We start from the raw sequence: 53,653 nt of genomic DNA, 5'->3' as shown, positions 1-53,653 counted from the left end.
CCAAAGTCGTCACCACCCGCTGGCCCCAACCCACACAACAAGTCAACGCCGGCTTCAACTTCCCCACCTCCAGCTGAGGTTGCCCTCGTCCCCCCACACACACATCAACCGGTAGGAGGTGGCCATGGACGTCAGGGACGACGCCACCCAGGCCCCCACACCAAGCAGCATCGCCACGGACAAGGCCTCTGCGAAGGTCTACCGACGGCTGCGGACCATCACCGTCATCGCCACGTTCGGCGGACTCCTCTTCGGCTACGACACCGGTGTCATCTCCGGTGCGCTGCCTTTCATGGCTCTGTCGCCCGAGGAGGGCGGGCTGGGGCTCACCCCGCTCACCGAGGGGATCGTCGCGTCGTCCCTCGTGCTCGGCGCGGCGTTCGGGGCCCTGTTCGGCGGCCGTCTCTGCGACCGCTATGGACGCAAGCGGACGATCCTCGGGCTCGCCGTGCTGTTCTTCGTCGGCGCGCTGGGCACCGCGCTCGCACCCGAACTCGTGGTGATGGTGCTGTTCCGCGTGCTGCTCGGTCTCGCCGTGGGCGGTGCGTCCGCGACGGTGCCGGTGTTCATCGCCGAGCTGGCGCCCGCCGACCGCCGCGGCCGTCTCGTGACCCAGAACGAGCTGATGATCGTGACCGGCCAGCTGCTGGCCTACACCTCGAACGCGGTGATCGCAGAGACCGTGGGCGAGGGTGGCGTGTGGCGCTGGATGCTCGCGATCGCCACGGTCCCGGCCGTGCTGCTGTGGTTCGGGATGCTGTTCGTGCCCGAGTCGCCCCGGTGGCTGGCCTCCCGCGGCCGGTTCGAGGACGCCGAACGCACCCTGGGCCGGATCCGCGACGCGCAGGTCGTGGACGAGGAGTTCGCCGAGATCAAGCGCCGTGTCACCGCCGACGCCGGCGAGCGGAAGGCGGGCTGGCGGGACCTGGGCACGCCGTGGGTGCGGCGCCTCGTGATCTTCGGGTTCGGGCTGGCCTCCCTGACCCAGCTCACCGGCGTCAACTCGATCATGTACTTCGCGCCGACGATCCTGCTGGACACCGGACTGGGCACGCAGGCCGCCCTCACCGCCACCATCGCCAACGGCGTCGTCGCCGTGCTCGCGGTCGCGACCGGCATGTGGCTGCTCGGCCGGTTCGGCCGGCGCCCGATGCTGCTGACCGGACAGGTCGGCGTCACCGTCTCGCTGGTACTGATCGCCTTCTGCTTCCTGGTCCTGCCCGAGTCGACCGCACGCAGTTACCTCGTGCTCGCGTCCATGCTGACGTTCCTGCTGTTCATGCAGGGCTGCATCGCGACCGTGTTCTGGCTGATGCTCTCGGAGATCTTCCCGCTCCGCCTGCGCGGATTCGCCATGGGCACGGCCGTCTTCGGCACCTGGATGGCCAACTTCCTGGTCACGCTGGTGTTCCCGCCCCTGATCGACGCGATCGGCGGAGCCACGTTCCTGATCTTCGCCGCGATCAACGCCGCCACGTTCGTCTTCTACGTCCGCACCGTTCCCGAGACCCGGGGCCGCTCGATGGAGGCCATCGAGTCCCACTTCCGCCGGCAGTACGCCGACTGATCACGTCCTCCTTCTCTTCGAAGGCTCCTCGAAAGGCACCCGCATGACCACGTCCGCCAAACCCATCTCCGTCGCGGTGATCGGAGCCGGCATGGCCGGCCGCAGCCACGCCGCCGGTTACCGCAACGTCAACACGGTCTTCGGCGCCGGCCTGCCGCCGGTCCGCCTGGCCGCGATAGCCGACGCCAACGTCGAACTCGGTGAGGACGCAGCGCGCCGCTACGGGTACGAGAAGGCGCTCCCGAGCTGGGAGGCCGTCGTCGAGGACCCGACGATCGACGCCGTCAGCATCGTCGTGGGCAACGCGCTGCACCGGCCGATCGCGGAGGCGCTGGTGGCCGCCGGCAAGCACGTGCTGTGCGAGAAGCCGCTGGCCGGCTCGCTCGAAGACGCCCGCGCGATGGCCGAGTTGGAGCGCACCGCCGACGTGGTGACCGCCGTCGGGTACACCTTCCGGCGTTCCCCCGGCATCGCCGCGATCCGGGATCACGTGCAGCGCGGCGAGCTGGGCGACCTCTCGCTGTTCAGCGGCCGGTACTGGTGCGACTACGCGACCGACCCGAACGGGCCGCTGAGCTGGCGGTTCAAGGGCGGCCCCGGTTCCGGTGCGCTCGGGGACGTCGGCTCGCACATCATCGACGCCGCCGAGTACGTCGCCGGGCCCATCGCCTCGGTCTCCGGCGCCTCGCTGTCGACGCAGATCCCCAAGCGGCCGCTGCCGCTGGGCGCGGTCGTCGGGCACAACGCGGCCCCCGTGTCCGACGAGGTGGGCGAGGTCGAGAACGAGGACACCGCGTCCTTCACCGCTCGCTTCGAGTCCGGCCTGGTCGGCACCTTCTCGGTGTCGCGCACCGCCTTCGGCCTGCCCAACGGTCTCGCCTTCGATGTCCTGGGGCTCGGCGGCCGGGCCGCGTTCGACCAGCACCGGCCGGCCGAGTACCTCTTCGACGACGCCCAGCCCGAGGCCCGCACGCGAGGCGCACGCACGATCATCGCCGGCCCGAATCTGCCGTACTTCGCGGGCGGGGTCCCGATGGAGGCGCCGGGTGTGGGCGCGAGCAACGCCGACAACTTCACCTACCAGGCCCGTGCCTTCCTCGACCAGGTCGCGGGCGTCGCCGACCCGCGGCCGGCCTGCGCCACGTTCGCCGACGCGCTGCGGACCATGGAGATCATCAAGGCCGTCGTCGATTCCTCCCTGGGCGGCGGCGCCGCCGTCACGGTTCCGCCCGCCGCCTGACCCCCCGTATCGAAGGAGATTGCGATGGCCCTCAAGCTCGGCGCCTACACCGCCTGCCTGCACGACCGAACCCTCCCCGAAGCCCTCGACATCCTGAAGGGGAACGGGCTGACCTCCGTGGAGGTCAACACCGGCGGCTTCATCCCCTCCCCGCACTGCCCGGTCGACCTTCTGCTGTCCTCGGCCACCGCGCGCGAGGAGTACTTGGCGACCTTCGCCGACCGCGGGATGGAACTGACCGGCCTCAACTGCAACGGCAACCCGCTCAACCCGCTCCCCGGAGTCGGGCCGAAGCACGCCGACGACCTGCGCCGCACCATCCGGCTCGCGGGCCTGCTCGGTGTGAAGCACGTCGTCACCATGTCCGGCACCCCGGGCTCCGACCCCGACGCCAAGTACCCCTCATGGGTCGTGAACCCGTGGGACGGCGTCTACATGGACGTCCTGGACTACCAGTGGGGCGTGGCCGTCGAGTTCTGGAAGGAGATCGACGCGCTGGCCCGGGAGAATGACGTCCGGGTCGCCATCGAGATGCACCCGCACAACGTCGTGTTCTCCCCCGTCACGCTCAAGCGTCTGGTCGACGAGACGGGCGCGACGAACGTAGGCGCGGAGATGGACCCCTCCCATCTGATGTGGCAGGGCATGGACGTCGTCGCCTCGATCAAGTGGCTGGGCCCGCTGGTGTTCCACGCCGCCGCGAAGGACGCGACGCTCTGCCCGGGCGCCGACATCCGTGGCGTACTGGACACCTCGTTCACCCGCGTTCCCGCCGACGCGCCCGGCAAGGTGCCCACCGGCTACGGGTTCTGGTGCAACGCCTGGCCGGAGAACCCGGCGTGGAAATTCGTCGCCGTCGGCCTCGGGAACGACGTCCCCTACTGGACCGAGTTCCTGCGCGCCCTCGCCGAGATCAACCCGGACATGGCCGTGAACATCGAACACGAGGACGCCGCCTACTCCCAGACCGAAGGACTGGCCCTGGCCGCGAAGAACCTGCACAGCGCCGCGTCCGCTCTGTGACCCACCCGCGCCACATGGCCCCGCGCCCGCCGTATCCGGGCGCGGGGCCATGGCTGTGCCGTGGGACTCACAAGCGTGCCTCAGCGCGCGGCGCCGTGGAACGCTTCAGCATTCGGCCCAAGGTCAAGCTCATGAGCTGGGTGGGGGAACTCCGGGCGTGGAAGCCGGTCGGGAGCCGTTACCGACTGCGTACTGACGGTGGCCGATTGCGTCGCGGGGCTGAAGGGCGGAGGCAGGTGAATGGTCGGATCCCGCCGGGGTGTGGCCGTTGTCGTCGTGCTGGCTGCCGCGGCGACGGGGTGCGGCACGGTTTCGGAACGGCGTGACGAGGTCCGCGGTGCCGCAACCGCCTTCGAAAGAGCCCTGGCCGAAGGGGAGTTCGGGCGCGCGTGCGCTGAACTCGCGCCCGGAACCGCGGAAGAGCTGGAACATTCGGTCCGTCGGCCGTGCGGGAAGGCGCTGCGCGAGGAGTCGTTGACCCCAGGTGGTGCGGTGCGACTGGTGGACGTCTACAGCAACCAGGCGCGGGCGGTGCTGACGAAGGACACGCTGTTCCTCTCCCGCTTCAGCGAGGGCTGGAAGGTGGTGGCGGCAGGGTGCCGACCGCGGTCTGAAATGCCGTACCAGTGCCAGATCAAGGGCGGATGAGCCGTGAAAGTCATGTTCACCGTGACGCTGATGCTGGTCGCCGTCGGTCTCGCGTACTGGCGGCATTGGGACTGATGCGGCGATGACCCACCGATCGTCCCGGACAGCGGCAGGCGACGGTGGGCTGCGGAGCTTCGTGCGGGACAACGGGCTCGGGCTGTTCTTCCTCACCGGGTTCCTGCTGGCGTTGGCCGGGCAGGCGATCGCTGGACAGGCCGACTTCAACAACCAACTGCTCGCGGAGCAGCTACAGCCGGTCAGCTTCGGCGAGTACGTGACGTCCTCCGACTTCGCGGTCGATACGGCGGAGAACTGGCAGTCGGAGTACCTGCAGTTCTTCCTCTACGTCTCGGTGACCGTCTGGCTGGTGCAGCGCGGATCTCCGGAGTCCAAACCGGTCGGAGCGGCCCATGACGCCACCGGCGTCGAAGGCTGATGCTCCGGCTCACCACCGACGAGCAGCCGAACACCACCCACGGCTCCGGGTGGGCTGCCCCCGGTTCGGGAGCAGCGCCCCGACGCAGGGTGTCAGGCGTCGGCTATGAGGGAGTCGTCTTTGGGGCGGGAGCCAGGGAGTCGGTGGTGGGCGGCTATCAGCGCGGCGTCGATGTCGCGGGTGCCGGTGGCGATGCACAGGGTGTATGCGATGTCGTCCAGGCGCTGGCGCGCCCGGGCGCTGCCTTCCTCGGCGTGGAGAGCGTGCAGGGTTTTGTACTGCTCGAGCAGGTCGACGAGGACGACCGGGTGGGCCATGAGCATGGGAGTTTCTCCCTTCACACAAGCTGGGGGTAAGGCCGGTCAAGCGGGGGCCTGTACCTGGTGGGCGTGCGAGTCACTGTCGAGGGCGCGAGGCGTGCATGCTCATCGAGTCTGTTCTCCTCCCGTCGCACTGTGGTCGGGCAGTCGCGGGAGGCCCAGGACGACGGCGCACACCGGAGGGCAGCCGATTCGCGGCTCCTCCCGCGGTGGGCCTGTGGTCCCAAGCACCTGCCGGGCCGGTTGCCCGCGCCGCGAGGGCTCAAACCGTTCCCCGCGAAACCGAGTGCCGTCACCAGGCAGCCGGTCTTTCCGGCGGGAAGTGCCCCTCATCCAGCATGTCGTCGTACGTGCGCTCGTCCCCCTGGGGAGTACCGAGTACCCGGCGCGTGATGCCTGGCGCGGCTCCCGGCGTGGCCATCCGTCCACGACCGCGTTGCCTCGCCAAGATCACCACCGGCGGTGCGGTTCGGTCGTAGAGGGCGGGGTACTCGCGGCGCGCGTGAGAGAGGAGTTCCGCCATGCCCGCAGGATCGAGCCGAAAGCGCGAGCGGCAGTACGAGCACATCAAGGAGAGCGCCGAGCAGCGAGGCGAGTCCTCCGGCCGGGCGAAGGAGATCGCCGCGCGCACGGTGAACAAGGAGCGGGCCCGCTCCGGCGAATCCCGCACGTCGAGCAGGACTTCGACGCGCGATCCCAAGTCCGCGTCCCAGCGCGGCGGCGAGCGCTCCCACCGGGGTGCCGCGGGCCCCACCAAGGACCAGCTGTACGAGGAGGCGAAGAAGCGCAACATCGAGGGCCGCTCCTCCATGAACAAGCAACAACTGCAAAAGGCGCTCGGCCGCTGACCCCGGAGCCGACAGCGAGCCGCCCGGGCGACTGCCACCCGCCTCGGCGGCGCGAGGGCACGGCGCGGCGCGCATGGATGGCTCGCAGCCGACGACACCGACGACACCGGCGGTGATTCGGGCGTCGGACCGTACGCCCTCTGCGCGGGCTGGTCAGTGACCGGCACCTGATGGCGACGCGGCTCTCGGCGACATCAGCGCTGCGAGGCCCGACAAGTAACCGGTATCGACTGTTTTGTCGCGGAGGGGCGGGAAACCCGTGCCTGGACAACACGACGAACTGCCGATCGCTGACTACGATCACTTGCCGCTCGGGGAGCCCGAGCCCGGCTCGAGCGACTCCTCTCCGGCACCACCACGCCGTCGGGCGGCGGGCGCGGCGGACCCATGACACCGGAGCCCCCTCAAGGCGGGTCGAAGGTCACCCCCGACACCGCCGCTCCGCCCCTGCACCCACCGCCTCACGGCACGCCTGAACAGCCCGGCAAACCCAAGGCCAACCGGCCGTAGCCGGCCGAAAGCCGAGAGGAGCGTGCACCATGACGACTCCTGACCCCGAACCAAGACGAACCCCGGGACTCGAACCGGGCGGCGGGGTGTCGCCCGGTGAGACTCCACCCGCCGAGGCGAGTACCTTCGGCATCTCCCACCCGGAGCCGCCCGAGCTGCGCAAGGGATGGGGCCCGATGCCGCTCGTCCTGATCATGGTGGTGGTGGCGCTGATAGCGACCGGGCTGATCGCCATGGCGGTCATCCTGATCGCGTAGCGTCAGCCACGTCACCCCAGCCCCACGACGCCTGGCACGCCACCCTGGGTGATCATGTGGTGGGCGGCGCGCTGGGCCCACAAGAGGTCATGGTGCCGGTCCCGGCACCATGACCAGCACGTCGATCCTGCCCAGCTGCTCGGCGAGCAGGTCGATGATCCCGGCGGCCTCAGGGAGCCGGGTGAGGTCCAGCTGCTCGACCGCGGCGCGACGCCCCGCCGCGCGTACCTCGTCCGCTGTCCGCTGCGCCCCCGCATGATCTCGGTGCCAGGTGATGCCGATGTCCATGCCGGTTTCGGTCGGCCGGACAGCGGTGGCACGGCCCATCCCTGAGTCGGATCCGGTGATCAGGGCCACGACGAATTGCCGGCACGGCCAGGACGACGGGCACACGGATCTGGGGAGCCGGATCGCAGGAAACCGGGAAAAGCTTCGGCAATGTCCATACCCCTGTGCTCACGCCCGCCATGGGTCATAGTTCTTCCATGGAGGCGGGATGGGCAGAACAGACCCCCTCTCGCACCGCTGAGATGTGCTGTCCGAGTTGATGGGTCGTCACATGCCGGAGATCGCCGAAGACGGATCCGACGATGAGTCGCAGTCCGTCCAGAACGTCTGGTCGTCCGGGAACTCCTACGGTGCTGTGCGAGACATCAACATCTACCAGGGCGTCGATACCGCGGGTCCCTCCCGCGGATCGGGCCCAGGGCTGTTTTCGGTGCGACCGCCTTACGGGCGGCTGACGACGGAGGTACGCGGCCGGGAGGAACTGATCGATCTGCTGTTGGAGGAAGTGTCCACAGCAGAGCCCCGGCTGTCGGTCGTGCACGGTCTGGGCGGCTCCGGGAAATCCACCGTGGCTCTGAGCGTCGCGAGCCGCGCACGGGAACAGGGACGCCAGGTGTGGTGGGTATCGGCAGCCGATCCAGCCACGCTCCACAGTGGGTTACGCCAGCTGGCAGTCGAACTCGGCGTCGACCCCAAGCTGGTCCGGGCGGCATGGGAGGGTGAACTGAGTGCGCCGGATCTGCTGTGGCGGAGTCTGGACGCACAGGACCGTCGGTGGTTATTGGTGATCGACGAGGCCGACGACCCCACTCCGATGTCCGCGCGGGGCGGGCTCCCCGCGGATGGCAACGGCTGGCTCAGGCGAAGTCGCAGCGGTGCTGTGCTGATCACGACACGGGACGGTAACCCGGACCTCTGGCGGCACGCCGTGATCCATTCGCTGCGGGAACTGCGTCCCTGGGAGGCCGCGTCCGTCCTCCTCGACCAACTGAGCGCCGTCGGCCTGGAGACCGCGGACGACGCGCATGACCTGAGGGGTGCGGCACTGTGCCTCGCCGACACCCTGGGCGGCCTGCCTTTGGCGCTCCAGATGGCCGGCTCGTACCTCGGCGTCCAGTGCCGCCGCCAACTCCGGCGGGTCGGCAGCGCATCCGACGCGGTCGCCTACGCGGCTTCGACCCTCCGCGCATACGACGCACAGGTCCGGTCGAACGTCGCCTTGCTGGATAGCGCGGACAGCCGTGCGGGCAGCAGTCGCAGGCACTTCGAGAACTCGGGAAGGGTCCGCGTGACGGCCACTTGGGAGCGCTCGCTGCGGCTGCTGGAAGACCGCGGCATGCCGGAAGCCAGGATCCTGCTGCAGGTCTTTGCCTGCTACGAATCGACGCCGATCCCGCTGCGCGCTCTGGACCCAGAGGTCCTGTCGCAATCGCCGCTGTTCCCGCAGGGCATGGACGCCCTGCGCCGGGATGACGCGCTGGAGGCGCTGTGCGACTTCGCCATCGTGGAGGAAGCCCTGCTGCATTCCGACCAGGGCAGCGTCACGTGCCTGAAGGTGCACCGGCTCGTCGGCGAGACCGTGGCAGCCCAGACGGCGGAAGAGGGCACTCACGCGGACATCTGGTCACTCGCGGTACACCTGTTGGCAGAAGCGGCATCGAGCGCGCCGACGCATGAGGGCGAGGCCCTGTGGTGGACCATGGCCGCCCCGCACTGCTTACGCCTGATGCAAAGATGCCCGACGCCGACGGCAGCCGTTCCAACCCTGATCCATCTTGCCCGGTCCGCGGTCGCCACCCTCAAAGATCTGGGTTCCCTCAGCAGTTCCGTGGCCCTTGCAACCGCCTGCTATGAGCTGGCCGTCCGGACCTTGGGAGCGGACGACAGGGAAACCCTCCTGTGCCGTTTCACTTACGCGCGCGCGTTGGGAATCGACAGCCGCGGCCCGGAGGCCACAGCTGAGATCCGCGCCACTTGGCAAGCGCAGGAAAGACTTCTCGGTGGCGAGCATCCCGAGACGCTTGCGAGCCGTTCCTACTACGCGGACCGCATCTGCGTCGAGGGCCACTACTCGGAGGCGGAGCGCCATCTGGCGGAAACCGCTGCCATCTGTGTGCGCGTCCTCGGTCCCGATGACGCAGAGACGCTCATGGCGGAAAACCGGTACGCGATCGCGCTACGCAAACTCGGCCGCTACCGGGAGTCCGTGGAACTTCATCGACATGTACTGGCCCGCCGCGAGGTAACCCTGGGAAGTACCCACATGGAGGTGACTCGCAGCCGGAACAACCTTGCTTTCACGCTCGCGCACATGGGTCGATACCGCGAGGGCGAAGCCGAGTACCGCACCAACCTCGAGGCTCGGCGTCAGCTCCTGGGTCCTGAACATCCCCTGACGCTGGTAGCCATGTCCAACCTTGCGGTCCTCCTGCGCGATACGGGCCACTTGAGCGAGGCGGACTTACTCTTCCGGCAGGTGATCGACGCCCGAACGGAAACCCGGGGTGGGGATCACACGGCGACACTCATCCCACGTAACGGCTTGATCATTCTCCGCACACTGCAAGGCCGTGCGGCCGAGATTCTCGGAGAAGCGCGAGATGTGCTGGAATCGCGGCGCCGACAACTCGGCCCTACCCACCCGTCCACTCTGGAGTCCGTCAGAACCCTCGGCAGCGTCTTGATGGCGGTCGGCCGACTGACGGAGGCAGAGACTTACCTGGTGGAAATCTATACGCACCAACTCAACAAGTTGGGTGCCGAACATCCCTTCACCGCCGCCATCACTCTCGAGCTGTCCCGGCTTCGGCGCGCCCAGGAACGCTACGCAGACGGGCTGCGCCTCGCCAGACAGGTTGCTGCGGTGTGGGACAGCGGGGGCCGGGGGCAGCACCTCAAGGCCTTCGAACTCCGCTACCAGGTAGCCACCCTCGAACACGAACTCGGCGAGCTCGATCAAAGCGCCTATGGGATCGGCCTTGAGGCGCTCCAGCGCGACATGGAAGACGCGGGGCTCGCCGCGGCTCCGCTGACCGAGACGATCCGTCGCGAGATCAGTGAGATCAGTGAGATCAGGAGCCGCCGCCCGCGTCATGACGCTTGACGTTCACATTCAGGTCTCGCGCAGCGGTATACGCGTCCCTGCCGGCCCGCACATTCTGCACGACGGGGCGTGAGCCGGATTCGGAGGCCAACCGGACCATGAGGTCTGTCGCCTGCCGGAGATCCGCCGCAGCCTCCGAGGACTCCTCCAACAGCCGCTCCAGCCGCCCCTGCCACCGCCCCTCGATGCGCGCCCGCAGAAGCTCGTCCGCAGCCGACCGAGCGCTCAACTCCCCTTGCGAAACGTCCAGTTCGCCTTCGACTGCTTCCGCCTGCACCGGCCGGTGGCGGCGCCACAGCTCGACGATCTGCTCCTTGGCCTGTGCCCAGGCATCGGTCACCATCGCTCCGACCAGGGCGCTCGCGCCACCCGCTGCGAGCGCCACGAGTTCGGCGTCCATGCGATCTCCTCGATGTCCGGCGGTTACCAGGGAACCACAATCGCGTCCGATCACACGCGACTTCGAGTCGCTCTGATGCTTGCACGGCCCCACCGTCAGCGCCCCGTCAGCACGACGGAAGAGAGTCATGTACGACGCAGGATTACTCGACCGCGGCCGATCTCGCGTCCAGAAACTCAGCGGCGACGCCAAGGAGATGAGATGTTCGCAAGACTGAGGGAATCTGGATCCGCTCCCATCCAAGCAGGACATCGCCCGACCCACGATTCTGATCGAGGCGGGCGTCCCATCCCCGGCCTGAGCCTGGCGGAGACACTCAGCGGGCTGTCCGCGGTCCGGCGTAACCACATAGCTTTCCTCAGCAAGGCCGTCCAGACACACGGCGACGTATTCCGGATGCGGTTGCTGGGCAACCCGCTGGTGATGCTGAACCATCCCGACCACGTGCACCGGGTCCTGGTCGAGAACAGGGAAAACTATGACAAGGAGAACTTCCTGTACCGGACCGTCCGTCCGGTACTGCGGAACCGTCTGATCGGCGCGATAGGAGGGGAATCCTGGCATCGGCAGCGCCGGCTGATGTCGTCGGCAGCATGACCCACTGTGCGGGATACCGGGCCGAGGCCGCCGCACACCGGTCCGACCTGCGCACCCTCGGCATCGACGCGGAGCCCCATGCGCCCCTGCCGGACGGCGTACTGGAGTTCATCGCGCTGCCCGAGGAGTCGTCGCATGTCGCCCGGCTCGCCCGCCACAGCCCCGAAGTCCACTGGGACCGGCTGCTGTTCTGCGCCAAGGAAGCCGTCTGCAAGGCATGGTTCCCCGCGACGCACACCTGACTGGGCTTCGACGGGGCTGTGATCTCACCGGCGCCCGACGGCACCTTCCACGCGCGCGTCCTGGCTCCGGCGCCCCCGCAACAGGTTGCCGCGCCACGGGAGTTCGACGGAAGGTGGCTGGTTCGGGACGGCCTTCTGCTGGCGTGCGTGGTGTCCCTGGCCCTTGTTTGACTGCGCTTCTGGCACGTGTAAGATTCGACTGACACATACAGTCCGGCTCGCTGAGAGGTGGGGGCGTTGACCAGCGAGGAGCTCCTGGCCTTCCTCTCCGCCGTTGGCCATACCCAAAGGCTCCGGGCCATCGCAGGCCTTGCCGACGGCCGTATGTACGTCAGTGAACTGGCCCGGCAACTGGGCATGTCCCGCCCCCTGCTGTACATGCATCTGGAGCGCCTGGAGAAGGCCGGCCTGGTCGTCGGCCACCTGGAACTCTCCGACGACGGCAAGGCTTTGAAGTACTTCGAGCTGGTGCCGTTCGACCTGCACCTCAACGTGCAGACGATTCTGGACGCCCTGCGCGCGGACGAGCAGCAGGCGGGTACAGCGGATGGGCCTGCGGATGAGGAAGGTTAGAACGTTATGAGGGGGACCCGGACATGACCGGCGCCGTTGTCGCCATCGCCATCGTCTTGATCGTCGTCGGGGGTATCACGGCGGCGGTGGTCTCGCACTTCAGACTGCAGCGCCACCGCGCCGACGCCGTGGCCATGGCCTCGTACCGCAAGCTCGCCGAAGAGGCGGTCACCCGGCAGGAGGCCATACAGGCCGAACTGGCCGATCTGAAGGCCCGGGTGAGCTCGATCGACGACATGCTGCGGAGGATCGAGTGAGCAGGCCGGAAACCGGGCGCCTGCGCCCTCCGGCCTCCCTGATCAGACTTCCGTTATCCGCCGCCCCCTGGCTCGCCGCCGGCTACCTCGCAAGCTATCCCCTGGTCGGGGGCGCCCTGTTCGCCGTGGCGACGGCCGCCTTCGTGAGCGGCGTGGTGCTGAGCCAGTTCACGGTCACCGTGCCGCTGATCATCGGCTCGGTGTGGGTGATCAGGAGCTGCGCGCAGGTCGAGCGGGGCCGCGCCACACTCATCGACCGGCCGATTCCGTACCGGTACAGCGAGGTCACCGAGACCGGTCTGCCTGCCCACCTCAAGACTCGCTGCACCGATCCGGCGATCGCCCGCGACTGCGCCTACCTCATAGCCCTCTTCCCGCCGCTGCTGATCGTGGACCTCTTCGCGCTGGTCGTCTGGCTGGTGTCTCTCGGCTGCGTCACGCTGCCCCTGTGGTACCGAGCCGTGGACGTCTCCGGCGGCCCCGCAGGCCCGCACGGCGCGCTCAGCTGGGTCCATACCCTGCCCGGGGCGCTGGCCCTCGCGCTCGTCGCGCTCGTCCTGCTTCCCTTCGCCGCCCGGCTTCTCATGGCCACCGCCCGCCTGCACCTGACTGTGGCCCAAGTGGTACTCCGCCCGCCCCGCGACCCGCTCGCACAGGCCAAGGGCGTGCTCAACGGCCCCGGTCCGCTCTCCACCGTGCCGGGCTGCCGCCGCACCGGCACATCCACAGAACCGACAGAGAACAGGGATACTCATGAGCCGAACACCGGGCGGGTTAGCTGACGCCGTCGTCCACTTAGACACCGTCCACAAGGTCTACGGCGGCGGCAAGAACAAGGTGGCCGCTCTCGATGGTGTCAGCATCGACCTGCCAAGGGGCACCTTCACCGCAGTGATGGGCCCGTCCGGATCGGGCAAGAGCACCTTCCTCCACTGCGCCGCGGGGCTGGACCGGCCGACGTCCGGTTCCGTCCGGTTGGACGGCGTGGACCTGTCCGGGCTCAAGGAAAAAGAGCTGACCAAACTGCGACGCGAGCGCGTCGGTTTCGTCTTCCAGGCGTTCAACCTGATGCCCGCGCTGAACGTACGGGACAACGTCACCCTGCCCTTGCGCCTGGCGGGAAGCCGCCCCAAAGCCAGCGAGGTCGACGAGGTCATCGAACGCGTCGGCCTCGCTTCGCGGCAGAAGCACCGCCCCGGCGAACTCTCCGGCGGCCAGCAGCAACGGGTGGCGATCGCCCGCGCGCTCGTCACCCGGCCCGCAGTGGTCTTCGGTGACGAGCCGACCGGAGCCCTGGACACCCGAACCGCTCGCGAGGTCCTCGGACTGCTGCGCGAGGCCGTCCAGTGGGCCGGGCAGACCATCGTGATGGTCACCCACGACCCGGTGGCCGCCGCGCACGCGGACCGCACCCTCTTCCTCGCCGACGGCAGAATCGTCGACGCACTGGAGCGCCCGACCGCCGACATGGTCGCCGAGCGCATGACCCATCTCGGTGCCTGGGCCGAGGAGCGCACGGCACACGACCGACAGTACGGAGCGACCCGGTGATCGGACTCGCGCTGCGCTCCCTGAAGTTCCACAAGGGCGGCTTCGTCGCCTCGTTCATCGCGCTCTTCTTCGGCGCCACCATCGTGATCGCCTGCGGCGGGCTGCTGGAGACCGGGGTGCGCGGACTGGCCGAGCCGCAACGGCTCCGAACCGCACCGATCGTCCTCACCGGGGACCAGGGCTACCCCGAATCCAACAAGGTCTTCCGGGAGCGGGTCCGGCTCGACTCCGCCGACGTGTCCAAGGCCGCGGCCGTGTCCGGCGTCCAGGCGGCCGTTCCGGATGTCTCCATCCCCGCCATGGTCGCCCCGGCCGACGGCAAGGGCGGTGTCAAGGGCGGTGTCACCGCCACCGGTCACGGCTGGGACTCCGCTCGCCTCGGGTCGTACCGCCTGGTCCAGGGCAGCGCACCGGGCGCCGCGGGCCAGGTCGCGCTCGACTCGCGGCTCGCCGCCCGGGCGGGTGCGAAGGCGGGCGACCGGGTCACTCTCGGCCTGCGCGGCACCATGGCCACGTACCGGGTGTCCGGGCTGGTGAGCGGACCGGGCGCGGCCGAGACGCTGTTCCTCGCGGACAGCGACGCGGCGCGTCACGCCCCTCAGCGGGACAAGGTCGACTCCATCGGCATCCTCACTCGCCCCGGCACCGACACCGGCCAGGTGCGGGCCGCGCTCGCCGACGCCTTCGCGGGCGCTCCGGTCTCGGTGCTGACCGGCGACGAACGAGGCCGTGCCGAGTTCCCCGCCGTCGTGACCGACGGCAAGAACCTGGTGTCCCTGTCGGCCGTGTTCGGCGGTATGTCCATCATGGTCACGGTGTTCGTGGTGGCCAGCACCCTCGGTCTGTCACTGCAGCAGCGGCAGCGGCAGATGGCACTGCTGCGCGCGATCGGCTCGACGCCCGGCCAGGTCCGGCGGATGGTGCTTGCCGAGACGTTCACCATCGCCGTGTTCGCCACCGCACTGGCCTGCGTGCCCGGGCCGCGTCTGGGGCACTGGCTGCTCGGCCGGTTCGTGGACGCGGGTGTGGTGCCCGACGTGATGATCCACCGCTCGGGCGGGGTCCCGATGATCGTGGGCGCCGGGGCGGGGCTGTTGACCGCGCTCGGGGCCGCCTGGATCGCGGCTCGCGCCGCCGCCCGGACCCGCCCGACCGAGGCGCTGGCCGAGGCGAGCCTGCAGCGTGGCCGACTCAACTGGATCCGGCTGCTCTTCGCCGTACTCTGCCTGGCGGGCGGCACCACCCTCGCGATCGTCACGATGAACGTCGACGGCACGATTGCGGGCAGCACGGCCACGCCGGCCGCGATGCTGTGGACCGCCGGCTTCGGCCTGCTGGGCCCCACCCTGAGCAGGCTGATGACGGCCCTGCTGCGCTGGCCGCTGCGCGCGGTCACCGGCTTCTCCGGACAACTGGCCATCCTCAACGCCAAGGCCCGGGCGAACCGGCTGGCCGGAGCGGTCATGCCGGTCATGCTCGCCACCGGTCTGGCCACCGCCCTGATCTACCTGCAGACGACCCAGAACCAGGGCGCCCAGCAGGCGTTCGAGGACAACCTCCGAGCCGACCTCGTGCTCACCTCGGCGGCCGGCGGGATGCCCACGTCCGTGGCCGACGACATCGGCAAGGAGCCCGGCGTGGCGGCCGCCTCCGCCTATGTACCGAGCGCCGGCTTCATGGAGCCGTCCAAGGCCGAGATGGAGGCGTACGACGGCAAGGGCCGCAGGCCGAAGGGCGACCGCGTGCAGATCACCGGGGTCTCCGCGGCGGGCATCGAGCGCACCACGGCGATCCGTGCGGTGAGCGGCAGCCTCGCCGATCTGAGAGGGGACACCGTGGCCCTGCCCGAGTCCTCCGCCCAGGGACACCGGATCGGTGAGCGCATCCCCATGCGCATGGGCGACGGCACCGTGGTCGAGCCCCGCCTGGTGGCAACAGTCGGGGACCAGCGCGGATACGGTGCGGCGCTGATGCCCGCTTCCGTGGTGGCCGCGCACACCACCGACGGCATGGTGCCGCAGATCCTGGTCGCGGCGGACTCCGGCGCCGACACCGCGGGTCTTGCCGCCGAACTCACCGGCTCCGGCGCGCCGTTGCCCGGGCTGCGCGCTGCCGACCGGGCGGTCCTGGTCACCGCATCGGCCGAGCAGAACGACACCCAGACCTGGGTGGCGTACCTCCTGGTCTCCATGGTCGTCGGATACGCGGTCATCGCCCTGGTGAACTCCCTGGTGATGGCGACCGGCGAGCGGCGCCGCGAGTTCACCCTGCAGCGTCTTGTCGGCGCGACCCGGGGCCAGGTGATGCGGATGATGACGGTGGAGGCGCTGTTGACCGCACTGGCCGGTCTCGCGCTGGGCATGCTGGTCGCGGTCCTGACCCTGGTTCCGCTGAGCCAGGCCGTACTCGCCCGGGCGCTGCCGGCCGGTCCACCGTCGATTCTGCTGGCGGTCCTCGTGTCAGCGCTCGTTCTGACAGTCGGTACGACGCTGCTGACCACCCAGGTGGCGCTGCGCACCCGGCCCTCCGCGGCCATCGGCAGCCGGGAATGACCTTAACAACGTGGTGGGCGAAGCCTTGTCAAACCTACGCTCGCTCTTATGGCGTCGAAGCCCATCGGAAACCATATCGTCGCGGAATTGGAGCTTTTCGATGCTCAATAGAGTCGTGATCGTGGGTGGTGGTACAGCCGGCTGGATGACCGCGTCGTACCTCAAGGCAGCCTTCGGCGACCGGATAGACCTCACCCTCGTCGAATCCGGAAAGGTCGGCACCATCGGCGCCGGCGAAGCCACGTTCAGCGATATCCGGCGCACTTCTTCGAGTTTCTCGGACTCAAGGAATCGGACTGGATGCCGGCGTGCAACGCCACGTACAAGCTCGCGGTCCGCTTCGAGAACTGGCGCAAGCCTGGCCACCACTTCTACTACCCGTTCGAGCAGATGCGGTCGGTCGACGGCCTCCCGCTGACGGACTGGTGGCTCAAGAACGGTCGCACCGACCGGTTCGACACGGACTGCTTCGTGATGGCCAACATCTGCGACGCCGAGCGCAGCCCCCGTCACCTCAGCGGCACCATGCTGCCGCAGCCGTACGACGAAGGCACCGAAGAGCCCCAGGGTCTGACGATGTCGGAGCACCAGGGGAAGACCCAGTTCCCGTACGCCTACCACTTCGAGGCCGCGCTGCTGGCGAAGTTCCTCACCACGTACACGGTGGAACGCGGCGCGAAGCACATCATCGACGACGTCAAGGACGTCAAGCTCGACGAGCGCGGCTGGATCAGCAGCGTGGTGACCGCCGAGCACGGCGAGCTGACGGGTGATCTGTTCATCGACTGCACGGGCTTCCGGGGGGGTCTGCTCAACAAGGCCCTGCAGGAGCCCTTCATCTCCTTCCAGAACACCCCGCCCAACGACAGCGCGGTCGCCCTGCAGGTGCCGCAGGACATGGAGGCGCGGGGCATCCGGCCCTGCACCACCGCCACCGCGCAGGACGCGGGCTGGATCTGGACCATCCCGCTCTACGGCCGCATCGGCACCGGGTACGTCTACGCCGGCGACTACTTGTCCGCCGACGAGGCCGAGCGCACCCTGCGCGAGTTCGTGGGCCCGAGCGCGGCCGACGCCGAGGCCAACCACATCAAGATGCGCGTCGCAGCAACCGCTCCTGGGTCAACAACTGCGTGGGGATCGGCCTGACCAGCGGCTTCGTCGAACCGCTGGAGTCGACCGGCATCTTCTTCATCCATCACGCGGCCGAGCAGCTGGTCAAGAACTTCCCCGGACCCGACTGGAACCCGGTGCACCGCGACAGCTACAACAGCGCCGTCGCCCATGTGATGGACGGTGTCCGCGAGTTCCTGGCCCTGCACTACGCCGCCGCCGCGCGCAACGACACGCAGTACTGGAAGGACACCAAGACCCGGGAGCTGCCCGACGGACTGGCCGAGCGGGTCGAGCACTGGAAGGGCGGCATCGAGCTCAAGCCGTCCCCCGCGCTCGCGCTCGCCGACGACAGCGCGGCGCTGAAGGAGTTCCAGTCGGTGCACGACCAGGCTGCGGCTCTCAATGTGGGCGGCCCAGCATTTGGCCTTCCCGGGGGATTAGAAGGCCGTTTCGCGCGGCTGCCGATAACTGCAGCCGTGGTTCAGACGCGCCCGGATTCCCGTGCACGGTGCAAGGAGCCAGCCTCAGAACCAGTCAGTCCGGTCTGCTGTGACTGCGCCGACCGCATCCCTCGGGAGGGCCACCAACTCGCGTCGCCCAGGAGGGTCAGGACGGACGGCAGGATCATGATCCGCACGATGAAGGCGTCGAGCAGGACCGCTGCGGCGAGGACGAAGCCCATCTGCTTCATCTCGACCAGGGTGAGGAAGACGAAGCTGGCGAAGACGGTGACCATGACCACCGCCGCACTGGTCACGACGCCCGCGGAGCTGCCGATCCCCTCCAGTACGGCCCTGCGGGTGTCCAGGCCGCGCAGGGCCGCCTCCCTGATCCGGCTGACCACGAAGACCTGGTAGTCCATCGACAGCCCGAAGAGGATGACGAACAGGAACAGCGGTACCCGGGCCCCGATCGCTCCGGTGGAGTGGAAGTCGAGGATGCCCTCCGCCCATTGGCCCTGGAAGACCAGAACCAGCAGGCCGAAAGCGGACGCCGCCGAGAGCAGGTTGAGCACCATGCCGATGACGCCGATGACCACCGACCGGAAGGCCAGCACCGTCACAGCGAACGTCACCAGCAGCAGGAAGCCGACGACCAGCGGGAGCTTGGCGTTCTGATGGTCCAGGTAGTCGGCGTCGCGGGCGATGTCACCGGTGACGTACGCCTCGGCGCCGGGCACCTTGCCGACGGTCGCGGGCAACTGGTCGTCGCGGACGCGGTCGAGCGACTGGAGCGCCTGGGGCGAGCTGGGTTTGGACGGCACGGAGAGCATCAGGCTGGTGATCCGCCGGTCGCCGGAGGAGCTCAGCTTGAACTCGGCGTCCTTGGCGAACAGCGGGTCCGCCTGGGCCCGTCGACGCAGGTCCTCCAGTGCCTTCACCACCTGCGGTGAGCGGTCCGCGTCGGCGCGCACCACCACTTGGTGCTGGACGAGCATCTCCGGGAAGGCGGCGGTCAGCCGGTCGTAGGTCTGCACCGCGGGAATCTCGCGGGAGAAGGTGTCCCTCCCCAACACGCTCAGCTTCAGGTCGAGGGCGGGCGCCGCCAGGCCCAGCATGATGAGCACCGAGACCAGCAGGGTGATCCCTGGGCGCCGGGTCGCGGGCCGCAGCAGCGCGTTCCACGTCCTGCTCGTTCCACCGTGACCCCGGGCCCGCTTGCCCTGGGCCGCGCGGCGGGCCGTACGGCGCTCGGCGCGGGCACCGAGCTTGGCCAGCAGGGCGGGCAGGACCGTCAGCGAGCTGGCCATGGCGACCGTGACGACGATGATGGCGCCGGTGGCGAGCGAGGAGAAGATGACGTCGGTCGCGAGGTACAGCGTCGCGGTCGAGACGATCACCGCGAAACCGGAGACCACGACGGCCCGGCCGGCGGTGGCTGCGGCGAGTTCCACGACGGCTTGCGAACCGAGGTGGCCGCCGGCCCTGGCCCGTTCCTCGCGGTCCCGCTTCAGGTAGAAGAGCGAGTAGTCGACGCCGACGGCCAGGCCGATCAGCAGGATGATGTTGTTGCCGACACCTGCGTCCGGCAGCAGGTGCGAGGCGAGGCCGGACAGGCCCATGGCGGCAGCGATGGAGGAGAGCGCCAGCAGGACCGGAACACCTGCCGCGATCACCGAACCGAAGGCGATCATCAGCGTGATGATCGTGACCGGCAGGGTGAGCATCTCGGAGAAGGCGAGGTCGTCACTGCGCTGCTGGTCGAGGCCCTTGCTCATCGAAGGGCCGCCGGTCTGCTGCACCCGTAAGCCGGGGTGGGCCTTCTGCACGGCCGCGGTCTGCTCGACCAGCGGACCGACCTTCTTGCGTGCGGCGAGCTCCTCGCCCGCCATGACGACCTGGACCATGAGGACCTTGCCGTTGCGGGAGAGGACCGGCTTCTCGACCCGGTCGACCTCCTTGAGCTTGTCCATCCGCGCCGTGACATCGGCGGCGGCGGCCCGGGCCGCGGACACGTCCAGCGCGCCGGACGGGGAGTCGATGACGACCTGCTCGACCGGCCGGCGCTGCAGGCCGCCCTCCGTCGCGATCGCCTCCGCCTTGCCGGCCTTGCCGACCCGGTAGTCCTCGGTGGTGGCGCTGTTGGTCCCGACGGCGGCCGACGCTCCGAGGCACAGCGCGACGAAGACGAACCAGCCGACGATAGCGCGCCAGGGGTGAGCCGCGCTCCAACTCGCCACCCTGACGGTGACCGAGCGTTTCTCCACTGTCTTCAACCCCTTACTCACGTCACCGATCTCTTTTGCATGTAAGTCCGAGCTTACAGGCGTAAGAGTCTGCGTCAATCGCTCTTCATGCCATCTGCGCCTCGCCGGGCGGCAGTTGGGCCACATCCGGCCATGGGAGCTTGGCGAAGGAGTAGCTACTGGACGACGAGGTGTCCTTGGCGCCGGCGACCCACAGGGCGCCGTCCGGGCCGGTCGCCAGCGCCCCCACGGTCAGGGGAGCCGCCAGCGGGCCCTCCGCCTCGGACCAGGCGGAGCCGTTCCAGCGCTGCAACGTCACGCCCGCCCCCGCGACCCACACCTCGGTGGTGCCGTACGCCGCCAGCTGCGTGACCTCGGACACGCTGGAGGAAGCCGGGTTCCGGGCGGACCACGCGCTTCCGTTCCAGACGGCCACGGTGCCCCGGTTGGCGGCCGACCCCGCGGCCCAGCACTGGCCGCCCTTGACGAGCAGCGCGGTCGGTCACCTGGCCCACCGCCGTGCCGAACGGGGCGGGCAGCACTGTCCACGAGGATCCGTGCCAGCGCATCACCAGGGATCTGCGTGAGCTGCCGGTGCCTACGGAGCCGGCGACCCAGACGTCGTTCGCCGCCACGACCTGTACGGTCAGCAGGCTGGCGGTGCCGAGCGTGCTCGGCAGACTCACCGGGGCCCAGCTCGAACCGTTCAGGCGCACCACGGCCGGTACGTCGACCGACTGTTTCGCCGTGCCGACCACCCAGACGTTGCTCCCGGTGCCGGAGACCTGGCGGGCCGGGCGAAGGACTCGGCTCCGGTCATGCTGTTGGTCCAGGCCGTGCCGTCCCAGCGCAGCAGCTGGGGCACGTCCAGCTGCTGCGCCTGGTCCCACTTCTCGCCGACCGCAGCGTTGACGTCGGCCCCTGCTCCCCCGCTGGTCTTCCCGGGCGGAGCCGGGGCCGCGACCGGAATCGCCGCGGCCCGGCGGCTCCGGCGCGCGAACCGCCAGCCTGCAGGTCAGGCGCCCTTAGCCGCCGGCTCCAGCACAGCCACGCACTCCACATGATGCGTCATCGGAAAAAGGTCGAACGCCCGCAGCGACCGCACCCGATACCCGCCCTCGCGGAAGTACGCCAAGTCCCGTGCCAGCGCTGCCGGATCGCAGGCGACGTAGGCGATCCGGCGGGCGCCCAGGCCGGACAGGTGCTGGACGATCTTCTTGCCGGCGCCCGCGCGAGGCGGGTCGAGGACGATGAGGTCGGCCTCCGTGATGCCGGTGCGCGGGAGCACCGCCTCGACCCTGCCCTGTTCGATACGGACACGCTCGAAGGCCTCGAGGTTGTGCCGGGCGTCCTCGACGGCGCGCTTACCGGACTCGATGCCGAGGACCGCGCCCTTGTCGCCCAGCCGGTCGGCGAGAGCTCCCGCGAAGAGGCCGACGCCGCAGTACAGGTCGAGCGCCGTCTCGCCCTTGCGCGGGAGCAGGCCCTGCATCACTGCCTTGACCAGCGTGTCCGCGGCCTGCGGATGGACCTGCCAGAAGCCGCCGCTGCCGACGCGGTACGTACGGTCGTCGGCGCGCTCGCGCACGAAGGGGCGGCCGTGGACGCGGTGGACTCCGCCGTCCTTCTCCCCCACCCGCATGACGGAGACCGGCTTGTCCAGCTCCACGATCGGCAGGCGGGCGCCGGCCCGAGGCGTCAGGATCACCTGGCGGTCCTGGGATCCCGTCGCCGCGATCGCCTCGATCGACTGCATCCCGGACCAGTCGCGCCGCTCGATGCCCAGCTCGGTCACTCCGGTAGCGGCGATCATGCAGTGCTCGACGGGCTCGACCTCGTGCGAGCGGTGGCGGCGCAGACCGGCCCGGCCGGAGTCGTCCACCGCGTACTGCACGCGCGTCCGCCACGCGGGCACCTCACCGGCGGGCAGCTTGTCGCCCTCGGCGGGCATCACCGTGCCGTCCCAGCCGGCCTCCTCGGGCGTCAGGCCCGCGAGTCGCTGCAGCTGCTCGGCGATCACCTCGCCCTTGAGGCGGCGCTGCGCGCCCGGCTTGGCGTGCTGCCAGTCGCAGCCGCCGCAGCGGCCGGGACCCGCATACGGGCAGGGCGCCTCGACGCGGTCCTTGGACGCCTCCAGGACGGTCACCGCGTCCGCACGCAGGAACCGCGAGTCCTCCTCGCCCTCGGTGACACGCGCGACGACCCGCTCGCCGGGCAGCGTGTGCCGGACGAAGAGGACCTGGCCGGTGTCGGTACGGGCGATGCAGTGCCCACCGTGGGCGACGGGGCCGATCTCGACCTCGTACTCCTGCCCCACCAGCGACTTCTTCGGTTCTGCCTGCATGGCGGGGTGACTCCAGGTGCGAAAAAGGGAACAGCCGGACAACAGCCCACCAGTCTACGTGGGCGCCGCCCGGCCGTTCGACTCGAGTCCGTCAACCCTTGGACTCGCTGGGCTCCTTGGTGGTCCGCTCCTGCGCCGGCCCGCGTCGCACGGCGCCCGGAGCGTTCCACTCCTGGCGCTTGCGGGCCCGCTTCTTGGCCACCTCGGAGGACTCCAGCTGATACGGCACGGACGTCACCATCACACCCGGCGTGAACAGCAGGCGCCCCTTGAGCCGCAGGGCGCTCTGGTTGTGCAGCAGGTGCTCGTACCAGTGGCCGACGACGTACTCGGGGATGATCACGGAGACCGCGTCGCGCGGCGAATCCCGGCGCAGCCCCTTCACGTACTCGATGATCGGCCGCGTGATCTCGCGGTACGGCGAGTCCAGGACCTTGAGCGGTACGTCGATGCCGCGCCGCTCCCACTCCTCCTGGAGCGCCTTGGTCTCGGCCGGGTCGACGTTGACGCTGAGCGCCTCCAGGGTGTGCGAGCGCATCAGCTTGGCGTAGGCCAGGGCCCGCAGCGTCGGCCGGTGGATCTTCGAGATCAGCAGGACGGAGTGGACGCGCGAGGGGCGTACGACGTCGTCGCTCGGTCCATCGGGCGCGGCGATCTCCTCGGAGACCCGGTCGTAGTGCTTACGGATCGCCGACATGGTCGCGTAGAAGATCACCATGCCGACCAGCGCGACCCAGGCTCCGTGCGTGAACTTGGTGACCAGCACGACGACCAGCACAAGCCCGGTGAAGAAGGCGCCGAAGGTGTTGATCGCCCGGGAGCGGTGCATACGGCGACGCACGGCCGGGTCCCGCTCGGTGGCCAGATGGCGGTTCCAGTGCCGGACCATGCCGGTCTGGCTGAGCGTGAAGGAGACGAAGACGCCGACGATGTAGAGCTGGATCAGCCGGGTCGAGTCCGCGCCGTAGATCCACACCAGCAGGGCGGCCGCACCGGCGAGCAGCACGATGCCGTTCGAGAAGGCGAGGCGGTCGCCGCGGGTGTGCAACTGGCGCGGCAGATAGCGGTCCTGCGCGAGGATCGAGCCGAGCAGCGGGAAGCCGTTGTACGCCGTGTTGGCCGCGAGGAAGAGGACCAGCGCGGTGGCCGCGGCGAGCAGGATGAACATGAAGCTGCCGTCGCCGAACACCGCCTCGGCGACCTGCGAGATCACCGGATTCTGCACATAGTCGCTGCCGACCGCGACGCCGTTCCTCAGCAGGTCGCTCGCCGGGTGCTCGGCCATGCGGACGTTCGTCGCCATGGCCAGGCCGATGATGCCGCAGAACATGGTGACCGCGAGCAGGCCCATCATCGCGAGTGTGGTCGCCGCGTTCTTGGACTTGGGCTTGCGGAAGGCCGGGACGCCGTTGCTGATCGCCTCGACACCGGTGAGCGCCGCACAGCCGGAGGAGAAGGCACGCAGCATCAGGAAGACGAGCGCGAAGCCCGCGAGCCCTTGATGCTCGGCCTTGATGTGGAAGTCGGCGGTCGGCGCCTTCATGGTGTCGTCGAGGATTACGCCGCGGAACGCACCCCAGGCGATCATCGCGAAGACGCCCGCCACGAAGACGTACGTCGGAATCGCGAAGAGCGTCCCGGACTCCCTGACCCCGCGCAGGTTCATCAGCGTGAGCAGCACGATGACGCCGATCGCGCAGAGGACCTTGTTCTCGATCACGAAGGGGACCGCGGAGCCGAGGTTCTCGATGCCGGAGGAGATGGACACGGCGACGGTGAGTACGTAGTCGACGAGCAGCGCGCTGGCGACGGTGAGGCCGGCCTTGGGGCCGAGGTTGGTGTTGGCCACCTCGTAGTCGCCGCCGCCGCTCGGATACGCGTGCACGTTCTGCCGGTACGAGGCCACCACCGTGAACATCAGCACGACGACCGCGACCGCGATCCAGGGGCTGAAGTGGTAGGCCGACACACCCGCGACGGAGAGGACCAGGAGCACTTCTCCAGGTGCGTACGCCACGGAGGACAGCGGGTCGGAGGCGAACACTGGGAGTGCGATGCGTTTCGGCAGGAGCGTTTCTCCGAGCCGGTCACTACGCAGTGCGCGCCCGATGAGGATCCGCTTGGGCACGTCGGTCAGTTTGGACACGCAGAGGATCGTAAGCGTTCGCGAGGGAGGCCGCCCACCCTCCCCCCACGGTCGACTCCGCCGGAGCCGGTGGCGGAGTCCCTCATGATCCGCCCTCCGACCGAACTCGAGACCGGTGGTCCCGCGGAATCCACCACCGGGAAGGTCGGATTCCATGGCCGGGAAGGTCCGCATGCCCAGATGACCAAGCCCTACATTTTGCCCCCTTTTGCAACTTTCGTTGAGATTGATGGGGATGGCCGCATGCCAAATTGCCCACATGGCGTCGCGGAGCTCGTCGGCGGCGTCGCCGACCACCGAAAGACCGCGAGGGACGTGTGCCATGGGCGACCGTGCACAGGGGTGCCCTCTGTGGACCGCGCATGTGAAGCTTGGGCGTTGGTCTGAGACCCTGAACCTGAGCTGCATCCATTCACACCGGAAGGACGGTCGTGCACATCGTCATCATGGGCTGCGGAAGAGTGGGTTCCGCTCTCGCCCAGACCCTGGAGCAACAGGGGCACACGGTTGCCGTGGTCGACCAGGACCCCACCGCCTTCCGACGCCTGGGCTCCGGATTCGGCGGCCGTCGCGTCACCGGAGTCGGCTACGACCAGGACACCCTGCGCGAGGCGGGTATCGAGGAGGCCGGCGCGTTCGCCGCCGTCTCCAGCGGCGACAACTCGAACATCATCGCCGCCCGGGTGGCCCGCGAGATGTTCGGCATCGAGAACGTCGCGGCGCGCATCTACGACCCACGCCGTGCAGAGGTCTACCAGCGCCTCGGCATCCCCACCGTCGCCACCGTCCGCTGGACCGCCGACCAGATGCTGCGCCGGCTGCTCCCGTCGGGTGCCGAGCCGCTGTGGCGCGACCCCACGGGCGGGGTGCAGCTCGCCGAGGTGCACGCGTCGACGATGTGGGTGGGCCAGCGGATCAGCAGGCTCCAGGAGGAGACCGGCGTGCGCGTCGCCTTCCTCACCCGGCTGGGCGAGGCGATTCTGCCGACTTCACAGACGGTGCTCCAGGAAGGCGATCTGGTGCACGTGATGATGCGTACGGACGATGTCGAGAAGGTCGAGGCGTCGTTCGCCGAGGGTCCTGAGGAGGGCGGTCACTGATGAGGGTCGCCATTGCCGGTGCCGGTGCGGTGGGCCGCTCGATCGCGGGCGAGCTGCTGGAGAACGGGCACGAGGTCCTGCTGATCGACAAGGCTCCGACCGCGATCTCGGTCGAGCGCGTACCACAGGCGGAGTGGCTGCTCGCCGACGCCTGTGAGATCACCTCGCTGGACGAGGCAGCCCTGCAGCGCTGCAACGTGGTGATCGCCGCGACGGGGGACGACAAGGTGAACCTGGTCGTCTCCCTGCTCGCCAAGACCGAGTACGGGGTCCCGCGGGTCGTCGCTCGCGTCAACAACCCCAAGAACGAGTGGCTGTTCAACGAGTCCTGGGGCGTCGACGTCGCCGTCTCCACCCCGCGTCTGATGTCGGCCCTGGTCGAGGAGGCGGTCAGCGTCGGCGACCTCGTCCGGCTGCTCCGCTTCAGCCACGGCGACGCCAACCTGGTCGAGCTGACGCTCCCGCCGGAGTCCGCCCTGGCGGGCACCCGGGTCGGCGACGTCGAGTGGCCCGAGGACACCTCGCTGGTCACCATCATCCGCGGCACTCGTGTCCTCACCCCCAGCCGGGACGACTCCCTGGAAGCCGGCGACGAACTCCTCTTCGTGGCCGCCCAGGCCCGCGAGGAGCAACTGGAGGACCTGCTGTCGGTGCGCCGGGAGGACGCGGTGAGCTAGCCGGCTCCTGGTTCTTTACGACGTTGGGGGCGCCCGGAGATCTCCGGGCGCCCCCAACGTCGTAAGGGGACTCGTCTTGCGGTCTCCGCGAGGGCTTGCGGTGTTCGCGAGGGCTTGCGGTGTCCGCGATGGCTTGCGGTGTCCGCGATGGCCTCGGTCAGGTGCCGACGTAGGCCGCGAGGTGCTCGCCGGTGAGGGTGGAGCGGGCGGCGACCAGGTCGGCGGGGGTGCCCTCGAAGACGATCCGGCCGCCGTCGTGTCCGGCGCCGGGGCCGAGGTCGATGATCCAGTCGGCGTGCGCCATGACCGCCTGGTGGTGCTCGACGACGATGACCGACTTGCCGGAGTCGACGAGCCGGTCGAGCAGGCCGAGCAACTGCTCGACGTCGGCGAGATGCAGGCCTGCGGTCGGCTCGTCGAGGATGTAGACGCCGCCCTTCTCCGCCATGTGGGTGGCCAGCTTGAGCCGCTGCCGCTCGCCGCCGGACAGCGTGGTGAGGGGCTGGCCGATGCCGAGGTAGCCGAGCCCGACGTCGACAAGCCGCTCGAGGATGCGGTGCGCGGCCAAAGTGGCCGCCTCGCCGGCGGCGAAGAACTCCTCGGCCTCGGCCACCGACATCGCGAGCACCTCGCTGATGTCGCGGCCGCCGAGGTGGTATTCGAGGACCGATGCCTGGAACCGCTTCCCCTCACAGTCCTCGCAGGTGGTGGCGACGCCGGCCATCATCGCCAGGTCGGTGTAGATGACGCCGGCGCCGTTGCAGGTGGGGCAGGCGCCCTCGGAGTTGGCGCTGAACAGCGCCGGCTTGACGCCATTGACCTTCGCGAACGCCTTGCGGATCGGGTCGAGCAGTCCGGTGTACGTCGCCGGGTTGCTCCGTCGCGAGCCCTTGATCCCTCCCTGGTCGACCGACACCACACCCTCGTCGGCGGGAATCGACCCGTGCACGAGCGAGCTCTTGCCGGAGCCCGCCACACCGGTGATGACACAGAGCACCCCGAGCGGGATGTCGACGTCGACGCCCTGGAGGTTGTGCGTCGTCGCGCCGCGGATCGGAAGCCGTCCGGTGGCCTTGCGCACGGTCTCCTTGAGGGCGGCCCGGTCGTCGAAATGGCGGCCGGTGACCGTGCCGCCTGCCCGCAGCCCCTCGACGGTGCCCTCGAAGCAGACGGTGCCGCCCTCCGTGCCGGCGCCGGGGCCGAGGTCGACGACGTGGTCGGCGATCGCTATCACCTCCGGCTTGTGCTCCACGACGAGCACCGTGTTGCCCTTGTCCCGCAGTCGCAGCAGCAGGCTGTTCATCCGCTGGATGTCATGGGGGTGGAGGCCGATGGTGGGCTCGTCGAAGACGTAGGTGACGTCGGTGAGCGAGGAGCCGAGGTGGCGGATCATCTTGACGCGCTGCGCCTCGCCGCCCGAGAGCGTGCCCGACGGCCGGTCGAGCGAGAGGTAGCCGAGGCCGATCTCCACGAACGAGTCGAGGGTGTGCCGCAGCGCGGTGAGCAGCGGCGCCACCGACGGCTCGTGGACGCCGCCGACCCACTCGGCCAGGTCGCTGATCTGCATCGCGCAGGCGTCGGCGATGCTGATCTTGTCGATCTTCGACGTGCGGGCCCCCTCGCTGAGCCGGGTGCCGTCGCACTCGGGGCAGGTGGTGAAGGTGACCGCCCGCTCCACGAACGCCCGGATGTGCGGCTGCATCGCCTCCTTGTCCTTGGACAGGAACGACTTCTGGATCTTGGGGATCAGTCCCTCGTAGGTGAGATTGACACCGTTGACCTTGACCTTGACCGGATCCCCGTAAAGGAAGTCCTGCAGCTCCTTCTTGGTGTACTCGCGGATCGGCTTGTCCGGGTCGACGAAGCCGGACTGGGCATAGACCTGCACGGTCCACTGGCTGTCGGACTTCCAGCCGGGAATGGTGAACGCGCCCTCGGCGAGCGACTTGGAGTCGTCGTAGAGCTGGGTGAGGTCGATGTCGGAGACCTTGCCCCGGCCTTCGCAGCGCGTGCACATGCCGCCGGTGCGGGAGTAGGTCGCCTTCACGGCCTTCTTGGCGCCGCGCTCGACCGTGATCGCGCCGCTCGCCCGGACCGAGGCGGTGTTGAAGGAGTACGCGCTGGGCGGGCCGATGTGCGGCTTACCGAGACGGCTGAAGAGGATGCGCAGCATCGCGTTGGCGTCGGTGGCGGTGCCGACCGTGGAGCGGAGGTCGCCGCCCATCCGCTGCTGGTCGACACTGATCGCGGTCGTCAGCCCGTCGAGTACGTCGACCTCGGGCCGCGCCAGCGTGGGCATGAATCCCTGCACGAAGGCGCTGTAGGTCTCGTTGATCAGTCGCTGCGACTCCGCGGCGATCGTGTCGAACACCAGCGAGCTCTTGCCCGAGCCGGAGACGCCGGTGAACACCGTCAGCCGGCGCTTCGGGATCTCGATGCTGACGTTCTTGAGGTTGTTCTCGCGCGCTCCGTGCACGCGGATCAGATCGTGGCTGTCAGCAGCGTGCAGTGCGGGCGACTGCGGGTCCGTCCTCGTGCCCATGCTCATCGTGTCTCCATTTGTTCCACGGGGCGAAGCCGGTGTGATCATCGGTCCTGAAGCAGCCCGAGGGCGTTGCCGTCGGGGTCGGTGACGGTGGCCACCGGGAAAGAGCCCGCGTGAAGGGTGATGTCCATGGCGGTCACGCTAGCGGCGGCCCGGGGTGCCGCGCTTCTCGAATCCTGATCTGTCTGGTCACCTGTTTCCGACCAGCTCGGAGAAGCGAGTGCTGAAGGTGCCCCAGCGACGAGCAGCCGATCGCGAAGGCCCGTGCGTGCGCGTCCCGGGGCCGGTGCCTGCGCGTCCCGGGGCCGGTGCGTGCGCGTCCAGGGGCCGGCCCGGGCGTGACCGCCGCTACGGCTTGCGGTGCTTCGCGCCGCCCGTGTCGGTCGAGCCGGTCGTGTCGGCCGTGCTCCTGCTCTCGCGCTCCTCCTCGGCCTTCTCCGCCGCCTCCATCTCCGCGAACACGTCGATCGGCGCGGGCGCCTTGGCGAGGAAGACCCAGGTGAGGTAGACGGCGAGCAGGAAGGGCGGGATCTTCAGAGCGACCAGGACCCAGCCGAGCTGGGTGGTGTCGGCCCACCAGTACAGCGGGAAGAGGATCGCGCACTTGGCGAGCAGGATCAGGCCCCAGGCCCAACTCGCCTTCGCGTACGCCGCCTTGCGGCCCGGGTTGCGCGTGCGCCAGGAGAGGTTCTCCTTGAAGACCGGGCCGAGGATCAGGCCGATCAGCGGGACACCGGCGAGCGTCGTGATGATGTACGCGAGGCCCAGGCCGAGGGTGTAGAGCATGCCCGGCAGGTAGAAGTCCTTCGCGTTGCCGGTCATCATCGCGAAGACCACGCCGAAGGCCACGCCGAAGACGCCGCTGAAGGCGTGCTTGACGGTGTCCTTCATGATCAGGCGGACCACGACGAGCAGCAGGGAGACACCGAGGGCAGCGATGGCCGACGAGTGCAGGTCCTTGTTGATCGTGTAGATCGTGACGAAGAGCAGACCCGGCAGGACTGTCTCGATCATGCCCCGCAGACCGCCGAACGCCTCGAACAGCGCGGCCTCGGTCACCGCCCGCGAATCCCGCTGAGCGTCTTCGGTCGGCTTGTCGAGTGACGTCACCGGCTACTCCCGTCCGAGGGGTCTGAGTTCGTATTTCGGATTGAACAGCACCCGGCGGCCGCGGCTCATGGAGATCCGGCCCGATGCGATCAGCTTGCGCCCCGGCTCTATTCCCACGATGGAGCGCCTGCCCAGCCACACCACGTCCAGCGCGGCCGAACCGTCGAACAGCTCGGCCTCCAGGGCCGGGACACCAGCCCTCGGGCGCAGGGTGACCGTGCGCAAGGTACCAGTAACGGTGACTATCTGTCGGTCATGAGCGTCACCGATGCGCGTACATCCAGCTGTCTCGGCATCCTCGCGCAGTTCCTCGGACTCCAGGTCCTCCTGCGACGAGGAGAGCCGGTCGATCATGCGCCGGAACCGGCCCGCCGGCTTTTGGGAACGAGGAACAGCACTCATGTCTGAAGCGTACCGGGGGCATCTGACAGGTACGTACCCCTGGAACTAACGCTCGAATCGGTACCCCGTCCCCGGCTCCGTGATGAAGTGCCGCGGATGCGACGGGTCGGCCTCCAGCTTGCGGCGCAGCTGGGCCATGTACACGCGCAGGTAGTTGCTCTCGGTGCCGTACGAGGGTCCCCAGACCTCCTGGAGCAGTTGCTTCTGGCCGACCAGGCGGCCCGTGTTGCGCACCAGCACCTCCAGGAGGTGCCATTCCGTGGGTGTCAGCCGCACGTCGCGGCCGGCCCGGTCGACCTTCTTGGCGGCCAGGTCGACGGTGAACTCCTCGGTCTCCACGATCACCTCGTCCTCGCTGCCGTCGCCGCCCACGCCGCCCTGGGTGGGCTCGGTGGGCTCGGCCCGACGAACGACGGCTCCCAGCAGGGCGAGCAGCGCGTCCATGTCGAAGGGTCTGGTGACGTAGTCGTCGGCGCCGGCGTCCAGGGCCTCGGCCTTCTCGTCGGAGGAGCTCCGGGCCGACAGCACGAGAATCGGTGCGCGCGTCCGGCCCCGCAGCTCCCTGAGCACCTCGACGCCGTCCATGTCGGGCAGTCCCAGGGAGAGCACGATCACGTCGGGGTTGCGGGCGGCCGCGAGCCGGAGCCCGGTGGCGCCGTCGGCGGCCACGTCCACCTCGTACTCGCGCGCCTCCAGGTAGCTCACGAGGGCTCGGCCGGTCTGCGGCTCGTCGTCGACCACGAGGACGCGGGTCATGAGGCCTGCCTTTCCGAATATCAGCGTACGTGCGGCGACCGCGCGTGCCCTGCGGGGACTGCGGGGCCTGCGAGGTCTGCGGGCGCCCTGAGCGCTCGACGACGGCACGAGCCGTCAGTACACCCGGTCCTATGACGTCTGTGCTCCCCCGCGCGCCGTCGAGGCCCGCACTCAGTGCTCCACGATCTCGCCGTCGCTCAGCTCCAGGACCCGGTCGGCCAGGTCCAGGAGAGCCGCGTCATGCGTGGCGACGAGCGCGGTGACACGCTCGCTGCGGACGACCGCGCGCAGCAGCTCCATCACGGCGATGCCGGTCTCGGCGTCGAGCTGACCGGTGGGCTCGTCGGCGATGAGGAGCGAGGGGTTGTTGGCGAGGGCGCGGGCGATGGCCACGCGCTGCTGTTGCCCGCCGGAGAGCTCGCCGGGCCGCTGCGCCGCGTGGTCGGCGAGGCCGACGAGGGAGAGCAGCAGCTCGACGCGTTCCTCACGCAGGCGCGGCGCGGCCCGGCGCAGCCGCATCGGTACGCCCACGTTCTCGGCGGCCGTCAGGATCGGGATGAGCCCGAAGGACTGGAAGACGAATCCGATACGGTCCCGGCGCAGCTCCAGCAGCCCGTCCTCGCCGAGCCCGGACAGGTCGAGCCCGTCGACGGTGATCCGTCCCTCGTCCGGCTCGTCGAGGCCGCCGACGAGGTTCAGGAGCGTTGTCTTCCCGGACCCCGAACGGCCCTTGAGCGCGACGAGTTCCCCTCGGGGCACGTCGAAGGAGACACCGCGCAGGGCGTGTACGGCGGTGGCTCCGCTCCCGTACGAGCGGTGGACGTTCTCCACGCGCACCATGGTCTCGGTGGCGACCGTACCGCTCCGGCTCATCCGCACTCCCCCGTCCGGGCCCCGTTCGCGCTCCCCGTCGGACATGCGCTCATGCGCTGCCCTCCCCGTCGGCCGGGCGCCAGTATCGGCACGGGTCGCCGGGCCCGGCAATGGTTCAGCTCGGGTTTGGCCGAGGGCGTCAGGACCGTGGCTCAAGCTCTCCCCTGCGGAGCCCACCTGAACGCGAGGCAGCGAACGCAGAGGGCCGTACCCCGGGGGGTTCGGCCCTCTGTGCCCAGCTGTGTCTGCCGGCCTCGCGCGGCTACCGCACCTCGGTGATCTCCGGTCCGCGCTGCAGCTGCCCCATGCCGCCGGAGAAGCGCGAACCTGCCTGCTCCTCCTGCTGGACACCCTCGGCGACCATCTGTGCGTCCTCCGGCAGCTTCAGCACGATCGGGTCGCGCGGGGCCATCGGGCCGTCACCGCGGACGACCACGGTGTCCCGGAAGATCTGCTCGAGCAGCCCGGCGGCCTGCGGCTGCACCGCGCCCTGCCCGGAGATCACTCCGCGCAGGAACCAGCGAGGGCCGTCCACCCCGATGAACCGTACGACCTGGAAGCCGCCGGTCCCGTCCGGCAGCTGCACCGGCACCTGGGCGCGCAGCTCCCAGCCGAGCGGGCCTTCGACCTCGTCGATGACACCTCCCTGCTGGGTGATGCCGGAGGCGATCTCCTCGCGCACCTCGCCCCAGATGCCCTCACGCTTGGGGGCTGCGAAGGCCTGCAGCTGGACGGCGCTGTCCCGCAGCACCACGGTGGCCGCGACGATGGCGTCGCCGGCGACCTCCACGCGCAGTTCCATGCCGTCGACCCCGGGGACGAAGAGGCCGCCCAGGTCGACCCGGCCCTCGGCCGGATCGCGGACCTCCGTGCTGTCCCAGGGACCGTCGGGGCGCGGCTCCGGCTCGAGCCGTACGCGCTCCTGCTCTACGTCGTCCGCCTCAGTGTCGACGTCGTCGACGACCTGCTCGGCCTCGCTCGCCGCGTCCTCGGCGGCACTGCCCTTCTTGCGACGTCCGAACACGTCACTGTCCTTCCCGGTCGGATACGACCGAAGCGTATCGATTCCCACCCGTTGTGCCGTCCACGGCGGCATGACCTCCGGTGGACCCGAAGCCCCCCTCGGCCCGCGCCGAGTCGGGAAGCTCCGTCACCTCCCGGAAGCGCACCTTCTCGACCTGTTGGACGATCAGTTGGGCAATCCGGTCGAAGCGCTCGAACCGCACGGACTCGCGCGGGTCGAGGTTCACCACGATTACCTTGATCTCCCCACGGTACCCGGCATCCACCGTCCCCGGGGCATTCACGAGGGCGACACCGCAGCGGGCGGCGAGCCCGGAGCGCGGGTGCACGAACGCCGCGTACCCCTCGGGGAGCGCGATGGACACTCCGGTGGGCAGCACGGCCCGCTCGCCGGGCGCGAGTTCACGGCTCTCGGTCGTCCGCAGATCCGCGCCGGCGTCGCCGGGGTGCGCGTATTCCGGAAGCGGTACGTCCGGGTCGACGCGCTTGATCAGCACGGCGATCTCTTGACGGGTCGGCTGCGTCACGGGTTCACCTCGAAGGCGCGGGCTCGCCGGAGCTGGTCCGGGTCGCTCATGGCCGCCTGGATCTCCTCCTCGCGGCCGTTGTCGATGAAGTGGTCGACCTTCACCTCCAGGAAGAGGGCGTCCGCGCGGACCGCGACCGGTCCCGCGGGGCCGCCGATCCTGCCGGTCGCCGTGGAGTAGATCTTCCGTCCCGCCACGGCGGTGACCTCGGCCTCCAGGTACAGCACGGTGTCCACGGGAACGGGCCGCACGAAGTCGGTCTCCAGGCGCCCGGTCACCGCGATGGTCCGCAGCAGCCAGTTCAGCGAGCCGAGCGTCTCGTCGAGCGCGCTCGCGAGGACGCCGCCGTGAGCGAGGCCGGGCGCACCCTGGTGGGCGGCCTGGACGGTGAACTCGGCGATGATCTTGACGCCTTCGCCCGCGCGGGCCGCCAGGTTCAGTCCGTGCGTCTGTGCGCCGCCGCAGCCGAAACAGTGCTCGTAATGCGAGCCGAGCGGCTCGCCGGGGGCGGGCGCGTCCGGGTGCCGCACCGGCGCCACGGCGTCGGCCGGGGGCCGCAGGGTCGAAGAGGTACCACTCACAGGCGCAGACCTTACCCGCGCGTCGGAGAAGCTCACGCACCGTGCCAAGCTTGGCTTCATGCAGCCCTCCGCCTCGCCCTACGAAGAACGTCTGACCCCGCCTCGCACCTGGTGGCTCATCTGCTTCCTGGTCGGCGTCTCGATGGCACTGATCCTGCTGCCGTTCGGCACGCTGCCGCTGCTGGGCGGCCTGGTCGGCGGCACCGCGGTCGCGGCGGTGGTGGCCAGCTCGTACGGCTCGGTACGCATCCGGGTCGTGGGCGACTCGCTGATCGCGGGCGACGCGAAGATCCCGGTGTCGGCTCTGGGCGAGGCCCATGTCCTCGATGCCGAGGAGACCCGCGCCTGGCGCACGTTCAAGGCCGACCCGCGCGCTTTCATGCTGCTGCGCGCCTACATCCCCACGGCCCTGCGGGTGGAGATCACGGACCCCGCGGACCCGACGCCGTACGTGTACCTGTCCACACGGGAGCCGGATCGCCTGGCGGCGGCGCTGGACGCCGTACGAGCCGCTTAGGGCCTGTCCGGCGGATCAGGGCCGGACGGAGGGATCAGCGCTCGAGTCCCTTGGGGAACTCATCCATGGGCAAGGGGTCGGCGGGCTTCTCCAGGGGCGGCAGCGCGGGCAGGGCGTCCCAGGGGACCTGTACCGTGCGGAGATCCTTGCGGATGCGCTCCGCTAGATGTCTGGTTTCGCGGCGGTTCATGAACGCGCCGACGGCCGCGCCCACCAGGAACGGCATCAGGTTCGGCAGATTCCTGACCATCCGCTTCATGATCCGCTGGCGCAGCTCGCGCTTCAGCTGGACCCCCAGAGCCGCGTCGAGCGTCGACGGCTTCTTCACGTCGACTCCGCGCTCCTCGGACCAGGAGTTCAGGTACGTGGTGGTGCGCTGTTTGAGATTGCCCGGCGGCCGCAGGCCGTAGACCTCGTACAGCTCTGCGATCAGCTTCAGCTCAATGGCGGCGACGCCGGTGATCTCGGCGGCCAGCTCCGTGGGCATCGCCGGCGGTACCGGCATCATCGCGGCGGCGCCGACTCCCGCACCCACCGCCGCCGTCGCGTTGCACGCGCCCGCGACGAGCTTGTCCGCGAGCTGCTCGGGTCCCAGGCCCGGGAATTGTTTGCGGAGCGTCGCGAGGTCCCGTACGGGCACGCGCGGGGCGTTCTCGATGATCCGGTCCGTGAGGTGCGCCAGGCCCGCCCTGGCCCTGGTGCCTCCTCTGCGGACCCCATCCCTGACACCGCGTCCGACGGCGACCATCCTCCGCTTGGCGACAGGCGCCTTCGTCTCCGCCGCCTCGAGGGCACCGGAGGCGCCTGTCGCGCCCGCTGCTTCGAGCGAGGCCTCCCGGCCTCGCTCGTCGTCACGCGCGCCGCCCGAAGACGGAGGGGCCGCTTCCTGTCCACGGGAGCGGCGCTTCTTCCAGGGCGGGGTCGAGCCTTTCACGGCCGACCCTGCCTCAGTCGCAGTCGCGGCAGATCGGCTGACCGTTCTTCTCGCGGGCCAGCTGGCTGCGGTGGTGGACCAGGAAGCAGCTCATGCAGGTGAACTCGTCCTGCTGCTTCGGCAGGACCCGGACGGCCAGCTCCTCGTTCGAGAGGTCCGCTCCGGGCAGTTCCAGGCCCTCGGCGGCCTCGAACTCGTCGACATCGACCGCCGAAGTCGACTTGTCGTTCCGGCGAGCCTTCAGTTCCTCAAGGCTGTCCGAATCGACGTCGTCGTCGGTCTTGCGTGGGGTGTCGTAATCCGTTGCCATGTCGCTCTCCCCCTCTGGGTGTCTGTGGTGTCTCAGCGCACGTAACGCGTGAGAGGCCGGACTTGTGCCCGACCCGAGGCGGAGATTTTGCCTCACATCAAGGTCTGTTACTCAATCGACACCCAACCGGACTCCTCAAGAGTGATCGGCTTGGATGGCGAACGGGACCGTACACGGTCCGGATGCCGCACTTCAAAGGCGCCTCACCGTGTACTTCCCGTGATCAGCACCCCCGAAAACCAGGATGTTCCCGGCTTTCCGGCAAGCTTCTTGATCACGGAGAGTAGATGGCCAGAAAATCGCCCTTGTGATCGATCACACACGGACCCCCTGGGCAGGCACCCCGGAAATTCCGCTCAAAGCGAACAACGCTGCGTGTCGGCGACATGATCTCAGACGGGCAGGGTCACCCGCATCACCAGTCCACCTCCTTCGCGCGGTTCCGCAACGATGTGGCCGCCGTGGGCACGGGCCACCGACCGGGCGATCGACAGGCCGAGGCCCACGCCCTTGTCGCTGCCCGTCCGCTCGGTCCGCAGCCGCCGGAACGGTTCGAAGAGGTTGTCGATCTCGTACGCCGGCACCACGGGCCCCGTGTTGGACACCACGAGGACCGCCTGACCGTGCTGGACCTCGGTCGTCACCTCGACCCATCCGTCCTTCGGCACGTTGTACCGAACGGCGTTCTGCAGGAGGTTCAGGGCGATGCGCTCCAACAGGACGCCGTTGCCCTGGACGACCACGGGAGCCCGCTCTCCGCGGATCTCCACGCCCTTCGTGTCCGCCTCGGATCGCACCTGGTCGATGGCCTGCGAGGCGACCTCCGAGAGGTCGACCGGCTTGCGCTCGACGATCTGGTTGTCGCTGCGGGCGAGCAGCAGCAGGCCCTCCACGAGCTGCTCGCTGCGCTCGTTGGTGGCGAGCAGGGTCCTGCCCAGCTGTTGCAGCTCCACGGGCGCCCCTGGATCGGACAGGTGCACCTCCAAGAGCGTGCGGTTGATCGCGAGGGGCGTCCGCAGCTCGTGCGAGGCGTTCCCCACGAACCGCTGCTGGGCCGTGAAGGCCCGCTGCAGCCGCTCCAGCATGTCGTCGAAGGTGTCGGCCAGCTCCTTCAGCTCGTCGTCCGGACCGTCCAGCTCGATACGGCGGGACAGGTCCGAACCCGCCACCGCGCGCGCCGTACGGGTGATCCGGCCGAGCGGAGCCAGGACGCGGCCCGCCATCGCGTAGCCGAAGGCGAACGCGATCACGGCGAGGCCGAGCAGCGCGAGCAGCGAGCGGCTGAGCAGGTTGTCCAGGGCGACCTGGCGCTGGTGGTCGATGCAGTTGCTGATCGCCGCGTTGAACTCGTCGAGCGACTGCTGGCCGGAGCCGACGGCGGGGCACTTGTCGCTGGAGACCCTGATGGCGTCACCGCTGACGATCTTGAAAAGCGGCTCGTTGCCCGTGCTCACCGCCTGCGCGGCCAGCAGATAGATGATCGACAGCAGCAGGATGCCGGCGATCAGGAACATCCCGCCGTACAGCAGCGTGAGCCTTATCCGGATGGTCGGCCGCAGCCAGGGGAACGGAGGGTCCGGCCGCCGGGGGTCCCAGGTGGGCTTCGGGGGCGTCTTCGGGGGCGCCGGTGTCGTGGCCACCACGGATCAGATCCGGTAGCCGGAGCCCGGCACGGTCACGATGACCGGGGGCTCTCCGAGTTTGCGGCGCAGGGTCATCACGGTCACGCGTACGACGTTGGTGAACGGGTCGGTGTTCTCGTCCCAGGCCTTCTCCAGGAGCTGCTCGGCGGAGACGACGGCGCCCTCGCTGCGCAGCAGCACCTCCAGGACGGCGAACTCCTTGGGGGCGAGCTGGACCTCCTTGCCGTCCCGGAAGACCTCGCGGCGGTTGGGGTCGAGCTTGATCCCGGCGCGCTCCAGGACCGGCGGCAGCGGCACGCTCGTACGCCGGCCGAGGGCACGCACGCGTGCCGTCAGTTCGCTGAACGCGAAGGGCTTGGGCAGATAGTCGTCGGCACCGATCTCCAGGCCTTCGACGCGGTCGCTGACGTCCCCGGAGGCCGTGAGCATCAGCACGCGCGTGGGCATGCCGAGTTCGACGATCTTGCGGCAGACGTCGTCGCCGTGCACCAGCGGGAGGTCACGGTCGAGGACGACCACGTCGTAGTCGTTGACGCCGATGCGCTCCAGGGCGGCCGCACCGTCGTACACGACGTCGACGGCCATGGCCTCCCGGCGCAGTCCGGTGGCCACCGCATCGGCGAGCAGCTGCTCGTCCTCGACGACGAGTACGCGCACGTCGCTTGTCCTTCCTCTGTCCACCCGCGTAGCGGATCCTCCGCGCACGCAGACGGGTTCTGTAGTGGGTGAGACCTCCATCCTGCCCTTTTCGGCCATAAGTCGGCGGTAAGACGGGTGAGGGGGTCAGCCCATGCGAATTTTCTCGTCCGGTTGAGGTTTCCGTCGAACGGAGCGGGGGGAGGACGGCTTTACACCCCGCGATCACGCTCTGCATGTGGCACACCACCATGTGGCACGCCGCGATCCGCTTCCGCAGAGTGGGCGTGGGTGTCCGGCACCGTCGCCGCCCAGCAGGGGCAGCGCTGGGCATCCACAGGAGACGTGATCGCCCCTCCGAACGGCACACCCCCGTGCCACCGACCCACGACCCAGGACGAGGGGGCGCAGCATGGACGCATTCACCGCAGGACTTCTGCAGCGCATAAAGGCGACCGAGTCCGACCTGACGCGGGCTCGCGACGAGGGCGACGACTTCCTCGTCGAGGTCGAGCAGGGCGAGCTGGACGACCTGCACCGCCTCGCCGCTGAGCACGGTGTGGAGGTCGGCGCGTCACGCGTCTGATCAGCTCGCACGAGAGCGGGCCCCGGCAGATCCAGGCCGGGGCCCGCTTCGTTGCTGTACGCGCTGCCCGTCGTGGCGGTACGCGCCGTCAGATGCCAGTCATGGCGGTACGCCCTGTCAGTCGTGCCAGGCGCCCAGCTCCTCCAGGCGGGTCTGGAACGGCTCGAAGAGGCCGGGCGGGGCCGCGACGGTCAGCTCGGTCGAGAGCTGCTCTCCGGGGCGGCCACCGACCAGAGCGCCCGCCTCCCGGGCGATCAGGTCACCGGCCGCGTAGTCCCAGGGGTTCAGCCCGCGCTCGTAGTACGCGTCCAGGCGGCCTGTCCCGACGTCGCACAGGTCGATCGCGGCCGAGCCGCCGCGGCGGATGTCACGCACCTGCGGGATCAGCTGCCGGACCACCTCGGCCTGCCGGGACCGGCGTTCGGGGAGGTAGCCGAAGCCCGTGCCGACGAGGGCCCGCTCGAGGGCGGGGGCGGGCCGCACGCGCGCGGGGCGGTCGTTCACGTACGCGCCCTCGCCCAGGACGGCTCGGTAGGTCTCACCGCGCAGAGGGGCGTGCACCACGCCGACGACCGTCTCGCCGTCCTTGCGGGCGGCTATCGAGACGGCCCAGGTGGGCTGCCCGTACAGGTAGTTGACGGTTCCGTCGAGCGGGTCGATGACCCACTCGACGCCGCTGCTGCCCTGGACGCTGGCGCCCTCCTCGCCGAGCACGCCGTCGTCCGGCCGGCGGTCGGCGAGCAGACCGGTGATCAGCTTCTCGGAGGCGATGTCCATCTCGGTGACGACGTCGATGGCGCTGGTCTTGGTCGCGGCCACGCCGAGGTCATCGGGGCGGCCGTCGCGCAGAAAGGCGCCCGCGCGGTGAGCCGCATCCAGCGCGATCTCCAGGAGCTCGGCCTTGAGCGGGTCGTTCGCTGTGGGGGTCACGGTGTTCCTCACGCGTAGGGGCTGTCGGCGCCCGCGGCGGCGGGCTTCGGGGCACGGGCGGGGCAGCAGCCCACCGGGCAGAGGTCGTGGCTCGGGCCCAGCGCGCCGAGCGCGCAGAGCGTCACGTCGCCGCCGCGCTCGCTCGCGGCCCGCTCCAGGACGAGCTCGCGGATCGCGGCGGCGAACCGCGGATCGGCGCCCACGGTGGCCGAGCGGCGGACCGGCAGGCCCAGCTCCTCGGCCTTGGCCTTCGCCTCGGTGTCGAGGTCGTACAGGACCTCCATGTGGTCCGAGACGAACCCGATGGGGGCCATCACGACGGCCGGGACCCCGGTGCCGTGCAGCTCCTCCAGGTGGTCGCAGATGTCCGGCTCCAGCCACGGGATGTGCGGGGCACCGGAGCGGGACTGGTAGACGAGCTGCCAGGGGTGGTCGATCCCTGTTTCCTCGCGCACGGCGTCGGCGATCAGCCGCGCGACGTCCAGGTGCTGTGCGACGTACGCGCCACCGTCGCCGTGGTCCTCGACGGGCCCGGAGGTGTCCGCCGATGCGTTCGGGATCGAGTGGGTCGTGAAAGCGAGGTGCGCACCCGCGCGGACGTCCTCGGGAAGGTCGGCGAGCGACTTCAGGACGCCGTCGATCATGGGCTGCAGGAAGCCGGGGTGGTTGAAGTAGTGCCGCATTTTGTCGACCTGCGGCAGCTCCAGGCCCTCCGCCCGCAGGGTCGCGAGTGCTTCGGCGAGGTTCTCGCGGTACTGGCGGCAGCCCGAGTACGAGGCGTACGCGCTCGTGGCGAAGACGAGGATGCGGCGGCGGCCGTCTGCGACCATCTCGCGCAGGGTGTCGGTCAGATACGGCGCCCAGTTCCGGTTGCCCCAGTACACGGGCAGGTCCAGGCCGTGGCCCGCGAAGTCCTTGCGGAGGGCATCGAGGAGGGCGCGGTTCTGGTCGTTGATCGGGCTGACCCCGCCGAACAGGAAGTAGTGCTGTCCCACTTCCTTGAGACGTTCCTTGGGGATGCCTCTTCCCCGCGTCACGTTCTCCAGGAACGGGACCACGTCGTCGGGGCCTTCGGGGCCGCCGAACGAGAGCAGGAGCAGGGCGTCATACGGAGTGGCATCGAGCGCGTCGGGCATGTCTTGATCCTGCCACCCGCCGCTGACGGCCGGGAAACGGCGGTATGACAGCCCGACGCGGGCTCTACGGGGGTCACCCGACCCGTAAGCTGTATCAGCTGCGTTCACGCCTTACGTGATCCTTGCTGCACTCGCCGTACTCGCCGTCTCGCCGTACTCGCCCTACCGGATCGTCACCGGAGACTCCCGTGCCCAGCCCCTACCGCGCCCTGTTCGCCGCCCCCGGCTCCACGGGTTTCTCCACCGCGGGTTTCCTCGGCCGGATGCCGCTGTCGATGATGGGCATCGGCGTGGTGACGATGATCTCCCAGCTCACCGGGCGGTACGGGCTCGCGGGCGCGCTCTCGGCGACCATCGCGCTGTCCGCCGCGGTGATCGGCCCGCAGATATCCCGGCTGGTGGACCAGTACGGGCAGCGGCGCGTCCTGCGTCCCGCGACGCTCTGCGCCCTCGCCGCGGCCGCCGGGCTGCTGCTGGCCGCACACTTCGGCTGGCCGGACTGGGTGCTGTTCGTGTGCTCCGCCGCCATCGGCTGCGTACCGAGCATCGGCGCGATGACCAGGGCGCGCTGGGCGTATCTCTTCCGGGACAGGCCGGAGCTGCACACCGCCTACGCCTTCGAGTCCGTCATCGACGAGATCTGCTTCATCTTCGGGCCGATCATCTCCATCGGCCTGTCCACGGTCTGGTTCCCCGAGGCCGGGCCGCTCCTGGCGGGCTGCTTCCTGGCGGTCGGCGTCTTCTGGCTGACGGCCCAGCGCGCCACCGAACCTCCGCCGCATCCGCGCGAGCAGCTGGGGAGCGGCTCGGCGCTGCGCTCGGCCGGGCTGCAGGTCCTGGTGACCACCTTCGTGGCGACGGGTGCGATCTTCGGAGCGGTCGACGTGGTCACGGTGGCTTTCGCCGAGGAAGAGGGCCACAAGGCGGCCGCGAGCATCGTGCTGGCCGTGTACGCGGCGGGTTCCTGCCTGGCGGGAGCGGTGTTCGGCCTGTTGCGCTTCACGGGGGCGCCCGCCCGCAGGTGGGTGCTGGGCATCTGTGCGATGGCCGTGAGTATGATCCCCCTCCTACTGGTCGGAAACTTGCCGTTCCTGGCCGTGGCGCTGTTTGTCGCGGGCCTGTCCATCGCACCGACGATGATCACGACGATGGCCCTCGTCGAACGGCACGTACCTCGCGCGAAACTGACCGAGGGCATGACCTGGGTGAGCACCGGGCTGGCGGTCGGGGTCGCGCTCGGTTCCTCCGTGTCGGGCTGGGTGATCGACGCCGCCGGAGCCCGGGCCGGGTACGGGGTTCCGGCGGTCGCCGGAGCAGTCGCGGTCACGGTCGGTTTCCTGGGGTATCGCCGGCTCAGCAGGCCGGTTCCGCAGCGGGGAGGAACCCATGAGCAGCACAGCGAGCGGGAAGAGCGGCACCTGGCGTAACTGGGCGGGGAACGTCACCGCACGTCCCGTACGTGAGGTCACCCCCGCCTCCGTCGAGGAACTCTCCGCGGCCGTACGCAAGGCCGCCGAAGACGGCCTGAAGGTCAAGGCCGTGGGAACGGGCCACTCCTTCACGGCCGTCGCCGCGACCGACGGTGTGCTGATACGGCCCCAACTGCTCACCGGTATACGCAAGATCGACCGCCAGGCGGGCACGGTCACCGTGGAGGCCGGCACCCCGCTGAAGCGGCTGAACATGGCCCTGGCCCGCGAGGGTCTGTCGCTCACGAACATGGGCGACGTCACAGAGCAGACGGTCTCCGGCGCGACCAGCACGGGCACGCACGGTACGGGCCGGGACTCGGGCTCGATCGCCGCCCAGATCAAGGCCCTTGAGCTGGTGACGGCCGACGGCTCGGTGCTCACCTGCTCCGAGAAGGAGAACCCGGAGGTCTTCGTGGCCGCCCGTATCGGCCTCGGCGCCCTGGGCGTCATCACCGCGATCACGTTCTCCGTGGAGCCCGTTTTTCTGCTCACGGCCCGCGAGGAGCCGATGACCTTCGACGAGGTCACGAGCACTTTCGACGAACTGTTCGCGGAGAACGAGCACTTCGAGTTCTACTGGTTCCCGCACACCGGCAACTGCACCACCAAGCGCAACAACCGCAGCCCTGGGCCGGAGAGGCCGATCGGCAGGATCAGTGGCCTCTTCGAGGACGAGTTCCTTTCCAACGGCCTCTTCCAGGTGGCCAATACGGTCGGCCGCGCCGTGCCCGCGACCATCCCGGCGATCGCGAAGATCTCCAGCCGCGCCCTGTCCACACGCACGTACACCGACATTCCCTACAAAGTCTTCACTTCCCCTCGCCGGGTGCGCTTCACGGAGATGGAGTACGCCGTCCCGCGCGCGGCCCTAGTCGAGACGCTGCGCGAACTGAAGGCCATGGTCGACCGTTCGCCGCTGCGGATCAGTTTTCCGGTGGAGGTGCGTACGGCACCCGCGGACGACATCACGCTCTCCACGGCGTCCGGCCGGGACAGCGCGTACATCGCGGTCCACATGTACAAGGGCATGCCGAACCGGGCGTACTTCACGGCCGCCGAGCGGATCTTCACCGCGCACGAGGGTCGGCCGCACTGGGCCAAATTGCACACGCGCGACGCGGAGTACCTCTCCGAGGTCTATCCGCGCTTCGGCGAGTTCACGGCCCTTCGGGACCGGCTCGACCCGGACCGGCGCTTCGGAAACGACTATCTGCGGCGGGTGTTGGGGGCGTAGGCGCGCGGTCGCACACGCGTGGACCGTGACGGGGCCGGAGAGCGAAACGACTGGTTCCGTTTCCGGCGATTTCGTGAAGCCGCCACGCCCCGTGGTCACGGAAACGGCGCCTCGGCGGCCAACTCCTGGCCGCCGCGAGAAGTTGGGTGGCGTGCCGATCCACGCAGGTGGCCCGAATGGAGTACTGTTGCGAGCCCTGGGTCCGGACACCCGCCAGGGCGTCCGGTGCCTTCCAGGACCGCCGGGAGGGGGCTCGTTGCACAGGGTGATGAGGTTCGTCACTTAGCGTTGCGAATAGGTAACCGTGCCATAACGGCGATCCCGGGCCACCGCCCGACACGCCGGGCAACTCGGCAAGGTTGTGGCAGGCTGCACCCGGGCAGGCCACACTCGACTAGCGGAAGCAGCGACGCACGTGACGTCGGCAGGCACCACCCGGGAGGTCCCCATGCCCGAACTGCGTGTCGTGGCCGTCTCTAACGACGGCACACGGCTGGTGCTGAAAGCTGCCGACAGCACGGAGTACACGCTTCCGATCGACGAGCGTCTGCGCGCCGCCGTCCGCGGCGACCGCCCCCGACTCGGCCAGATCGAGATCGAGGTGGAGAGCCATCTCCGCCCCCGGGACATCCAGGCGCGTATACGCGCCGGCGCCACCGCCGAAGAGGTCGCCCAGTTCGCCAACATCCCCGTCGAACGGGTACGCCGTTTCGAGGGCCCCGTGCTGGCCGAGCGTGCCTTCATGGCGGAGCGGGCCCTGAAGACCCCGGTCCGTCGGCCGGGCGAGACCACGGGACCCCAGCTCGGCGAGGCGGTGCAGGAGCGGCTGCTGCTGCGCGGCGCCGACAAGGAGACCGTCCAGTGGGACTCGTGGCGTCGCGACGACGGCACATGGGAGGTCCTGCTCGTCTACCGGGTCGCGGGCGAACCGCACTCGGCGAGCTGGACGTACGACCCGCCACGGCGGCTCGTCCAGGCCGTCGACGACGAGGCGCGCTCGCTGATCGGCGAGTCCGACGACGAACTCGCCGCGCCCGAGCCCAGCTTCCCGTTCGTGCCGCGGATCGCCCGGCTGCCGCGTGACCGCCCGTTGGACCGTGCCCTGGACCGCCAGACGGAACGTCCCGTCCTGCCGTCTCCTTCGCCCGAGCCCGCGGAGGAGAGCACCAACGGCGAACGTGACTCGCTCACCAGCCTCCTGGAGGCCGTGCCCAGCTTCCGCGGCGACCTGGTGGTGCCCGAGCGCCCCACGACAGCCCCGGAGCATCCGGCGACGGCGGAGGAGGAGCCCGCCCCGGAGCCCGAGGAGGAAGAGCCCCCGGCTCCCGCGGCATCGGCCGGCTCGGCCTACGCCGACATCCTCATGCCCCGCTCGGTGGCCAGCCACCGCGACCGGCTCGTGGGCGCCACCGACCGTCAGGCCGAGGCCGACGGCGTCCGTCCGGGACGCAGAGCGGCGGTACCGAGCTGGGACGAGATCGTCTTCGGGACACGCCGCAAGAAGCAGGAGTAGAAAACGCGCGAGCAGGCAACGCGCGAGCAGGCAACAGGAGTCGTACGCGGAGAGGCTCGCACCGTTTCGGTGCGAGCCCCTTCACGCTGCGGGCTACTGCGGGTCCGGCCCGGTCGCGATCGGGCGGCTCTCGTCCCGCGACCACTCCGACCACGAACCCGCGTACAGCGCGGCCGGAATGCCCGCGACCTCCAGTGCGAGAACCTCGTGGGCGGCCGAGACGCCCGAGCCGCAGTAGACGCCGACCTCACAAGAGCCGGCAGCCCCCAAGGACTTGAAACGGTCGGCGAGTTCGGCGGCCGGGCGGAAGTGACCGGATTCCGTCACGTTCTGCGTGGTCGGCGCCGAGACCGCGCCGGGGATGTGGCCGCCGATCCGGTCGATCGGCTCGACATCGCCGCGGTAGCGCTCGGCGGCGCGTGCGTCGAGGAGCAGGCCGGTACGGGCCAGGGACGCGGCCGCGTCCGCGTCGAGGAGCGAGAGCGCGCCGGGCGAGGGCACGAAGGCCCCGGCGACAGGAGAGGGGACGCCGGCCTCCAGCGGGCCGCCCCAGGCCGCGAGACCGCCGTCCAGGACACGCACCGAGGGGTGCCCTGTCCAGCGCAGCAGCCACCACGCCCGCGCCGCGGCCCAGCCGAGCCCACCGTCGTAGACCACGACCGCACGGTCCTGACTGACTCCGGCCGCCCGCATGGCGGCCCCGAAGACCTCCATGTCCGGCAGCGGATGCCTGCCTCCCGCCCCGGGCGGAGCGGCGAGTTCCGAGTCCAGGTCCACGTAGACGGCCCCCGGGATGTGCCCCTCCTCGTAGGCGGAGCGCAGGTTCGGACCGCCCAGTTGCCAGCGGATGTCGAGCACGACCGGCGGGTTCGGTCCCACCAGGTTCCTCTCGAGTTCGGATGCGGAGATGATGGCGTTCATGGCCACCATCCTTACTTACGGGGTGGCCGCATCGTCCAGGTCCGGCTACTCTGCCCGCCGGACGGCCCGAGCACGCCGCGTACAGATCTGGCCACACACTGTAGAACTGATCGGCGCCACCAGACCACCGGCGGCGGTTCGCGCGTTCAAAAGGGGAAGGGAGGCGGCACCAGTGGGGGCCGAGGAGAGGGTGACGATGACCGAGGCACGGGGGTCGGCCGGCCGGGACAGCGCTGCGTACGCGCCCGGCACACCCTGCTGGGTGAGTCTGATGGTGCACGGGATGACCGCGGCCCAGGAGTTCTACGGGGCCCTGTTCGGCTGGAAGTTCGAGCCGGGCGCCCCGCACCTGGGCCCGTACGTACGAGCCGTGCTCGACGGCCACGATGTGGCCGGTATCGGACAACTTCCGCCCGACCGCCATCTGCCCCTCGCCTGGACGCCCTATTTCGCCTCGGACGACGTGGATCTGACCGCGGAAACGGTACGGCACTGCGGCGGAACGGTCGGGGTGGGCCCCTTGGACGCCTCGGACGCCGGCCGGCTCGCCATCGCCTCCGACCTTTCGGGCGCCGTCTTCGGCATCTGGCAGGCGGCGGCCCACCTCGGCACTGAGATCACCGAGGTCCCCGGGGCGCCCGCATGGAACGAGCTCCTCACGCGCGACTCCTCGAGCGTCGCCAGGTTCTACCAACATGTCTTCGGTTACGAGGTGGAGCCGGTCGTCTCCGCCGATCTCGACTACAACACTCTCCACATCGAGGGCCGCCCGGTCGCGGGCATCCGGGGTGTGGGCGCTGCCCTCCCCCGCGACCGTGGCCCTCACTGGATGACCTACTTCGAAGTCGCCGACGTGGACGCCTCGCTCACCCATGTCATCGAACTGGGCGGCCATGCCCTCAAGACGCCCCGCGACACCCCTCGGGGCCGCATCGCCAAGGTCGCGGACCCGGAAGGGGCGACGTTCTCACTGGTGCGCACGAGCCACTCGTCCGGATGAGCTCGAGCTGTTGCTGCCGTGGGGCCCACGCCGACAGAGATCACCGAGTCAGCGGGAGGTCAGGGACCCGGCGTTCCCACCGTGCACCGAGTGCAGCAATTCCTCCACGAGCACACCGACTTCGACTCGAGCCGCCTTGGGGTCCTCAGCCTCTCCAATGGCCATGGCCGCCTCGCTGAGCATCCGGAAGAGTACCCGCGTGAGAAGCGGACTCGGCTGAAGCCGTGATCTTCCCGCCACTGCGAGTTCGCGCAGCATGGCGTCCAACAGGCCCATCATGCCGGCCTCGAGTTCCCGGCACCGCTCCCAGCCCAGCACGGCGGGCGCCTGGCGCAGGCAGATGCGCTGGTACTCGCGATCCAGGCACGCGTCCAGGAATGCGTCGAGTCCCCGCGTGAGGCGAGCCCAGGGCTCGTCCACCTCCGCCCCGGCCTCGACGACCGTCTGCGCGATCCGGTCGTTGACCGTCGCCAGCACCTGCTCGAAGAGGGCCTGCTTGCCGGCGAAGTGGTGATACAGGGCGCCTTTGGTCAACCGCGCCGCAGCAGCCACCTCATCCAGCGAGGTCTGGGCGAAGCCCTTCTCCGTGAACAGCTCCAAGGCCGAGTCCAGCAGCGCGGCCCGGGTGGCCTCCACGTACTCCTGGCGCCTTCCCTTGACAGTCATGACCAGAAGGATATTCCATACTCAGAGTATCTGGCCAACTCTCGGAATGTTTCCACTCGTCCTCAGGGGGACCCATGCTTGCCCGACTGGCGTCGCTAGCCCTGCGGCGACGTCGACTCGTCCTCGTCATCGCAGTCCTGGGATTCGCCATCGCCGGGGCCATCGCCGCTCCGGCCATGAAGGTGCTCTCCGCGGGCGGCTTCGAAGACCCCGACGCCGAATCGTCCGTCGCCGTCGACATCCTGCGGGACCGCTTCGACACCGGTGACCCGAACTTCATCCTGCTGGCCCGGGCGCCCGGCAAGGTCGACTCCGGCGAGGCTGCCGCCGACGGCCGGGCGCTCACCCAGAAGCTCGCCGACCAGCGCGGCGTCGCCGAGGTGACCTCGTACTGGGCCTCCGATCATGCGGCCGACCTGCGCTCGAAGGACGGGCGTTCGGCACTCGTCCTGGCCCGCCTCCAGGGCGATGACGACGAGGTCCTGAAGGCCGCCAAACGCATCGCTCCCCTCGTCACGGCAGATCAGGGCGTACTGGAGGTCCAGTCCGGAGGTCGGGCGGAGTTCAACCGGCAGGGCTCCGAGCGGATCACCAGCGATCTGACGCGTGCGGAAGGCATCGCGATACCGATCACCATCCTGCTGCTGGTCCTCGTCTTCGGTTCCGGGATGGCGGCGCTGCTTCCGCTCGCCGTCGCGGGCGTGTCCGTCGTCGGCTCACTCGCCGTGCTGCGGCTGCTCAACGAGGTCACCGGCGTCTCCATCTTCGCCATCAACCTCTCCACAGCGCTGGGGCTCGGGCTGGCCATCGACTACTCGCTGTTCATCGTCAGCCGGTACCGGGAGGAACTGCGCAAGGGATACGACACGGCAGCGGCGCTACGGGGCTCGCTGCGTACGGCGGGTCGTACGGTGGTCTTCTCGGCGCTGACCGTGCTGCTTTCCCTTTCGGCGCTGCTGGTCTTCCCGCTCTACTTCCTGCGCTCGTTCGCCTATGCGGGGATCGCGGTGGTCTTCTTCGCCACGCTGGGCGCGGTCGTTCTCCTCCCGGCGCTGCTCGCCGCCCTCGGTCCCCGCATCGACAAGTTCGATGTGCTCGCCAAACTGCGCCGACGCGGATCCGGCAAGCGACCGAGGAATCCCGAGGACGGTTTCTGGCACCGGCTCGCCATGGCCGTCATGCGACGCCCCCTGCCGGTGCTCACCGTGGTTCTCGTCGCCCTGGCCGTCGTCGTCATGCCCTTCGCCAAGGCCTCGTTCAGCATCCCCGACGACCGGGCGCTGCCCAAGGACATGGCCGCGGCACAGGTGGGTTCCGCGACCCGCACCGATTTCCCGTCCTTCGCCGGGCAGGACTTGAAGGTTGTCCTGCCCGACCGGAAGCCGGACGACGCGGCGCTGACCGTGTACGCCGAGTCCCTGTCCGAGGTCGTCGGCGTCGACCGCGTGGACACGGCCACCGGCAGCTTCCGCGACGGCACCCGCATCGCGCCGCCCGCCGCAGGCGCGGAGCGGTTGTTCACCGACGGCAAGGGCACATGGCTGTCCGTGGCGACGGGAGTCGAGGCCTATTCACGGGCCGGTCAGGACCTCGTGTCCGACGTACGAGCGACCGGTCCGCCCGCAGGTACCGAGGCGCTCGTGGCAGGTCCCGCCGCCACCTACGCGGACACGCTGGACAGCTTGTGGTCCGCCCTGCCGTACGCCGCTCTGATCATCGCGGTGCTGACCTTCGTGCTGCTGTTCCTGTTCACCGGCAGCGTCGTCATGCCGATCAAGGCCATCCTTCTCAACCTGCTCAGCCTGACGGCGACTTACGGAGCGATGGTCTTCGTCTTCCAGGACGGTCATCTGCAGTGGCTGGTCGGGGACTTCACCGTCACGGGACGCATCGACGTGACCATGCCGATCCTGATGTTCTGCATCATCTTCGGCCTGTCCATGGACTACGAGGTGTTCCTGTTGTCCCGGATCAAGGAGGAATACGACCGCACCGGCGACAACCGCACCGCCGTCGCCGCCGGGTTGGAGGCCACTGGACGGATTGTCACGGCGGCTGCCGGTCTCCTGGCGATCTTCTTCCTCGCCCTGGTCAGTGCCGGTGTCACCCATGTCAAGATGCTGGGCCTGGGCACCGCGCTCGCGATCCTGATGGACGCCCTGGTCATCCGTGGTCTGCTCGTGCCCGCCTTCATGCGACTTGCGGGACGGGTGAACTGGTGGGCGCCTGCTCCGCTGCGGCGCCTCCACGACAGGATCGGCTTCAGCCACGGGCAGTCCTCCGGTGAAGACGGAAACCCGGTCCCCGCACCAGCCACCGCCGCGGCCGACGGCGTGCCGCCGACGCGACACGCCGTGTACTGAGATCNACACGCCGTGTACTGAGATCCGTACGAACGCCGGTCCGACTCAGGTCCGTACGAACGCCGGGGCCGACACCGGATGGTGCCGGCCCCGGCGTTCCCCGGCGGCCGGGGTCAGCGGATCAGCGGATCAGCGGATCAGCAACAGAACACCGCCGTGCCCGCGATGACGAAGGCAGGCGCGACAGCGAGGCCGACAAACCATCCGGCTCCGGCCACCACCGATCGTCTTCCGTCCACCTGGCCTATGTCGAGCAGCCTGTTGATGCGCTCGGCCACGTGATCCGCGGACGCCTGAAGGACGGTCGTGCCGACAGCGCTCCGGCGTCCTGCCTGTGCCGCGACGAGAAGGGCCAGACCGCGCGCCACGGTCTCTCTCCGAGTGCCCCGCGCCGCAGCGTCGTCGGCCGCCATCTCCGCCAGCCGCGCTACGGCGGGTCCTGCGGAAGTGAACAGCGGAACGCCCGGCAGCGCCCGGGCCAGGGACGCCGCGGCGGTGGTCAACAGGTAGTGACGTCCCTCCAGATGAGCCTTTTCGTGCGCCACAACGGCGGACAACTCCGACTGCGGGAGCGTCCTGAGCGCCGCTGTGGTCAGGACGATCCGCCCTCCCCGTGCCGCCACGCAGTACGCCGCCGGGCACTCGTGGTCGATGGCCATGACCCGGCCGCCGCCCACCTTCACGGGTCGGCCGAGCACGTCCAGGGCTTCGGCGAGACGCAGTTGGCGGCGGCGCCGCCTGAGCACGTCGCGCAGCAGAAGGGTGATCACCCGGGCCGGTACGCCGAACACCAAGACGACACCCACCGCCACAGGGACGGCTTCATGCCGGGAGGGTCCGGGCTCTGCGAAGAACTCCAGGCAGCACTCCCAAAGACCGCTGCCGAAGGCTTCCTCGGTCACCTCGCAACCGAGCAGTATCGCCCCTCCCACCCAGGAGCTGAGAAGCCCGAACCACACGGCGATGGCTGTCCGCGGTGCGTACACCACCCAACGGGCCCGGCGCAGCAGCAGGGACACCGGCACGGCGGTCACCGCCAGGTAGGACGCCAGCAGGAGCGGAGCCGTCATGTGTCGTCTCCCAAGGCGCGGCGAACCGTGCTCAGCAACGCGGGGGAACCGGTCGACGCCACCCGTTGGACGAACTGCAGCAGCACGGACTCCGGATCGTTGCTGTCGGTCAGTGCCTCGGCCATGAGCCGTGCCGTGCAGGCCTCACGGCTCTCACGGGGCTCGTACAGATACTGCTTCCCGGAGCGGGTACGGTCGAGCCAGCCCTTGCGGTGGAGCTTGGCCATGGTGGACATGACCGTCGTGTAAGCCAGTGGTGCACTGCGCTCGGCGTTCATGGCATCGACCATGTCACGCACGGGAAGAGGGTGGTCCGCGGACCAGATCCGCTCCATCACCTCGGCTTCAAGTGACCCCAGACTCCACACACTGCCCTCCGGTTTGTTCCGTGGCATCGTACCGGGGGCCCGGGTAACGAACTTGGGGCGATGCGGTGTCCGTCCGGATCAGCACGGACACCACATCGCCCCGTAGGTCACTGGTGATCAGTCGGCGGCAGCGGGCGACAGCCAGCGCCGGAACGTCGTGGCCAGCGCCGAACCGTGGGTGTCCCTCTCGTCAACGTGAGTACGGCTCTGTACCCCGTCCTCCGTGCCGCGCAGTTCGCCCATGAGGTTCTTCAGCAGGCGCTCGGCCTCAGGTTGGTGGGCGCCTGGGGACGTCACGCCGATGAGCAACTCGCCCTCGACCGTGCCGCAGAGTACCTCGAACCTGTGCCGGAGCGGTGTGTCCGGGTGGACCAGCGGCCCTGGACGGTTCCAGGACGGCCGCAGCCCCGGCATGGCGTACAGTTCGTCGACCGCACCGAGGTAGTTGAACGCGAACTCGGGCGCGGGAGCGGGTGCGCCACCCTCGTCCGCGGTGACGCCGTACGTGGCGAGGGCGTCATCCAGACCACCGTTGGGCCGGGCAAGGCGCGCCTCGGCGATCCCATGGACCGCTTCGGCGGACTCCTGCAGAGCGGCTACCTCCAGCTGATAGCGGACTGACAGCCTGCCGACCGTGCGCGACAGGTCAGCGGCAGCGGATGTACCGGGCAGCACCGCGGCCCGTCCGTGCCCGTCCACGTCGACGTGGATCGACTCGCCGAAGCCGGACACACGGGCGGAGCGGGCCAGGGCCGCGAGGAGCACGTCTCCCATGGTCACCGTGGAGCGGGCCTGCTCACGCAGTCGGTCGGTCGCCGGGGCGTCGAGCACCTCGATGAGCGTGACGGCGTCACGAGCGACACCGCGGGGTGTCTGCTCCACGGGAGGACGGGCCTGCTCCTCGCGCGTCACCGCCGTCTGCTCGGCGTGGCGCGCTACCTCCCCGGCCCACACCGCAGCGGGCACGGTGGGCGAGGGCAGTTCCGCGTGCCCCTCCTCCGCGATCTGAACGTGCGCGGCGAGCAGTTCTTCGAGGACGAGTCGCAAGGAGAAGTTGTCCACGACCAGCCAGTGGGCGACCAGAAGGACCTCCGGACGCCTGTCCCGGCCCCGGTCGAAATACAGCACCCGCAGGAGTGGCGGCTCCGCGAGGTCGAAGCCGCGTTGTGCCCGCTCGGCGAGCTCCTCGATGGTGCGGTCCTGATCCTCGACTGACAGGTCACCCAGGTCGAGCCACTCCAGAGGAACGGCAGACGCCTCGCCCGCCGCCGCCACGCGCTGCCGCCAGCCCCCGGGACCGTGGACGAAGCCCGTACGAAGGGCGTCGTGGCGGCCGATGAGGGTCCGGAGTGCGACACGCAGCGCCACCTTGTTCAGCGGGTCGTCGAGTTCGAAGAACAGCGCGTAGTTGTGGTGGCGGGCCACCGAGCCCTCGAGCCCGGCGAGGAGCATGGCCTGTGCGGGGAGCAGTGGCGCGTCGCCGACGACCTCGGCCCGCGCTTCGTCGGCCGGGCGAGGCCCCACCAGTGTGGCCACGCCGGCCAGCCCGAAGATCGTCGGGTGCTCGAAGAACTGACGCGGGCTGAGCGCCAGCCCCACGTCGGCCGCCCTGCTGATCACGCGAAGGGCGAGCAGCGAGTCCCCACCGAGTTCCCCGAAGTCGTCGTGGATGCTGATGGTTTCCGTGCCGAGCACCTCGACCCAGATGTCCCGCAGCCGCCGCTCCATGTCATTGCGCGGTTCTGGCCCCTGGGCGCTGTCCGGGTCCGAGGCACCGCGCGAGGGCGCACTCGCTGTCTGCGGCAGGGGTGCGGGCAGGGCGCTGCGGTCGACCTTGCCGTTGGCCGACAGGGGCAGGGCGTCAAGGAGCACGAAGTTGCGCGGGACCATGTACTCCGGGAGCACGGTGGCGATCATGGTCCGGGCGTCCGCGATGAACTCGTCCGGATCGTCGGAGACGGGGTCGATGGGCGTGAGGTAGGCGGTGAGGTGGTTGTTCGCCGCGGTGACGACGGCGTCCTTCACGCCGGGGTGGGTGGTGAGTTTGGCCTCGATC

General features: G+C 69.5%; 51 protein-coding genes and 2 pseudogenes. 26 read left to right on the top strand and 27 right to left on the bottom strand.

The window, feature by feature from the left end; translation table 11 throughout:
* Window positions 1-124 precede the first annotated feature (124 nt).
* The 5 genes from FGD71_RS19700 (at window position 125) to FGD71_RS19680 (ending at window position 4,914) form a co-directional block, all read left to right on the top strand.
* Window positions 125-1,567 (top strand): sugar porter family MFS transporter, encoded by a 1,443-nt coding sequence (locus FGD71_RS19700; RefSeq protein ID WP_119101779.1) that lies wholly within the window; start codon window positions 125-127, stop codon window positions 1,565-1,567.
* Between the two features lie 43 nt (window positions 1,568-1,610).
* Complete coding sequence (locus tag FGD71_RS19695; RefSeq protein WP_119101778.1) at window positions 1,611-2,807, top strand: Gfo/Idh/MocA family protein; 1,197 nt, start codon at window positions 1,611-1,613, stop codon at window positions 2,805-2,807.
* 24 nt (window positions 2,808-2,831) lie between these two features.
* Window positions 2,832-3,830, top strand: coding sequence for a sugar phosphate isomerase/epimerase family protein (locus FGD71_RS19690; RefSeq protein ID WP_119101777.1), 999 nt, complete (start codon window positions 2,832-2,834; stop codon window positions 3,828-3,830).
* A 240-nt stretch (window positions 3,831-4,070) separates the two neighbouring features.
* A complete protein-coding gene (locus FGD71_RS19685) occupies window positions 4,071-4,478 on the top strand; it encodes a hypothetical protein (RefSeq protein WP_119101776.1) in 408 nt (135 codons plus the stop codon).
* An 82-nt stretch (window positions 4,479-4,560) separates the two neighbouring features.
* On the top strand, window positions 4,561-4,914 hold the full coding sequence (locus FGD71_RS19680; protein WP_338120069.1) for a DUF6766 family protein: 354 nt from the start codon (window positions 4,561-4,563) through the stop codon (window positions 4,912-4,914).
* Between the two features lie 92 nt (window positions 4,915-5,006).
* On the opposite strand, the gene FGD71_RS19675 is transcribed toward FGD71_RS19680, so the two are convergent.
* Both FGD71_RS19675 and FGD71_RS47995 read right to left on the bottom strand, forming a co-directional pair.
* On the bottom strand, window positions 5,007-5,237 hold the full coding sequence (locus FGD71_RS19675) for a DUF5133 domain-containing protein (RefSeq protein ID WP_119101775.1): 231 nt from the start codon (window positions 5,235-5,237) through the stop codon (window positions 5,007-5,009).
* A gap of 289 nt (window positions 5,238-5,526) precedes the next feature.
* Entirely contained in the window at window positions 5,527-5,757 is a 231-nt protein-coding gene (locus FGD71_RS47995) for a hypothetical protein (protein WP_140935916.1), read from the bottom strand.
* Here FGD71_RS47995 and FGD71_RS19665 point away from each other — a divergent pair.
* Window positions 5,756-6,082 (top strand): plasmid stabilization protein, encoded by a 327-nt coding sequence (locus tag FGD71_RS19665; RefSeq protein ID WP_119101774.1) that lies wholly within the window; start codon window positions 5,756-5,758, stop codon window positions 6,080-6,082. The genes FGD71_RS47995 and FGD71_RS19665 overlap by 2 nt on opposite strands.
* Before the next feature lie 539 nt (window positions 6,083-6,621).
* Window positions 6,622-6,849 (top strand): DUF6480 family protein, encoded by a 228-nt coding sequence (locus tag FGD71_RS19655; protein ID WP_119101773.1) that lies wholly within the window; start codon window positions 6,622-6,624, stop codon window positions 6,847-6,849.
* A gap of 85 nt (window positions 6,850-6,934) precedes the next feature.
* Here the strand turns inward: FGD71_RS19655 and FGD71_RS19650 are convergent.
* Window positions 6,935-7,176, bottom strand: a pseudogene (locus FGD71_RS19650) (SDR family NAD(P)-dependent oxidoreductase); the annotation flags it as partial.
* Window positions 7,177-7,381: 205 nt separating this feature from the next.
* On the opposite strand from FGD71_RS19650, the gene FGD71_RS19645 reads away from it, so the two are divergent.
* Window positions 7,382-10,240 carry a tetratricopeptide repeat protein gene (locus tag FGD71_RS19645; protein ID WP_119101772.1) on the top strand — a complete coding sequence of 953 codons (2,859 nt, stop codon included), beginning with the start codon at window positions 7,382-7,384 and terminating at the stop codon, window positions 10,238-10,240.
* On the opposite strand, the gene FGD71_RS19640 is transcribed toward FGD71_RS19645, so the two are convergent.
* Complete coding sequence (locus tag FGD71_RS19640) at window positions 10,209-10,640, bottom strand: hypothetical protein (RefSeq protein WP_119101771.1); 432 nt, start codon at window positions 10,638-10,640, stop codon at window positions 10,209-10,211. The two genes, FGD71_RS19645 and FGD71_RS19640, sit on opposite strands and share 32 nt — an antisense overlap.
* 201 nt (window positions 10,641-10,841) lie before the next feature.
* On the opposite strand from FGD71_RS19640, the gene FGD71_RS49935 reads away from it, so the two are divergent.
* The 9 genes and pseudogenes from FGD71_RS49935 to FGD71_RS49925 all read left to right on the top strand — a co-directional run.
* Window positions 10,842-11,237 carry a cytochrome P450 gene (locus FGD71_RS49935; RefSeq protein ID WP_162931173.1) on the top strand — a complete coding sequence of 132 codons (396 nt, stop codon included), beginning with the start codon at window positions 10,842-10,844 and terminating at the stop codon, window positions 11,235-11,237.
* Window positions 11,234-11,479, top strand: coding sequence for a 4'-phosphopantetheinyl transferase superfamily protein (locus FGD71_RS19630; protein WP_119101769.1), 246 nt, complete (start codon window positions 11,234-11,236; stop codon window positions 11,477-11,479). The genes FGD71_RS49935 and FGD71_RS19630 overlap by 4 nt, the downstream gene beginning before the upstream one ends.
* A 228-nt stretch (window positions 11,480-11,707) precedes the next feature.
* Window positions 11,708-12,052, top strand: a complete 345-nt coding sequence (locus FGD71_RS19625) for an ArsR/SmtB family transcription factor (protein WP_420878323.1) — start codon at window positions 11,708-11,710, stop codon at window positions 12,050-12,052.
* 23 nt (window positions 12,053-12,075) lie between these two features.
* The gene (locus FGD71_RS19620; protein WP_119101767.1) at window positions 12,076-12,309 is read left to right on the top strand and encodes a hypothetical protein; all 234 of its coding nucleotides are present in this window, start codon (window positions 12,076-12,078) and stop codon (window positions 12,307-12,309) included.
* Window positions 12,306-13,091: a sensor domain-containing protein gene (locus tag FGD71_RS19615; RefSeq protein ID WP_119101766.1), complete on the top strand. Its 786-nt coding sequence runs from the start codon at window positions 12,306-12,308 to the stop codon at window positions 13,089-13,091. Before FGD71_RS19620 ends, FGD71_RS19615 begins: the two co-directional genes overlap by 4 nt.
* Window positions 13,063-13,860 carry an ABC transporter ATP-binding protein gene (locus tag FGD71_RS19610; RefSeq protein WP_119101765.1) on the top strand — a complete coding sequence of 266 codons (798 nt, stop codon included), beginning with the start codon at window positions 13,063-13,065 and terminating at the stop codon, window positions 13,858-13,860. The genes FGD71_RS19615 and FGD71_RS19610 overlap by 29 nt, the downstream gene beginning before the upstream one ends.
* Window positions 13,857-16,412 (top strand): ABC transporter permease, encoded by a 2,556-nt coding sequence (locus tag FGD71_RS19605; RefSeq protein ID WP_119101764.1) that lies wholly within the window; start codon window positions 13,857-13,859, stop codon window positions 16,410-16,412. Before FGD71_RS19610 ends, FGD71_RS19605 begins: the two co-directional genes overlap by 4 nt.
* A 100-nt stretch (window positions 16,413-16,512) precedes the next feature.
* Entirely contained in the window at window positions 16,513-16,830 is a 318-nt protein-coding gene (locus FGD71_RS49930; RefSeq protein WP_338120066.1) for a tryptophan 7-halogenase, read from the top strand.
* Window positions 16,713-17,782, top strand: a pseudogene (locus tag FGD71_RS49925) (tryptophan halogenase family protein); the annotation flags it as partial. The gene FGD71_RS49930 and the pseudogene FGD71_RS49925, both read left to right, overlap by 118 nt.
* A gap of 227 nt (window positions 17,783-18,009) precedes the next feature.
* Here the strand turns inward: FGD71_RS49925 and FGD71_RS19595 are convergent.
* The 4 genes from FGD71_RS19595 to FGD71_RS19580 all read right to left on the bottom strand — a co-directional run bounded on the left by FGD71_RS19595 (window position 18,010) and on the right by FGD71_RS19580 (window position 24,704).
* Window positions 18,010-20,256, bottom strand: a complete 2,247-nt coding sequence (locus FGD71_RS19595; protein WP_240436679.1) for an MMPL family transporter — start codon at window positions 20,254-20,256, stop codon at window positions 18,010-18,012.
* Window positions 20,257-20,320: 64 nt separating this feature from the next.
* Window positions 20,321-20,596 carry a hypothetical protein gene (locus FGD71_RS19590; RefSeq protein ID WP_119101762.1) on the bottom strand — a complete coding sequence of 92 codons (276 nt, stop codon included), beginning with the start codon at window positions 20,594-20,596 and terminating at the stop codon, window positions 20,321-20,323.
* Window positions 20,597-21,229: 633 nt separating this feature from the next.
* Window positions 21,230-22,558 carry a class I SAM-dependent RNA methyltransferase gene (locus tag FGD71_RS19585; RefSeq protein ID WP_119101761.1) on the bottom strand — a complete coding sequence of 443 codons (1,329 nt, stop codon included), beginning with the start codon at window positions 22,556-22,558 and terminating at the stop codon, window positions 21,230-21,232.
* 91 nt (window positions 22,559-22,649) lie between these two features.
* Entirely contained in the window at window positions 22,650-24,704 is a 2,055-nt protein-coding gene (locus FGD71_RS19580) for an APC family permease (RefSeq protein WP_119101760.1), read from the bottom strand.
* Between the two features lie 431 nt (window positions 24,705-25,135).
* Between FGD71_RS19580 and FGD71_RS19575 the strand changes: the two genes are divergently transcribed.
* The gene (locus tag FGD71_RS19575; RefSeq protein WP_119101759.1) at window positions 25,136-25,804 is read left to right on the top strand and encodes a potassium channel family protein; all 669 of its coding nucleotides are present in this window, start codon (window positions 25,136-25,138) and stop codon (window positions 25,802-25,804) included.
* Entirely contained in the window at window positions 25,804-26,481 is a 678-nt protein-coding gene (locus tag FGD71_RS19570) for a potassium channel family protein (protein ID WP_119101758.1), read from the top strand. Before FGD71_RS19575 ends, FGD71_RS19570 begins: the two co-directional genes overlap by 1 nt.
* A gap of 157 nt (window positions 26,482-26,638) precedes the next feature.
* Here the strand turns inward: FGD71_RS19570 and FGD71_RS19565 are convergent, their stop codons facing one another.
* The 8 genes from FGD71_RS19565 to FGD71_RS19530 form a co-directional block, all read right to left on the bottom strand.
* Complete coding sequence (locus FGD71_RS19565; protein ID WP_119101757.1) at window positions 26,639-29,029, bottom strand: ATP-binding cassette domain-containing protein; 2,391 nt, start codon at window positions 29,027-29,029, stop codon at window positions 26,639-26,641.
* Between the two features lie 345 nt (window positions 29,030-29,374).
* On the bottom strand, window positions 29,375-30,136 hold the full coding sequence (locus FGD71_RS19560) for a DUF3159 domain-containing protein (RefSeq protein WP_119101756.1): 762 nt from the start codon (window positions 30,134-30,136) through the stop codon (window positions 29,375-29,377).
* A gap of 3 nt (window positions 30,137-30,139) precedes the next feature.
* The gene (locus FGD71_RS19555) at window positions 30,140-30,538 is read right to left on the bottom strand and encodes an OB-fold nucleic acid binding domain-containing protein (RefSeq protein ID WP_119101755.1); all 399 of its coding nucleotides are present in this window, start codon (window positions 30,536-30,538) and stop codon (window positions 30,140-30,142) included.
* Between the two features lie 45 nt (window positions 30,539-30,583).
* Window positions 30,584-31,294 carry a response regulator gene (locus FGD71_RS19550; protein ID WP_119101754.1) on the bottom strand — a complete coding sequence of 237 codons (711 nt, stop codon included), beginning with the start codon at window positions 31,292-31,294 and terminating at the stop codon, window positions 30,584-30,586.
* Between the two features lie 171 nt (window positions 31,295-31,465).
* Window positions 31,466-32,167, bottom strand: a complete 702-nt coding sequence (locus FGD71_RS19545) for an ABC transporter ATP-binding protein (RefSeq protein ID WP_119101782.1) — start codon at window positions 32,165-32,167, stop codon at window positions 31,466-31,468.
* Window positions 32,168-32,429: 262 nt separating this feature from the next.
* A complete protein-coding gene (locus FGD71_RS19540; RefSeq protein ID WP_119101753.1) occupies window positions 32,430-33,191 on the bottom strand; it encodes a DUF3710 domain-containing protein in 762 nt (253 codons plus the stop codon).
* Window position 33,192: 1 nt separating this feature from the next.
* Window positions 33,193-33,687, bottom strand: a complete 495-nt coding sequence (gene dut, locus FGD71_RS19535) for a dUTP diphosphatase (RefSeq protein ID WP_119101781.1) — start codon at window positions 33,685-33,687, stop codon at window positions 33,193-33,195.
* A gap of 26 nt (window positions 33,688-33,713) precedes the next feature.
* Window positions 33,714-34,298: a PaaI family thioesterase gene (locus FGD71_RS19530; protein ID WP_119101752.1), complete on the bottom strand. Its 585-nt coding sequence runs from the start codon at window positions 34,296-34,298 to the stop codon at window positions 33,714-33,716.
* 58 nt (window positions 34,299-34,356) lie between these two features.
* On the opposite strand from FGD71_RS19530, the gene FGD71_RS19525 reads away from it, so the two are divergent.
* Window positions 34,357-34,815, top strand: a complete 459-nt coding sequence (locus FGD71_RS19525; RefSeq protein WP_119101751.1) for a DUF3093 domain-containing protein — start codon at window positions 34,357-34,359, stop codon at window positions 34,813-34,815.
* 34 nt (window positions 34,816-34,849) lie between these two features.
* On the opposite strand, the gene FGD71_RS19520 is transcribed toward FGD71_RS19525, so the two are convergent.
* The 4 genes from FGD71_RS19520 to FGD71_RS19505 form a co-directional block, all read right to left on the bottom strand.
* The gene (locus FGD71_RS19520) at window positions 34,850-35,749 is read right to left on the bottom strand and encodes a hypothetical protein (protein ID WP_119101750.1); all 900 of its coding nucleotides are present in this window, start codon (window positions 35,747-35,749) and stop codon (window positions 34,850-34,852) included.
* Between the two features lie 13 nt (window positions 35,750-35,762).
* A complete protein-coding gene (locus tag FGD71_RS19515; RefSeq protein ID WP_005481602.1) occupies window positions 35,763-36,059 on the bottom strand; it encodes a DUF4193 domain-containing protein in 297 nt (98 codons plus the stop codon).
* A gap of 392 nt (window positions 36,060-36,451) precedes the next feature.
* Window positions 36,452-37,699 carry a sensor histidine kinase gene (locus tag FGD71_RS19510; RefSeq protein WP_119101780.1) on the bottom strand — a complete coding sequence of 416 codons (1,248 nt, stop codon included), beginning with the start codon at window positions 37,697-37,699 and terminating at the stop codon, window positions 36,452-36,454.
* Window positions 37,700-37,705: 6 nt separating this feature from the next.
* On the bottom strand, window positions 37,706-38,359 hold the full coding sequence (locus tag FGD71_RS19505; RefSeq protein WP_010983842.1) for a response regulator transcription factor: 654 nt from the start codon (window positions 38,357-38,359) through the stop codon (window positions 37,706-37,708).
* A 391-nt stretch (window positions 38,360-38,750) separates the two neighbouring features.
* Between FGD71_RS19505 and FGD71_RS47445 the strand changes: the two genes are divergently transcribed.
* Window positions 38,751-38,924 carry a hypothetical protein gene (locus tag FGD71_RS47445; RefSeq protein WP_162931172.1) on the top strand — a complete coding sequence of 58 codons (174 nt, stop codon included), beginning with the start codon at window positions 38,751-38,753 and terminating at the stop codon, window positions 38,922-38,924.
* A gap of 117 nt (window positions 38,925-39,041) precedes the next feature.
* Here FGD71_RS47445 and FGD71_RS19500 read toward each other — a convergent pair whose 3' ends face one another.
* Window positions 39,042-39,854 (bottom strand): inositol monophosphatase family protein, encoded by an 813-nt coding sequence (locus FGD71_RS19500; protein ID WP_119101749.1) that lies wholly within the window; start codon window positions 39,852-39,854, stop codon window positions 39,042-39,044.
* Between the two features lie 8 nt (window positions 39,855-39,862).
* A complete protein-coding gene (locus FGD71_RS19495) occupies window positions 39,863-40,990 on the bottom strand; it encodes a ferrochelatase (protein ID WP_119101748.1) in 1,128 nt (375 codons plus the stop codon).
* A 188-nt stretch (window positions 40,991-41,178) separates the two neighbouring features.
* On the opposite strand from FGD71_RS19495, the gene FGD71_RS19490 reads away from it, so the two are divergent.
* From FGD71_RS19490 to sepH, 3 genes are all read left to right on the top strand, one after another.
* Window positions 41,179-42,417 carry an MFS transporter gene (locus FGD71_RS19490; protein WP_119101747.1) on the top strand — a complete coding sequence of 413 codons (1,239 nt, stop codon included), beginning with the start codon at window positions 41,179-41,181 and terminating at the stop codon, window positions 42,415-42,417.
* Window positions 42,377-43,696 carry a D-arabinono-1,4-lactone oxidase gene (locus tag FGD71_RS19485; RefSeq protein WP_119101746.1) on the top strand — a complete coding sequence of 440 codons (1,320 nt, stop codon included), beginning with the start codon at window positions 42,377-42,379 and terminating at the stop codon, window positions 43,694-43,696. The genes FGD71_RS19490 and FGD71_RS19485 overlap by 41 nt, the downstream gene beginning before the upstream one ends.
* 448 nt (window positions 43,697-44,144) lie before the next feature.
* On the top strand, window positions 44,145-45,209 hold the full coding sequence (gene sepH, locus FGD71_RS19480) for a septation protein SepH (RefSeq protein WP_119101745.1): 1,065 nt from the start codon (window positions 44,145-44,147) through the stop codon (window positions 45,207-45,209).
* A 93-nt stretch (window positions 45,210-45,302) separates the two neighbouring features.
* Here sepH and FGD71_RS19475 read toward each other — a convergent pair whose 3' ends face one another.
* Entirely contained in the window at window positions 45,303-46,130 is an 828-nt protein-coding gene (locus FGD71_RS19475) for a sulfurtransferase (protein ID WP_119101744.1), read from the bottom strand.
* A gap of 196 nt (window positions 46,131-46,326) precedes the next feature.
* Between FGD71_RS19475 and FGD71_RS19470 the strand changes: the two genes are divergently transcribed.
* Complete coding sequence (locus tag FGD71_RS19470; protein ID WP_119101743.1) at window positions 46,327-47,130, top strand: VOC family protein; 804 nt, start codon at window positions 46,327-46,329, stop codon at window positions 47,128-47,130.
* 48 nt (window positions 47,131-47,178) lie between these two features.
* On the opposite strand, the gene FGD71_RS19465 is transcribed toward FGD71_RS19470, so the two are convergent.
* Entirely contained in the window at window positions 47,179-47,796 is a 618-nt protein-coding gene (locus FGD71_RS19465) for a TetR/AcrR family transcriptional regulator (protein ID WP_119101742.1), read from the bottom strand.
* 74 nt (window positions 47,797-47,870) lie between these two features.
* On the opposite strand from FGD71_RS19465, the gene FGD71_RS19460 reads away from it, so the two are divergent.
* The gene (locus FGD71_RS19460) at window positions 47,871-50,159 is read left to right on the top strand and encodes an MMPL family transporter (protein ID WP_119101741.1); all 2,289 of its coding nucleotides are present in this window, start codon (window positions 47,871-47,873) and stop codon (window positions 50,157-50,159) included.
* A gap of 137 nt (window positions 50,160-50,296) precedes the next feature.
* Here FGD71_RS19460 and FGD71_RS19455 read toward each other — a convergent pair whose 3' ends face one another.
* The 3 genes from FGD71_RS19455 to FGD71_RS19445 form a co-directional block, all read right to left on the bottom strand.
* On the bottom strand, window positions 50,297-51,229 hold the full coding sequence (locus tag FGD71_RS19455) for a M56 family metallopeptidase (RefSeq protein WP_119101740.1): 933 nt from the start codon (window positions 51,227-51,229) through the stop codon (window positions 50,297-50,299).
* Window positions 51,226-51,624 (bottom strand): BlaI/MecI/CopY family transcriptional regulator, encoded by a 399-nt coding sequence (locus FGD71_RS19450; protein WP_119101739.1) that lies wholly within the window; start codon window positions 51,622-51,624, stop codon window positions 51,226-51,228. The genes FGD71_RS19455 and FGD71_RS19450 overlap by 4 nt, the downstream gene beginning before the upstream one ends.
* A gap of 90 nt (window positions 51,625-51,714) precedes the next feature.
* A partial coding sequence (locus FGD71_RS19445) for a condensation domain-containing protein (RefSeq protein WP_240436677.1) occupies window positions 51,715-53,653 on the bottom strand: 1,939 nt, incomplete at its 5' end.

The organism is Streptomyces sporangiiformans, from assembly GCF_005768555.2.
GTDB classification, from domain to species: domain Bacteria; phylum Actinomycetota; class Actinomycetes; order Streptomycetales; family Streptomycetaceae; genus Streptomyces; species Streptomyces sporangiiformans.
The sequence above is the reverse complement of the archived record's forward strand: the minus strand, read 5'-3'. Positions and strand labels throughout refer to the sequence as shown.

Coding starts and splice junctions, on each gene's coding strand:
- FGD71_RS19565 (WP_119101757.1), bottom strand. CDS start 29,029: ATGAGCATGGGCACGAGGACGGACCCGCAGTCGCCCGCACTGCACGCT.
- sepH (WP_119101745.1), top strand. CDS start 44,145: ATGCCCGAACTGCGTGTCGTGGCCGTCTCTAACGACGGCACACGGCTG.
- FGD71_RS19545 (WP_119101782.1), bottom strand. CDS start 32,167: ATGAGCCGGAGCGGTACGGTCGCCACCGAGACCATGGTGCGCGTGGAG.
- FGD71_RS19475 (WP_119101744.1), bottom strand. CDS start 46,130: ATGAACGCCATCATCTCCGCATCCGAACTCGAGAGGAACCTGGTGGGA.
- FGD71_RS19550 (WP_119101754.1), bottom strand. CDS start 31,294: ATGACCCGCGTCCTCGTGGTCGACGACGAGCCGCAGACCGGCCGAGCC.
- FGD71_RS19460 (WP_119101741.1), top strand. CDS start 47,871: ATGCTTGCCCGACTGGCGTCGCTAGCCCTGCGGCGACGTCGACTCGTC.
- FGD71_RS19680 (WP_338120069.1), top strand. CDS start 4,561: ATGACCCACCGATCGTCCCGGACAGCGGCAGGCGACGGTGGGCTGCGG.
- FGD71_RS19620 (WP_119101767.1), top strand. CDS start 12,076: ATGACCGGCGCCGTTGTCGCCATCGCCATCGTCTTGATCGTCGTCGGG.
- FGD71_RS19700 (WP_119101779.1), top strand. CDS start 125: ATGGACGTCAGGGACGACGCCACCCAGGCCCCCACACCAAGCAGCATC.
- FGD71_RS19655 (WP_119101773.1), top strand. CDS start 6,622: ATGACGACTCCTGACCCCGAACCAAGACGAACCCCGGGACTCGAACCG.
- FGD71_RS49930 (WP_338120066.1), top strand. CDS start 16,513: ATGCTCAATAGAGTCGTGATCGTGGGTGGTGGTACAGCCGGCTGGATG.
- FGD71_RS19465 (WP_119101742.1), bottom strand. CDS start 47,796: ATGACTGTCAAGGGAAGGCGCCAGGAGTACGTGGAGGCCACCCGGGCC.
- FGD71_RS19610 (WP_119101765.1), top strand. CDS start 13,063: ATGAGCCGAACACCGGGCGGGTTAGCTGACGCCGTCGTCCACTTAGAC.
- FGD71_RS19685 (WP_119101776.1), top strand. CDS start 4,071: ATGGTCGGATCCCGCCGGGGTGTGGCCGTTGTCGTCGTGCTGGCTGCC.
- FGD71_RS19665 (WP_119101774.1), top strand. CDS start 5,756: ATGCCCGCAGGATCGAGCCGAAAGCGCGAGCGGCAGTACGAGCACATC.
- FGD71_RS19675 (WP_119101775.1), bottom strand. CDS start 5,237: ATGCTCATGGCCCACCCGGTCGTCCTCGTCGACCTGCTCGAGCAGTAC.
- FGD71_RS19495 (WP_119101748.1), bottom strand. CDS start 40,990: ATGCCCGACGCGCTCGATGCCACTCCGTATGACGCCCTGCTCCTGCTC.
- FGD71_RS19630 (WP_119101769.1), top strand. CDS start 11,234: ATGACCCACTGTGCGGGATACCGGGCCGAGGCCGCCGCACACCGGTCC.
- FGD71_RS19695 (WP_119101778.1), top strand. CDS start 1,611: ATGACCACGTCCGCCAAACCCATCTCCGTCGCGGTGATCGGAGCCGGC.
- FGD71_RS19450 (WP_119101739.1), bottom strand. CDS start 51,624: ATGCCACGGAACAAACCGGAGGGCAGTGTGTGGAGTCTGGGGTCACTT.
- FGD71_RS49935 (WP_162931173.1), top strand. CDS start 10,842: ATGTTCGCAAGACTGAGGGAATCTGGATCCGCTCCCATCCAAGCAGGA.
- FGD71_RS19485 (WP_119101746.1), top strand. CDS start 42,377: ATGAGCAGCACAGCGAGCGGGAAGAGCGGCACCTGGCGTAACTGGGCG.
- FGD71_RS47445 (WP_162931172.1), top strand. CDS start 38,751: ATGGACGCATTCACCGCAGGACTTCTGCAGCGCATAAAGGCGACCGAG.
- FGD71_RS19525 (WP_119101751.1), top strand. CDS start 34,357: ATGCAGCCCTCCGCCTCGCCCTACGAAGAACGTCTGACCCCGCCTCGC.
- FGD71_RS19470 (WP_119101743.1), top strand. CDS start 46,327: ATGACCGAGGCACGGGGGTCGGCCGGCCGGGACAGCGCTGCGTACGCG.
- FGD71_RS19585 (WP_119101761.1), bottom strand. CDS start 22,558: ATGCAGGCAGAACCGAAGAAGTCGCTGGTGGGGCAGGAGTACGAGGTC.
- FGD71_RS19455 (WP_119101740.1), bottom strand. CDS start 51,229: ATGACGGCTCCGCTCCTGCTGGCGTCCTACCTGGCGGTGACCGCCGTG.
- FGD71_RS19515 (WP_005481602.1), bottom strand. CDS start 36,059: ATGGCAACGGATTACGACACCCCACGCAAGACCGACGACGACGTCGAT.
- FGD71_RS19570 (WP_119101758.1), top strand. CDS start 25,804: ATGAGGGTCGCCATTGCCGGTGCCGGTGCGGTGGGCCGCTCGATCGCG.
- FGD71_RS47995 (WP_140935916.1), bottom strand. CDS start 5,757: ATGGCGGAACTCCTCTCTCACGCGCGCCGCGAGTACCCCGCCCTCTAC.
- FGD71_RS19555 (WP_119101755.1), bottom strand. CDS start 30,538: ATGAGTGCTGTTCCTCGTTCCCAAAAGCCGGCGGGCCGGTTCCGGCGC.
- FGD71_RS19640 (WP_119101771.1), bottom strand. CDS start 10,640: ATGGACGCCGAACTCGTGGCGCTCGCAGCGGGTGGCGCGAGCGCCCTG.
- FGD71_RS19690 (WP_119101777.1), top strand. CDS start 2,832: ATGGCCCTCAAGCTCGGCGCCTACACCGCCTGCCTGCACGACCGAACC.